Origin of the sequence: Embleya sp. NPDC059213 (genome assembly GCF_042754445.1) — a bacterium.
Taxonomy (GTDB): domain Bacteria; phylum Actinomycetota; class Actinomycetes; order Streptomycetales; family Streptomycetaceae; genus Embleya.
In genome coordinates this window covers 1-56,203 of the sequence record NZ_JBHZAV010000005.1, presented here as the reverse complement: position 1 = coordinate 56,203, position 56,203 = coordinate 1, and the positions used below count along the sequence as shown (strand labels likewise).

The following is a 56,203-nucleotide window of genomic DNA, read 5'->3' as shown; positions in this document are numbered from 1 at the left end:
CGGGCGGGATCATCTGGCTGTTCCCGGTCACGTTCATCTCGAACGCCTTCGTGGACTCCAGCCAGATGACGCCCTGGGTGCGGCACATCGCCGAGTGGAACCCGTTCAGCGCGACCGTTCAGGCCGCGCGGGTGTTGTTCGGCAACCCGGGCGTCGTGCAGTCCGACGCCTGGCCGATGCAGCACCCGGTCTGGGCCTCGCTGCTCTGGTCGGCCCTGATCATCGTGCTCTTCCGAGCGCTCGCGGTCCGCAAGTACCTCCGGGCGACCGGCTGAGCACGGGCCTCGCCCGGGAGAACGCAAGCGGCCCGGCTCCCGAATACCGGGAGCGCGGGCCGCTTCGGGTCGTTGCTCAGCCCTTGTAGGGCTTGGCCGCCAGGACCTCGACACTGGTGCTCTTGCCGTTCGGCAACGCGAAGGTGGCCTGGTGGCCGACCGACTTGCCGTTGATCGCCTTGCCCAGCGGGGACTGCGGCGAGTAGACGTCCACGTCGCTCACGGCGTCCTCGCGCGAGCCGAGCAGGAAGGTGGTGGGGTCGTCCCGGTCGCCGTTGAAGATCACGGTGACGACCATGCCGGGCTCGACCACGCCGTCGTCCGCGGGGGCCTCGCCCACCTTGGCGTTCTGGAGCAGGCCGATGAGCTGGCGGATCCGCAGCTCCTGCTTGCCCTGCTCCTCCTTGGCCGCGTGGTAGCCCGCGTTCTCCTTGAGGTCGCCTTCCTGGCGGGCCTCTTCGATCTTCACGGCGATTTCGGAACGGGCGGGACCCGACAGGTGTTCCAGCTCGGCCTTCAGCCGGTCGTACGCCTCCTGGGTGAGCCAGGTGACGCTTTCGCTGGTCTGGGTCACGGGGTGCTCCTCGTAGGTCTGCGACAGGGTTGCGTACACGGTGCGTACGAAAGAGGTACACGCGACCCGACCGGCCCTCGGGACGAGCCCGGGCGGCACGGGAGGGGTCACATATACCAGCGCCCCCTCACCGTCCGCGGTGTGAACACCTCGGGTCGTGAGGGGACGAAGCTTCGAGAGTAACAATCTCCCGACGTCTCGGGCAGTCACCCGGACTCGGGCGGCATCCGGCGGCTCGGGCGGCCGGCCCCTGCCCGGCACCCGGCCGGCCGATCAGCCGACGGTGTGACAATCCTCCAGCTCGGCGGTGTTGGGCCGGCCCGCCGTCTGGAGCGTCTCGGTGCGCTCGATGCGCTTGTCGCCCTTGGCGAAGCGCAGTTCGCGGCGGCCCACCTCGGCGCCGTCCCGATCGCGCGAGCGCAGTACGCAGACGGCTTCCTTGTCGGCGTCCTTGCGGATCTCCACCCGGACCTCGACCGAGGAATCCGAGGTGACCCTGAAGCTCGGAATAGACCCGCGCACGCCGGGGTTCGCCACATCGAGGCCGATCCACACCGTCCCGGCCACCAGCACGACCATGAAAACCGCGAAGGCGATCCGCAGCTTGCGATCGCTTCGGGTGGCGCCCTTGCCGTAACGGGTGACGGGCGTTGCGCTCACCGGGTCTCCTGGTCTCCTGCGGGACGGGTTCGGGTTTGCGCCCGAGCGAGATCTATCGGCCACTATATGTCCGGTGCAAGAGCGGCCCTCGACAGGTCCCGGCGGTACGACCCGGCGGCTGGGACACGGGGCACGGATGAGGAGCGACGTTCCGGTGAGTGACGATCGGCTGAGGCTGATGGCGGTGCACGCGCACCCCGACGACGAGTCGAGCAAGGGCGCGGCCACCATGGCGCGCTATGTCGCCGAGGGGGCCGAGGTCCTCGTCGCGACCTGTACCGGCGGCGAACGCGGCTCGGTGCTCAACCCCGCTCTCCAGGGCAACCCGGAGATCGAGGCCAATATTCACGAGGTACGCCGCAAAGAGATGGACGCGGCACGCGCGATCCTGGGCGTGCAGCAGGCGTGGCTGGGCTGGGAGGACTCGGGGTTGCCCGAGGGCGACCCGCTGCCGCCGCTGCCGGACGGCTGCTTCGCGGTGCTGGACGTGGACAAGGCGGCGGAGCCGCTGGTCCGGTTGATCCGTGAGTTCCGTCCGCATGTGGTCACCACGTACGACGAGAACGGCGGCTATCCGCACCCCGATCACATCCAGACGCACAAGATCACCATGGTGGCCTTCGACGCCGCCGGCGACCCGGACGCGTACCCGGACTCCGGCGAGCCGTGGCAACCGCTGAAGCTGTACTACAACCAGGGCATCTCCCGGGCCCGGATCGAGGCGCTGCACGAGGGCATGCTCAGCCGCGGCCTGGAGTCGCCGTACGGCGAGTGGCTGGAGCGGTGGGGCGACCGCGACGAGCGGGACATCACCACCCGCATCCCGTGCGCCGACTGGTTCGAGACCCGCGACCGGGCGCTCATCGCGCACGCCACCCAGGTGGACCCGGACGGCTTCTGGTTCCGGGTGCCGATCTCGGTGCAGCGCGAGGTGTGGCCGACCGAGGACTACGAACTGGTCCGCTCGCTGGTGGACACCGACCTGCCCGAGGACGACCTGTTCGCGGGCGTCCGGGTCGGCGTGCGGCACTGACGGTCGGGAAATCGTCCGAACGAGGGCCCGGAGAACTTCTCTCCGGGCCCTCGGTGCATACGTCCTGCCGATCGGATGTCACTCTTGTTCACCAGGGGTTCCCATCCAGGAGGTAGTTCGTCATGACACCGCTCGCGCTCCAGCTCGCGGTCGAGGAGAGCAAGGTCACGCCCGGCCTGCTCGGGTTCGTGGTGGTCGCCGCGATCGCGGTCGCCACCTGGCTCCTGCTCAAGTCGATGAACAAGCAGCTCAAGCGGGTGAACGTCAACCAGAGCAACTGGCCGGCCGACACCCCCCGCCCGTCCCTCGCCGCGCGGGAAGCGGCCAAGGGCGACGAGGACACCCCCGGCGCCTGACCGGGCGAGGGGGCCGCGGGCGCACTCCGGAGTGCTCCGCCACCCGAATCCGACGGGTCGAGTCGCCCCGGCACCCTGCCTCGCCTTCCGAAATGACATGATTTGTGGGTCTTCGGGAGGTGGGATCTTGTTCGGCGGCTCCAGGCGTTTCGGCGGCTCCGGTGCATCGGGCGCGCCCGGCCGGCGGGCCGAGCCCGTGCAGCGACTGTTGTTCGGCGGCGTGTACGGGACGGTGCTGGCCAGTGCGATGGCCGCCGCCCTGACGCAGGACAGCGGGGTGCCCAACCCCGGCTACGACGCGTTGTGGGTGCTGCTCGCGGCGCTGGCGTCGGCCGCGGCGCACGGCTACGCGCATGCCATCGCGCACCGCACCGCGGACCCGACGGCGGTCGCCGCGAGCACCGCGCGGTCCGTGCTGACCGAGTGGCCGCTGGTGGCCGCGGTACTGCCGACGGTGGCCGCGCTGCTCGGCGCGCGGGCGGGGTGGTGGGGCGAGGAGGCCGCGATCGAGGTGGTGCTGCTCCTGAACACGGCGACCCTGTTCGGCTGGGGCCTGTCGGCGGCCCGGGTGGCCGGCCGGAGCTGGGCCGCGGCCTGCCGGGTCGGCGGCGTGGACATGCTGCTCGGACTGTTCATCGTGGGAGCCAACACGCTGAGCAAGTAGCCCCGAAGACCGAATGATCGAGAAGCGCGATGCTTCGTCTCTTGTTCGTGGGGCGGATGCTGTGTCATATATGTCTAGACCAATTTGCTCTCGTTGGAGAGAGGCATCGTGGCGCGACGAATGGCATGGATCGGCTTGGCCGGGTTGGCCGTTGCGCTGGGGGCGGTGGGCTGTTCCGGGGACGGGAAGGACACCTCGGCGCCGGCGGTGCCCGGTGAGGTCAGCGCGCTCGCGTCGAGTTCGGTGACGGTGCACGTGATGTGGCGCGCCGATCCGGACGTCGCGGTCTTCGAGGTGTATCGCGGGGACGCGAAGGTGCTGGACGTGAAGGGCGGACGGCACATGGTCGACGTCGGCGGGCTGACCCCGGGGACCGCGTATTCGTTCTCCGTGCGGGCGCGGGACCGGGCCGGGAACGTGTCACCGGCCAGTGCGGCGGTGCCGGCCACCACGCTGTCCGTGGCCCAGGGCGAGCGGGTGCCGCCGACCGCGCCGCGCGACGTGCGCGGGCAGGCCCGCGGGTCCGCCGGCGCGACGCTGGCGTGGGAGGCCGCCACGGACGACGTGGGGGTGAGCGCTTACGACATCTGGCAGGCCGGCGTGCGGGTGCACAGCGTCGCCGGGGGCCTGACCACGGCGGTGGTCAGCGGCCTGCAACCGGGCACCGAGTACCGCTTCACCGTCACCGCCCGGGACGCGGCGGACAACAAGTCGCCGGAGAGCAACGCGGTGACCGTGGTCACCGAGCAGGGTGCCGGGGACGGTCGCGACACCGCGCCGACGGGGCTGCGGGCGGTGCCCCGGAGCGCGGAGGACGGCACCTACGTCGACCTGAGTTGGACACCGCCGGACGTCGACGGGACGGTCGCGAGTTACGAGGTCTACCTGGACGGGAAGTTTCTGACCACGGTGATGTGGGGCGTGGCCCCGCCGCCCGGGACGGCGCGGTACAGCCTTCCGCTGGGCGACCGGCCGGTGGCCGGGCATGTGCTCAAGATCCGCGGCCAGTTGCCCGACGGGAAGTGGGGTGCCTTCTCCGCCGACCTGCCCCTGACGGACCCGCCCTCGGGCGGCCCGGCTCCGGCGGCACCCGCACCGAGCGGGCCGGGCGGCTCCTGAGGACGAACCTCGGGAGCGGCCCGGACGATGGTCAGCGCGAGCGCGCCGCGCGGGTCGCGCGGGTGGACCTGGTGGAGCCCGTCGGGTTCTCCGGGATGGTCGGCATCGCCGAGCGCGGGGCGCGGGCCGCGCGACCGCTCGGCTTGGCGACCGGGCCGATCTCGCGGGTCAGCCACAGGCAGATGACGTTGACGACGTAGTTGAGCTCGGCCTTGTCCAGCGGCCGGCCCTTGGGGATGGCGTGCAGTTCTTCGAGGCAGCCCCGGCAGCAGGTGCCGGTGGCGTGCTGGGCGACGAACACCGGGTGCCCGCGGTACGGGGTCTGCCGGCCTTCCTTGCTGGGCTTCGCGGGGCCCAGGCGACGCGCGACCAGGTCGTACGCGTACCAGCGCACACCCGATTCGCCCAACGTCACGGCGACCGTACGCTCCCGGCCGGGCAGGTGGAACTTGGCGCGGGAGGGCAGCTTGCCGATCGCGTCCAGGCGGGCGTCGAGCGGCTCGGGCCTGGCGCCCTTGGAGGTCTTGGTTGTCATATCGCCTCCAACGGTAACCCGTCCGGCTCAGCCCAGGTACTTGTGGAAGAGCGTGCTGGTACGCAGCACGCCCGACGGGTCCGCGGCATAGGCGGGGATGGCGCCCGACTCGACCCAGCCGGCGCTCTTGTACAACCGCTCCGCGTCGCTGCCGGTCCGGGCGTCCAGGGTGAGCAGGCTGCGGCCCGCCGCGGCGGCGAACTGCTCTGCGGTGGACAGCAGTTCGCGGGCTATCCCGTTGCCTCGGGCGCGCCGGTGGACCAGCAGTCCGAACACCGAGGCGCGATGCCGGCTGTCCGGCATGCCGGCGAATCGGAGCTGGATGGTCCCGGTGACACCCTCGTGGTCCGCGGTCACCCAGACCGCGGTGCGATTGCTGCGTATCTCGGTCCCCTGGGCCGCCCACCACTCGGCGGCCGCGTCGATCGGCAGCGGCGCGAGGAACCCGACCCCGGCCCCGTCCTCGACCGCGTCCACGAGCAACGCGGCCAGACCGGGGGTGTACGTGACGAGATCGATCGCGGAAAGCCGGACGGGCGTTGTCATACAACCATTCTCGCGCGCCTTCGCCCGGTGTCCGAACGAGCCCCGGACAACCCCGGAACACGGTGGTTCGGGAAGCGGGCGTGCGGTGACCCCGCATGTGGAGCCGCGCTCGGCCGCGTTCGAGGAAGCGCGGCACCGCGAGCACCCGGCGACGGTCGCCGTCGGCGGGCCGAGTCCGGGTCGAAACGGCGATCGGCGCGGGCCCCGGGGAGGGGCGCCGCGCCGATCGGGGGTGGGGCCGCGGTCAGACCAGGGCCGGCTCGTGGTGGGTGGGGGACGGGTCCGGGACGGGGGCTTGGTTTTCCCGGGCTCGCTTGGGGAGGAGGAAGCCCAGGGCGAAGGCGACCGCCGTCAGGCCCAGGGCCAGCAGCGTCGTGCGCTCGACCGCGTCGACCGAGGAGCGGACGTGGGTGTCGGCGCCCGCCTTCGCGACCGCCTCGGCGGAGGCCGGGGTGACCGGGACGGTGGTGCAGCTCGCCGGGAGCCGGTCCGGGTCGGTGGCGTTCTCCCGGTCGTCCACGCACGCCCGGAGCCCGGCCACGATCGCGTCCTGCGTGCTCACCGGGACACCCGCCGCGGTCAGCTCCGTGCGCAGCCTCGGCGCCGCCTCGTCGTCGAAGTTGTGGGTGGCCTGGGCGCCGATCACGCCGAAGAACACCGTGCCCAGGACCGCGATGCCCAGCGAGGCACCGAGCTGCTGGAGGGATTCGAGCGCCCCGGACGCCGAACCGACCTCGTGGTCCTCGACCTCGCCCATGATGATGTCGAAGACCGGGACGAAGATCATCCCCATGCCGAGCCCGAACAGCCCGAGCGCGGGCAGCAGGTCGCCGGTGCCCACGTCCACCCCGGCGTGGTCGAAGACCAGGTACATCCAGGTGATGCCCGCCGCCATCACGGCCAGCCCGATGTGCAGGATGCGCCGCCCCAGCTTGCCCATCGTCACCCCGCTGAAGCCCGAGCCGACGAACGCGCCGAGCGCCCACGCGCCCATCGTCAGGCTCGCCCGGGTCGGGGTGTAGCCCAGGCCGAGCTGGAGGAACAGGCCGATCGCCATCGAGATCCCGACGATCGCGCCGAAGAACACCATCACGAACCCGACGCCCGACGCGTACGACCGCCGACGGAAGACACCCAGCCTGATCAGCGGCACCCGACCGGCCGCCTCGCGTCGCAACTGGTGGACCGCGAACGCGCCGAGCACCGGCAGCGACACCGCGCACTCGATCAACGACCAGGTCGGCCAGCCCAGTTCGCGACCCTGCACGAGCGGGTGCACGAGCATGAAGGTACCGACCCCGGCGATCAGCATGCCGCCCACGTCGAGCCGCCCGCCCGCCTCGCTCGGCGCCACCTTCGGCAGCGTGCGCCGGCCGATCAGCAGCGCGAAGGCGCCCAGCGGGATGTTGATCAGGAAGATCATCCGCCACCCGGTGCCGAACAGGTCGCCGTCCACCAGCACACCCGCCACGATCGGCCCGAGCACCGTGGACAGCCCGATCGCCGGACCGAACACCGCGAACGCCTTGCCGATCTCGGCCGGCGGGAACAGGTCCCGGAGCAGGCCGAAGGTCTGCGGAATCATCAGCGCGCCCAGCAGGCCCTGGAGCACCCTCGCGATGATCAGCGTCTCCGGCGACCAGGCGAGCGCGCAGGCCACCGAGAGCACCACGAAGCCGACCACGCCGACCATCAGCATGAACTTGCGGCCGTACATGTCGCCGAGCCGCGCGCCGGTGAGCAGCCCCACCGCGAGCGCGAGCGTATAACCGGCCGCGATCCACTGGATACTGGCGTATCCCCCGCCCAGATCCGCCCGGATCGCGGGCGCCGCGACGCCCACCACGCTGGAGTCGAGCAGGTTCATCAAGGTGGCGGCCAGCACCGCCAGAAGTCCGAGCCAGCGCTGCCTGGGGCCTACGGAGGACGGGGAGATCGGGGTTGCGAGGGTCTTCTCGCCGCTGTTTTCCACGTCTCCGAGGCTAGATCCGAAAGAGGCAGGATTCGTTCCTGTTTCGGTCGGCCGGAGCCGGCAGACTGCGGCTCATGTTGGAAACCTCGGCGCGACTTCTGCGCATGCTCTCGCTCATGCAGACGCGGCCCGACTGGACCGGCCCGGAACTGGCCGAACGCCTCGGCGTGAGCGGGCGCACGGTCCGCTACGACGTCGAGCGGTTGCGCGGCCTGGGCTATCCGGTGCACGCGCGGCGCGGCGTGGTCGGCGGCTACCGGCTCGGCGCCGGCAAGGCGCTGCCGCCGCTGCTGCTGGACGACGAGGAGGCGGTCAGCGTCGTGGTCGGCCTGCGGATCGCCGCGGGCAGCGTCGTGGACGGCATGGACGAGGCGATGTTGCGCGCGCTCACCAAGCTCGACCAGGTGCTCCCGTCCCGGCTGCACCGCCGGGTCAAGGCACTGCAGAAGTACACCGTCCCGGTTCGCCAGACCGGTCCGGCCGTGGACATGGACGTGATGACCGTACTGGCCGGCGCCTGCCGCGACCACGAGCAACTGCGCTTCGGCTACAGCTCGCACGACGGCAAGGAGACCTCGCGGGTGGTCGAGCCCTATCGGCTCGTGCACCGGATGGGCCGCTGGTACCTGGTCGCGTGGGACATGAAGCGCGAGGACTGGCGCACCTTCCGGATGGACCGGATCACCCCGCGCCCGCCGCACGGACCCCGCTTCACGCCGCGCGAACTGCCCGCCGACGGCGACGTGGCGGCCTTCGTGAACCAGGGCGTGGAGAGCGCGCGCGGCCAGGTCCGGGCCCGGGTGCTGGTGCGTGCGCCGATCGCCTCGGTGGCCGATCGGGTGCCACCGGCCTTCGGCTCGTTCGCGGTGGTCGACGACGACACCTGCGTGTTCGAGACCGGGGCGTCCAGCATCGAGAACCTGGCCGTCTACATCAGCCTGTTGGACGCCGACTTCGAGGTCGAGGACCCGCCCGAACTGGTCGCCTACATCCGCCGGTTGGCCCGGCGCTACACGGGCGCGACCCCGGGCGCCGACCCCGACCCGGCGGGCGACGCGACCGCGCCCGCCGTCCCCGCGCCCTGACGCGACGGCGCCCCCGACCCCTTCGGCACGAGGGGATCGGGGGCGCCTGTCGAGCGGGAGCGTCAGACCGAGACCGGTTCGCGCTCCGCCGTCTTCTGGAGCGGGACGTGCGGCGCGGCCGGCTCGTCGGGCGCTTCCAGGTCACGCGGGTTGTTGTACATCTCCAGGTCCAGCGTCTTCTCGCGCGCCGAGACCAGGATCGGCACGACCACCTGCCCGGCCACGTTGGTGGCGGTGCGCATCATGTCCAGGATCGGGTCGATCGCCAGCAGCAGCGCGACGCCCGCCAGCGGCAGGTTCACCGTGCTGAGCGTGAGGGTCAGCATGATGATCGCGCCGGTGAGACCGGCGGTGGCCGCCGAGCCGATCACCGAGACGAACGCGATCAGCAGGTATTCCTTGATGCCCAGGTTCACGCCGTAGACCTCGGCCACGAAGATCGCGGCGATCGCCGGGTAGACCGCGGCGCAACCGTCCATCTTCGTGGTGGCGCCGAACGGCACCGCGAACGAGGCGTAGTCCTTCGGGACGCCGAGGCGCTCGGTGACCTTCTGGGTGACCGGCATGGTGCCGACCGAGGAGCGCGAGACGAACGCGAGCTGGATGGCCGGCCACGCGCCCTTGAAGTAGTTCAGCGGGTTGACCTTGCCGACCAGCGCGAGCAGCAGCGGGTAGACCACGAACATCACCAGCGCGCAACCGATGTAGATGTCGGCGGTGAACGTGCCCAGCGGCTTGATCAGGTCCCAGCCGTAGGTGGCGACCGAGGTGCCGATCAGGCCCAGCGTGCCCAGCGGGGACAGCTTGATGACCCACCACAGCGCCTTCTGGACAATCTCCAGGACCAGTTCGGCGCCCTTGACCAGCGGCTCGGCCTTGGCGCCGACCGACAGGATCGCGGAGCCGAGCACGACCGCCAGGAAGACGATCTGCAGGACCTTGACCTCGGAGAACGCGGTGACGATGTTGGTCGGGATGATGCCGGTGAGGAAGTCGAGCCAGTCACCGTTGGTCTTCGGCGCCTTGCCCGGGTCGGCCGGCAGCTTGAAGCCGTCGCCGGGGTTGGTGATCAGGCCGATGGTGAGGCCGATCGCCACCGCGATCAGCGACGTGATCAGGAACCACAGCAGTGTGCGCGCGGCCAGCCGCGCGGCGTTGTTGACGTTCCGCAGGTTGACGACGCTGACCAGGATCGCGGTGAACACCAGCGGCGGTACGGCCAGCTTGAGCAACTGGACGAAGATCGTGCCGATCTGGTCGAGCGTCTCGGTCAGCCACGAGACGCTGTACTCCTTGGCGATGAAGCCGAGGACCACACCGAGCACGAGGCCGGCGGCGATCTGAGCCGAGAAGGGGGTTCTCTTCAGGGACTTGAGTGAATCCACAGCAGACAAGGCAGGGCTCCTGAACGGGCACCGTGGGGACGGGGGTGGCGGTATGGAGCGGCCGTGGACCTGCGCATCAATTGGCACGAAAGTGCCCACAGGAAGAACTACGAAGAAGCGTTACACCGAGACTTCGCGCAGAACGGCCGCAGGAGGCCGGCGTGCGGGCGGTCGGGGGCGACGAGCGTGAAGGCGTCAGCCCGACGGGGGCACGGCGGCAGTCAGCCGCAACACAGCGCGGTGGCGCAACGGCCCAGGTCGACGTGCCGACGGGACACGAGCGGGAAACCCACCGCCGCGTCCGTCAACTGCGTGTCGCCTGCACCAAACATGAGAGTGAGGATAGCGACACTAAACCGATAAACGCAAAGAATTACGGAACGGACACCGCCGGACACCCACGGACACCGCCGGCCACACCTCGCTTAAGCGGCTTCCCCGACCTCGACAAGGCGGCGAAACCCCACGAAATCCCGGGCCCGGAGGCTCGGAGGCTCGCGAACTCGGCAGCCTAGGAGGCTTCCTTGGCGATCCGGGTGACCGGGGCGGCCACCGCCTCGTCCTCGGCGCGGTTGTCCTCGGCGATCCGCTGCTTCGCCCGCTGCACCCGCTCGTACAGCGCCTCGGACATCGCGTCCCGCTCCGCGTTCAGGAACTTGTAGCTGATCACCGCCGACCCGGCCGCCGCGACGGCGATCGCGATGAAGATGTTCCCTCTGCCATCCAGGTCGAAGAGCCCGAACACGACCATGACCACGGCGAACAGCGCGGCGAAGATGCCGAGTCGGTAGAGCGAGTAACGCAGCGTGGGATTCGACATGGTCACCTTCGGTTCCCCTGGCCAGAGCGGTACGTACGGGTGGCGGTCGACGCGAGTCGGGCCGTCCCCTCCAGTCAAGCATCCCGGATTCGGAGCGCGGAGCCGGGCCCCGCCACGCGTCACGGGCCGAGCCCGTGGACGCCGTCCAGGATCATGTTCTCCCAGTAACTGCTCGGCTCGGCCCACGCGAGCGGATCGACCGAGGACAGCAGGTCGACCACGATCGGCTCCCACACGTCGTGGATGCGGATCCCGAAGCGTTCGCCCTGCCAGCGCATCCGCCCGATCACCCACATGGTGAAGGCGAGCGTGGACAGATCGGTGTTGAGCGTGTCCATCCCCGGCTCGTCGGCACCGGTGTACCAGCGCCGAACCACCCCGGTACGACCGTCCACGAGCAGGTCGCCGTCCTCGCTGACATAGCCGAGCACGACCAGGTGCTCCGCGTCCGGCGGCGGCTCCGGTTCGTCGTCCCAGTCCGCCCGGCGCTCGGCGATCAACTCGGCCAGGGTCGGCAGCGGTTTGTCGTCGCTGCGCATGTCCAGGTACGCCCACGCGTCGATCAGCCCGATGTCGAGCAGGAAGCGTCGGGTCGGCTCGTGCACGATCGCGGCCGGCAGGTGCTGTTCCTCGTAGCCGGAGAACTCGTTCTCGTACACCAAGTCGAGCATCTCGGGCGTGATCCGCACCGCCAGGCCCTCGCCCGGCACCGCCGCCCGACGCAGTTGCCACAGTGCGAAGGAGGTGTGCCAGAACGAGTTCCGCGGATCCAGCTCGGGTTCGGTCTCGCCGAGCAGATCGATCAGTTCCTCGCCGGTGCGCACCGGGCCGCGACCGGTCCGGATCGCCTCCACCAGACCGGCGTTGCGCACCAGGGTGGACACATCCATCGACATCGGCTCCCGGCCGTGGGCCGACCGCTCCTCGGCGAAGACCCGACCGGTCGTGCCGTCGAGCAGCACCGCCCGGGGCGAGGTACGCGGCGAGCCGTACGCGCCGAGCACGATCAGTCCGTCCCGGAAGCCGCCCGGATCGAACCGGATCAGCGCGGCCTCGCGCGGCAGTCCGACCTCGGCCAGGAAGCGCCGGGTGGGCTCGTGCCCGACCTCGGGCAGGTCGTACCGGATCACCTCGGCGAACCACTCCTCGGCGTCCGTCCGGGTGAGCGGGATACGCAGTGCGTCAGCCATCCAGCAGCCCTCCGGGCTGATCGTCGAACACGTTCGGCCGGTAGGGGGCGGGCCCCTCGACCGTGATCGGATCCAGGGTGCCCGGCACGGCGGTCATGATCTCGGCCAGGCCGTCGTAGTCGCGGGTGAGCGCGAACTCGCGGTCGTAGGCCCGGACCCGGGTGATCATCCACGACGCGAAGGCGAGGGTGGACGGACCGGTGCCGACCGCGAACGGCTCCGGGCCGACGTCGCGGTACCAACCGCGGACCCGGCCGTCGCGCGCGGCCGGCACCGGGTCGATGTCCCGGACAACGCGCCGATCCGCACCTGGCACCACGCGTCCGGCGGCGGTGGACGATCGTCGTCCTCGTATTCGTCCAGGTCGCCGGCCACAGCGGATACAGCCGCAGCAGGGCCGATGCGCCCGCCGTCCCCGCCTCCCGCAGGAATCGGGCGGCGGCCGCACGCGCGGTGTCCCCCATCACGCCCTCCCCCGTGCCCTACCGATGTCGCCGGTGCGAGATCAGAGCTTCATCGGCTGCGGCACGTCCCGCCGGGCCGGGTCCGGGCCCTCGTACTCGCGCAGCGTCTCGTAGCGGGTGTTGCGCTCGACCGGGCGGAAGCCGGCGTCGCGGATCAGCTCCAGCAGGTCGTCGCGGGTCATCTTGTTCGGCGTGCCGAAGTCGTCCGCGTCGTGGGTGATCTTGTACTCCACGACCGACCCGTCCAGGTCGTCCGCGCCGTGGTTGAGCGCGAGTTGCGCGGTGGCCAGGCCGTGCATGACCCAGAAGCACTTCACGTGCGGAACGTTGTCGAACATCAGCCGGGAGACCGCGAACACCTTGAGCGCCTCGGCGCCGGTGGCCATCTCGGTCCGGGCCTGGAGCCGGTTGCGGACGATGCCGTCCTTGCTGTCGTGGAAGTCGTGCTGGTAGCGCAGCGGGATGAAGACCTGGAAGCCGCCGGTCTCGTCCTGGAGTTCGCGCAGCCGGATGACGTGGTCGACCCGGTGCCGGGGCTCCTCGATGTGGCCGTAGAGCATCGTGCACGGGGTCTTGAGGCCCTTGGAGTGCGCGAGCCGGTGGATCCGCGACCAGTCCTCCCAGTGCGTGTCGTGGTCCACGATGTGCTGCCGGATCTCCCAGTCGAAGATCTCCGCGCCGCCGCCGGTGAGCGACTCCAGGCCCGCGTCCATCAGTTCGTCCAGGATGTCCGACGCGGACAGGCCGGAGATCTTCTCGAACCAGTGGATCTCGGTCGCGGTGAACGCCTTGAGCGCGACGTTCGGCAGCACCTCCTTGAGCGCGCTGAGCGACCTCGGGTAGTAGCGCCACGGGAGGGTGGGGTGCAGGCCGTTGACGATGTGCAGTTCGGTGATCCCGTCCGGCTCCATCTCCTTCGCGAGCCGCACGGCCTCCTCGATCCGCATCGTGTACGCGTCCTTTTCGCCCGGCTTGCGCTGGAACGAGCAGTAGGCACACGACGCGTTGCACACGTTGGTCATGTTGAGGTGGCGGTTGACGTTGAAGTGGACCTTGTCGCCGTTCTTCACCGTCCGCACGTGGTGCGCGAGCCAGCCGAGCCACGCCAGGTCGTCGCTCGCGTAGAGCGCGATGCCGTCCTCACGACTGAGGCGCTCCCCGGCAAAAACCTTGTCCTCGATCTCCTTGCGCAGGCCCGCGTCCATGTGTCGGCACTCCCTCTAGATCTTCTCGTTTGCCGCTGCACGACTCGTACGAGGTTACGCCCGGTGTGCCGGGCGTCCGCTCAGGCCATCACCTCGGCGTACAGTGCCGGGTCGACGTTGCCGCCGCTGACCACGGCGACGTGCTCGCGGCCGGCGGGCAGCGCGTCCTTGCGGAAGAGGTAGGCCGCGGTGGCCACCGCGCCGGCGGGTTCGGCGACCAGCCGGGCGCGTCGACCCAGGAAGCGCATCGCCTCGCGGATCTGCTCCTCGGTCACCGTGACGATGTCGTCCACGTACGCCTGGATGTGCGCGAACGGCAGCACGCCGACCGAGGTGGTGCGCAGGCCGTCGGCGATGGTGCGGTAGGTGTCGGCGGTGGACCACGCGGTGCGCACGCCGGTACGGAAGGACTCGACCGCGTCGGCGGCCAGTTCCGGCTCGACGCCGATCACCTTGGTGCCCGGGCTGGTCAGCTTGACCGCGGCGGCGATGCCGGAGATCAGGCCGCCGCCGCTGACCGGGACCAGCACGGTGTCCGCGGTGGGCAGGTCCTCGACGATCTCCAGGCCGGTGGTGCCCTGGCCGGCGATGATCCGCGCGTCGTCGTAGGGCGGTACGAACGCGTAGCCGTGCTCGGCGGCCAACTCGCCGGCGGCGGTGTCGCGCCGGTCCGGGGTGACGATGACCACCTCGGCGCCCAGCGCGCGGGTGGCCTCGATCTTGACGGTCGGTGTGGTGTCCGGCATCACGATCACCGCTCGGGCACCGAACAGGCGGGCCGCGTAGGCCACGGCCTGCGCGTGGTTGCCGCTGGAGTGTGCGACGACCCCGCGCGAGCGCTCGGCGTCGGTCAAGGCCGCGATCGCGTTGTACGCGCCGCGGATCTTGAACGCGCCGATCGGCTGGAGGCTCTCCGGCTTGAGCCACAGCGGTCGGTCCGCGTCACCGTGCAGGGACGGCAGCAGCGGGGTGCGTACGGCCGTGCCGGCGATGCGTTCGCGTGCGGCCCGAAGGTCTTCGAGAGTCACCAGGTTCGTCATGTCCGCCACCCTACGAGGGGATCCGGGCACGTCGAGGGGGTGCGGTGGGCCCGCGGACCGTCGTGCACGCCGACCGTGCGGCTACTCCGTCGGTTCGGGCAGCTCGGCCGCGCGGTACTCCCATTTGGTGGAGAGCACCACGGTGGTGCGGGTGCGGGCCACGCCGCGGGTGCCGGACAGGCGCCGGACCACGTTCTCCAGCCCCTCCATGTCCGAGACCCGGACCTTGAGCATGAACGAGTCGTCGCCGGCGATGAACCAGCAGTCCTCGATCTCGTCCAGGTCGCGCAGTCGGCGGCTGACGTCGTCGTGGTCGGCCGCGTCGGAGAGCTGGATCCCGATCAGCGCGGTCACCCCCAGACCGAGCGAGACCGGGTCGACGGAGGCCCGGTAGCCGGTGATCACGCCGGCCTGTTCGAGCCGGTTGATGCGATCGGTGACGCTCGGGCCGGACAGGCCGACGAGTCGGCCCAGCTCGGCGTACGAGGCCCGTCCGTTGCCGCGCAGCGCCTGGATCAGCTTGCGGTCGACGGCATCCATGTCCGTTTCCTCCAGGTAATCGATGGTGTCCAGCGGGGGGCGTTCAGGGGTCTGCGACATGGCGAAGGTGCAAACCCGGGTCAAGCCTGTAATTCATTGGACGATTCTGATTCTAACCCTTAGAATCAAAGGCATCGGGAGCTACAAGCCTCCGATGACGATTCGTGGGGAGACGACACCGTGTACACCCTGGAGATGGCCCGCGCACACATGCAGGAACTGCATGCCATTGCGGAACGCTCACGTGCCACCCAACCGTCGAACACGCTCAAGCGTGTGAAGCGTCTGGTCGGCCGCCGCAAGTCCGGGCGCTGATCGCCCGGCAGATCCGGCAAGACCGCCAAGGCTCCCGTCACCACGGGGGCCTTTTTGGTCTCTCCGGGTTCGGTGTCCTCGGGTTCGGTCTCGCCGAGTTCGGTCTCGCCGGGTGTGGTCTCGCCGGGTGTGGCGTCTTCGCGTTCGGTCTCTTCGGGCGAGGGTGATGACCGGTGGTCTTCGGCCGCGCCTCACCCGGCCGCCTCGCGTCGGGCGCCGCCCAGTTCGCCGTCCCACCGTCGGTAGAGGGTGTGCGGGACACCGAGTACGTCGAGCGCCTTGCCCGCGACGAAGTCGACCAGGCGCTGCACGTCCTGGGCGCCCGCGTAGAAGGCCGGGGACGCCGGCAGGATCACCGCGCCGGCGTCGTCGAGCCGGACCAGGTGGCGCAGCGTGGTGCCGGTGAGCGGGGTCTCGCGCGGCACCAGGACGAGCGGGCGACGCTCCTTGAGGGTGACGTCGGCGGCGCGCTGGAGCAGGTCCTTGGACAGGCCGATCGCGATTCCCGCGACCGAGGCGGTGCTGGCCGGCACCACGACCATGCCCTTGGCCGGGTACGACCCGCTCGCGGGTCCCGCGCCCAGATCGCCGGCCGCCCAGTAGCGGACGCGGTCCAGCAACGCGTCGTCGAGCCCGGTCCACGCGGCGAGGTCGGCGCGCCAGTGCGCGTCGCGGAAGGCGATGCCGGTCTCGTCGAGCAGGGTCAACCGGGCCGCCCGGCTGACCACCAGGTCCACCTGCTCGCCCGCGTCGAGCAGCCCGCGCAGCACCGCCGCGGCGTACGGCGTACCGGAGGCTCCCGATACGCCGACTATCCACGGACGTCGTCCCGTACTGTCCCGCTCCTCGTCCATGGCTCCTATTGTGGCTTCGTAGCGGTACTGCCAACCGCAGGGGAGGGGTCTGCATGTCCCGCATATCCGTGTCGGGAGTCCGCGACGCGGCCCTGGTCACCGCAGTTCTGGTCGGCGCGATCTGGGTCGTGCAGCTGATCAACTACACGACCGACGACTCGTTGCTCACCCACGGCGTCACCCCTCGGCGGGCGGACGAACTGCCGGACGTACTCAGCGCGCCGTTCCTGCACTTCGGCACCGGACACATCGTCTCCAACACCTTCCCGCTGATGTTGCTCGGTTTCCTGGCCGCGCTGCGCGGGATCACCCGCTTCCTCGCCGTACTGCTCACGATCACCGTGATCGGCGGCCTCGGCGTGTGGTCGACCGCACCGGACAACACGAACACGGCGGGCGCGAGCATCCTGGTCTTCGGGTTGTTCGGCTACCTGATCGTGCGGGGGTTCGCCGATCGGCGGGTGCTGGATGTGCTGATCGGCTTCGGCGTGTTGGGCTTCTACGGCAGTTCGTTCGCGATGGGGGTCACCCCGCTCGCGGAGGGAGTGTCCTGGCAGGGCCACCTGTTCGGGCTGATCGGCGGCGTGGTGGCGGCCCTCGCCTTCCGCCGTCGACGCGATGTGTCACAGCTCTCGCCCGCCGACCTGCCCATCGGGTAATGCAGTGGACGCGACTGCATACCATTTCGGTAGACGCTTTACCAGGCTTCCTCACCACGCCTTTGCTCGTCCTCGATCGGGAGTTCACCTGTGCATTCGCTTCGGATATCCGCCGCGGTCCTGACCGTTCCGCTGGTCCTGCTCGCCGCCGGCTGTGGCGAGTCCTCCTCGGGAGACCCGCTCAAGCCCGCGGCCGCCGGTGGCGACGCGCTCGACCCGAAGGGTCCGTCCAACGAGGGCCTGACCGTGGAGGCGCTGTCCAAGCAGGCCGAGACCGGCTTCAAGGACCTCACGAACCTGCGCATCGAGGGCACCGGAAAGATCTACGACCTCCCGATCGGCGTGGACATCCGGGTCGGCACCGCCGAGCAGGCCGAGGGCCGGGTCACCCTGCAGGACAAGGCACTCGAGCTGATCGCGGTCGACAAGACCACGTACATCAAGATCGCGCCCGGCACCGTCCAGACCGTCCTGGACCTGGGCAAGCGGGCCGAGGCCGCGTCGTCGTCCGGCGCACCCGAGTCGGCCGAGGACAAGGCGCTGGGCGAGCAGTTCACCAAGATGTTCGCCGAGGGCGCCAAGCTCGTCGAGGGCAAGTACATCAAGATCGGCGGCAACGAGGCCGGCAAGCTCGGCCAGGACCTGCTCAAGGGCGGCACGCCGTCGCTGGACGGGCTGTTCGGTTCGGATTCCGACTCGGGCGACTCCGCGGACTCGTCCGACGAGCCGCCGATGACCAAGGGCCCGACCACGGAGATCAACGGGATCAAGGTGATCCCGCTGATCTCCAAGGACGAGGACGGCACGACCGTGACGATGTACGTCGCGGCCAACGGCAAGCCGTTCCCGGTCCGGTTCACCGCCGACGACAAGAGCGACGGCACCAACGAGGTCACCCTCGACCTCAAGTACTCCAAGCTCCCCGGCGGCGTCTCCCCCAAGGCCCCGGCCCCCGGCGACACGGTCGACCTCAACGGCCTCCTGAAGACCTTCGGCGGCGGCCTGGAAGACATGTTCGGCGAGGACAAGACGGCCTGACCGACACCGCCCCCTTCGCGCCCGGATCGCACTCGGGGGCGTGAGTCACCACCGTTTCGAACGGGCCTGCCCCGTTGCTCCCTGGGGGCAACAGGGCAGGCCCGTTTCGCAGTTCGACGCAACCCCCGAAGCCGCAGCGCACCCTCCGATACGCCGCCGACCCGGCGCCCGACGGCGACGTCGGCCGGCCCCTGAGCCAAGTCGCCTACAGCAACCCGGATTTCCCGGGCGAGTCCGCCCACCACGTGCTCGGCGTCGGGTCGTACTCCCGGGTCCGGTCGTTCACGCGGCGGCCGTTCCGGCTACGGCCGAAGCCCGGCACGCGCAGGTCCCGCAGGGCGCATACGAACGGCGCGATGCCACTGAAGCCGCGCCGACGAGGTTGCCTCGCGTTCCGTTCCGGCATTCCAGGGTGGTTGTGTCGTCCCTGGTCAGAGGGCGTTTCGTTGTTCCGGTGTCCCCGATTGCGGGCCGGCTGTGGTGGCCGGGACGGGTTGCGGCGCAGGCTCGGGGTCGTTCCGGCAGCACACCCGAAGCTCGAAGGGGATCGACCGCATGTTCGGCATCCGTACCTCCCGCACCCGTCTCGTCGGCGCCGCCTCCGTCGCGCTGGCCGCGTTCCTGTTGACCGGGTGCGACACGGGGGACGACAAGGCCCTCGCCCCGGCCGCGAGCACGCCGCCCGGGGCTCCGTCGGCCGCCGCGTCGGGCCCTCCGGCCGCGTCGCCCGCCGCGTCCGTTCCCGCCTCGCGGCCCTCGTCCTCGAACGGCAAGCCCGGCCCGGCCACCACCCAGGGCCCGGCCGGTCGGCCCGACTCCGGGGGCGCGGTCACCTGCGAGGGGTCCAACACCAAGACCGTCGCGGCGCCGCTGAATCGGCCGATCAACCACATGCTGCTCACCGTCACCAACACCGGCGGCAAGACGTGTTACCTCTACGGTTCTCCGGCCGTGCGCTTCGGCGAGGCGCAGTCGGTGCCGCCCGTCATCGAGGAGTCGAAGCCGCAGGCGGTCGTCACCCTCGAGCCGGGCGAGTCCGGTTACGCCTCCGTCAATCTGTCCGCCGCCGACGGCAGCGGCGGCGAGGGCCACACCGAGAACTCCCTGACCGTGTATTTCCACGGTCCCTCCGGCAACGAGAGCGTCGGTTCGGGTGCCCACCCGTCGCTACCCGCGAAGGGGGCCTACGTCGACGGCTCGCTCAAGGTCACGTACTGGCAGCAGTCGATGGACGACGCCGTCACCTGGTAGGCCCCCGGGTGCGACACGGCGCGGGGATGCGGAGCCCACCGGCCCCGCACACCCGCGCCCGCCCGTGCGATCTCAGCGCGCGCCCCGCACCAACCGCCCCGGTCGCGCACCGGTGTCCACGCCGGCCCGCCGCGTCACCTGCCCCGCCACGATCGTGGCCACGTAGCCGGTCGCCGCCTGGAGCATGCGCCCGCCGCCCGCCGGCAGGTCGTGCACCATCCGCGGGCGGTGCAGCGTGAGTGCGTCCAGGTCGATCACGTTGAGGTCGGCGCGCTTGCCCTCGGCCACCACTCCGCGGTCGGAGAGACCGTAGAGGGCGGCGGTGTCCATCGTCTGCTTGCGGATCAGGAATTCCAGCGGCAGCCGCTCGCCGCGGGTGCGGTCCCGGGCCCAGTGGGTGAGCAGGAAGGTCGGCTGCGAGGCGTCGCAGATCATCGAGCAGTGCGCGCCGCCGTCGGCCAGGCCGAACACGCTCGCCGGGTGGGTGAGCATCTCCCGGATCGCCTCGTGGTCGCCGTCCGAGTAGTTGAACATCGGGACCATCAGCGTGGTCCGCGCGTCGTCCGCCAGTTGCAGGTCGTACAGCGTCGACAGCGGGTCCTCGCCGCGCGCCCGGGCGATGGCCACCACCGTGCGGTCCGGCAGCGGCTCGTAGTCCGGGACCGCGTCCATCGGGTACATCCGGTCCAGCATGAACTGCATCGCCAGGTTGACCGAGTCGCCCGGGACGTTCGGGTCGCTGGGCAGGTCGGTCTCGGCCAGGATCGCCGCCTTGACCTCGGGCCGGGCCAACTCGGCGGCGAACGCCGCGTCGTCCAGTTCGCCCGCCATCCGCCGGTCGTCGATCGCCCGGAACGTCGGTCGCTTGCTGAACGCGTTGCGGGTGCCGAACCCGGTCAGCATCCCGAACGGGCGGCCCGCGATCTGCGGATGCAGTTGCGCACCCGCCTCGTTCGCGGCCTGCGACTCGGCCATCAGCTCGCGCCACAGCTCGGGGGCGGCGTTGACCTGGAGCAGCGCGAACGAGACCGGCATGCCGATCTCGGCGGCCAGCCGGCGCATCCAGGCCACCTCGGAGGCGGGCTTGACGATGTCCTCGCCGGACGAGCCGGTCGGGGCCAGCTCGAACACGGCCCGCCCGCCCGCGGCCATCGCCCGGCCCAGGCCGAAGAGTTCGTCCTCGGTGGCGAACGTACCGGGCACCGGTTCGCCGCCCATCGCCTTGTGCGCGACGGTGCGCGACGTGGAGAAGCCCAGCGCGCCGGCCTCGATCGCCTCCTTGACGATCACCGCCATCGCCTCGATGTCCTCGGCCGTGGCCGGTTCGTTGCGCGCGCCGCGATCGCCCATCGCGTAGGCCCGGACCGCGCCGTGCGCGACCTGGACGCCGATGTCGGCGGAGAAGGTGCGCTCCTCCAGCACGTCCAGGTATTGCGGGAACGTCTCCCAGCCCCACGTCATGCCCTCGGCCAGCGCCGTCCCGGGGATGTCCTCGACGCCCTCCATCAACCGGATCAGCCAGTCCTCGCGGCCCGGTCGCACCGGTGCGAAGCCGACCCCGCAGTTCCCGGAGACCACCGTGGTCACGCCGTGCGAGGTGGACGGGTCGAGCACCTCGTCCCAGGTGGCCTGGCCGTCGTAGTGGGTGTGGATGTCCACGAAGCCCGGCGTGAGCAGTTGCCCGGCCGCGTCGATCGTCTCGGTCGCCTCGCCCGCGAGCGCCGGGTCCGGGCCGTCGTGTCGGCGTACCGCGACGATCAGGCCGTCCCGGATCCCGACATCGCCGACGAAACGATCCGCGCCGGTGCCGTCCACGATCGTGGCGTTGATGATCTTGAGGTCGTACATATGAGCCTCCCCGGTAACGTGGGCCGACCGTACGGCTGCGCATTGTGCGAGTCAATATGCGCACTATGCGAAATGATCCAGTAGGGTGCCGAGCATGGCCCCACGACCGTCACCACAGACCGACCGACTCGTCTCCCTGATCGACGCGATCGCCGACCGGCCGGCCGAGGGGCTGACCCTGTCCGAGATCGCCCGCCACCTCGCGGTGAGCCCCGCGACGTGCCACCCGATGCTGGCGAGCCTGACCTCGCTGGGGTGGTTGATCCGGCATCCGACCCGGCGCACCTACCGACTGGGTCCGGCGCTGGTGGCGGTCGGCCGGGCCGCCGCGCGCGGGCTCGGCGTGCTCGACGTCGCGCGCCCGATCATGGCCCGGCTGCGCGACGACACCGGACTGTCCTGCCTCGCGATGACCCCCGGCGAGCACCACGTCGCGATCGCCGAGGTGGTCCGCGCGCCGGGGCCCGAGGTGCACCGGTTGCGGGTCGGCGCCCAGGCGCCGATCACCCCGCCGCTGGGCATCGGCTACGTGCCCTGGGCGGACGAACAGACGGTCCGGCGCTGGCTCGACGAGGCGCACGACCCGGCCGCGCGGGCGCGGATGGCGCGCGCGATCGACAACGCGCGGCGTCGGGGCTTCGCGATCGAGCTGGTCACCGACGTGGAGACGCGCCTGGGCGCGACGCTCGGCGAGTTGGACGAGCACCTGGAGGGGCTGGACACGCTGGGCGCGGGCGCGTCGGCGGCCCGACTGCGCACGCTCCTGGAGGAGATCGCCGCCGAGATCGGCGGCTCCGACGGGGGACAGATCGACGAGCTGGAACCGGAGCGGGACTACCGGGCGGGCGCGATCAGCGCACCGGTGCACGACGGCGACGGCGACCTGGTGCTGATCCTGAGCCTGCGCGGCTTCGCGCCGCGCACCGACGGGCAGACGCTGGAAAAGACCGGCCGGCTGCTCGCGGAGGCGGCGGCCGAGGGGGCCGCCGCGACCTGAGCGAGGGGCACACACGAAAACCGGGCGGGGCGCCGATGCGCCCCGCCCGGTCGGATCGCCGAGGGATCCGGCTCAGTCCTTGTCCTTCGCCCGCCCCTCCGGGTTGTCCTGGTCGGGGCTGCGCAGGTCGTCCTCGCGGTGCTTGAGGTCCTCTTCCCAGCGCTTGAGCATCTCCGCCTGATCCTCGGCGGCGCTCGGCTCGCTGGGCTTGCGGTTGTCCTTGTTCAACGAGGCGAGGAACTCGGGGTCGTCGTCCGGGGCCATCTGCCGTCCCTGGCCACGCCCGCCGAACCCGAAGCCGCCGACCCCGCCGGGGGTGTACTCGCGCTTGGGGCGCCCGGCGACGAACCAGCCGATCGGGCCCAGGAAGACGGGCCAGAAGAACAGGATGATGAAGACCCAGGCGATCTTGGGCAGGCTGCGGACCTTCTGCTCATCGGTGGTCAGGCAGTCGATGAACGCGTAGATCCCGACGGCCAGGGGCAGCAGAAACAGCAGGACCCTGATCATGTGGCGGTCTCCCAGGCAGTTACTCGGCGCTCGGTACTCGGATGCGTCTCCCATCCAGCGTAGACGGTCGGCTCCATGAACACCGGACGGCTCACAAGCCGGTGACCTTGCCCGAGGCGTGCAGTTCGTACACGAGGGTGATCCGACGCCGTTCGCCCGCCGCCAAACGCACGTCGTAGCGCACGATTCCCTGCTCGTCGACCGCGTCCGGCGCCGGCTCCGACAGGTCGCCGCGCACCTTGACCTCGACCGCCGACACCTCGGACACCGGGACCCGCTCGCGCAACACGACCGCCCCGGGCGGCTCCGCGTCCGGCGCGCCGACGTGCGAGAGGAAGACGGTCACCGTACGGGTGACCACCGTGCGTCCGGTGAGCGAGGCCGTGTTGCGCGACTCGGTGACCTCGCGCACCACCCGGAAGTCGTCCTCGCTGCCGAACGGCAACCGGACCTCCTCGCCCGGCGCGGCGAAGTCGAGCTGCCCGCGCCCGGTGTACCCGCTGCCGCGGACCAACTCCACCGGGCCCGCGAGCAGCGCGTGACCGGCGTCGTTCGCGAAGCGCACCACCTGGCTCACGAAGTGCGACAACTCGGGCGAGCAGGCCGCCTCGGGCTCGCACGTCGTGGTGAACGTGGTCAGCCGGATCCGATGCGGGTGCCCGTCCGAGGGCACCTCCACCGGCGTCGGCGCGGCCAACACCCGAACCTCGCCGCCGTCGTCGACCCCGGGCAACTCGGCCGTACCGCCCGCGACCCGACCGACCGCGGCGATCTCCTCCTCGCGCAGATCCACCTCGACCTGCTTCTTCTCCACCTGGGTGCGCTCGCGCAGGGTGAGCCGGTCCTCGACCAGGCTCGGCGGGCGGGCAGCCAGGGTGGGTCGCGCCGTGGACAGGGACAGTGCGACGCCGGCCCAGTCCTCGCCGGTGCGCTGCCACACCACCGCGTCGCATTCCACCTCGATCGAGCGGCGATCCGGCGCGAGCGTGGCCCGATAGGCGGGCCGCCACAGCGCGCACGGCACCAGGTGCACCACCCGCAGCTCGGCCGAACCGGCCCGCTCGGCCTCGATCACCACCTCGACGCTCGCGGTCAGCTCCCTCGGCTCCTGCTCGGCCACGCTCAGCGCCGCCCGCGCATCGCGCAGCCGGCGCTCCACCGAGGACTGCTCGTCGGCCAGGACGTGCAGCTCGGCGTGCCGCTCCTCGGTCTCGGCCGAGAGCCGGTCCAGCTCGGCGGCCCAGCGCTCCGGTTCGGCCGTGCCGAAGCCGGTCTGCTCGGCGATGTCGCGGCGCAGTTCGGTCCGCGCCTGGGCGATCAGCGTGAGCCGGGTGTGCAGCCGGTTCGAGTGCCGGGACAGCGCGACGCCGCGCTCTTCCAGGTCGTGCACGAGTCGGCGCAGCTCGGAGGCGTCCGGACCGGGGCCGGTGGCCGGGCGAGGGGTGTATTCGCGGATCACCCGCGCGTCGATCGCGGTCGCGGTGCCGTCGTCGGCGACCACCTCCACGCGCAGCGACCGGTCCACCGCGAGCGGGGTCACCGGGCCGACCAGCACCCGCTGGACGCCCTCGGTCACCTCGATCCGGCCGGACCGGGTCACCTGGGCCCGGTCCTCCAGGCAGGTCACCGCCGTGATCGGCAGCGCCTCCGGCTTGCGTTCGGCCGGGGTGCCCTGTTGCAGAGTCGGCTGAGTCACCGTCAGACCCTCCTGTTGCCGCCGACCACGGCCTTCGCTGCCGGGATCCGGATCTCGTAGCCACCGGTCAGGTTCTTCCGCTCGCCGGCGGCGAGCTCGACATGCCACACCCGCGCGCCCGGGACGTGTCGCCCGTCGCGCAACTCGGTGTCCTCCACCCAGCGCGGCGCGCCGGCGTGCTCCTCGATCCTGACGTCCTTGTCGTCGGTGACCGGCACCCGCTCCAGGATGTCCAGCCGGATCGACCGGCCGAGGTGGTTGACCGCCTCGATCTCGATCCGGTGGTCGAGCACGGCCGTACCGCCGCGCAGACCCGCCGTCGACTCGCGCATGTGCGCGTTGCGCGAGACCTGCACGCTCTCCACCACGCCCACGCCGACCCGTTCGCGCGCACCCGGCGCGAGCGTCGGCAGCGGCACGGTCATCAGGAACTCGCCGGCCACCGAGACGTCCGCCGGGCCCGCGAGCAGCGCGTGTGCCGACGCGTTGGCCAGTACGACGGTGCCGAACACCGCGTCGTCCAGCGCCGGCACGCAGACGAACTCGGGGTCGAGACCGACCTCGATCTCGCACACCGGGATGGTGTGCCACACCCCGTCGGCGGCCACCTCGGCCGGCGCCGCGGTGTCGAAGCGATAGTCGAAGGACCCGGCCGCGTCGCGGGGCGCGTGTGCGTGCTCGGGCAGCGCCAGTCGGGTCACCGTGTCGGCGCGCCGGCGGTACTCCAGCGCGGTCCCGCCGGGCGCGTACGGCGCGGGGCGCAACCGGCCCCGGGTCGCCGCGTCGTCGGCGTCGCGCAGTTCCAGGGCCGCGTAGTCCAGCAGGTCGCTGCCCGGCTCGTATTGCTCCACCGGCGCGGGTGCGCTCTGCGCGATCGGGTCCTCGTCGGCCCCCACGTCGAAGCGGGCGAGTTCGAACGCACCGCCGGGCGCGGCCGGTGCGGCCGGCGCGGCGGCCCCGATCCGGCGGGCGCGCCGGGCCGCGGGGGCGGGGCGCGGGGGCGGCGGCGGGGCACCGTAGCCGCCCGCCATCGGCGGGGCCGGGGAGGTCACCGGCATCGGGGCCGCCGGCAGGCTCAGGTCGAAATCGGCGACCTCCTCCGCCGCGAACGCGCCCCCGGCGGCGCTCGTCCCCCGTACCTCGGACGACTCCTTGGCCGCGGCCGGCCGCGGGCGCCGCGCCCGGCTCGCGTCGTAGCCCGCGAACAGTTCGGCCAGGCCGGTCGGTGGCTCGCGCCAGCCGGCGTGCGCGGGCGCGGTCTGCCGGCGGCCCAGGCGCAGCGACTTGAGCTCGGGCAGGGCGGTGCTGCGGGCCAGGTCGGCGGTGGACAGGCCGAGCCGCACACCGGTCCAGTCCTCGCCGGTGCGCTGCGCGACACAGGCCCGCATGACCAGCGTGCCGCCGGTCATCGCCGCGTCCAGCCGCAACTGGTACATCGGCGCCCAGCGCGCGCCGGGCACGTGGTACTCCACGGCCAGCTCGACCGCGCCCGCCTCGCCGGTGTGCTCCAGGGTGACCACGGCGGTGCCGAACACCTGGGCCCGCTCGGTGCGCTGCGCCCCGGACGCGGCGTTCAGCCGGGCCCGGTAGACCTCGGTGTCGCGGATCGCCTCGCGCAACCGCTCGTCGCACGCGCCGATGCGCTCGTACAGCGCCTGGGCCCGCTCGTCGGCGAACGCGGCCAGCTCCAGCAGCGCGGTCACCGGTGCGGGGCGCGGCGGATCACCCCGTCGCACGGAGGGCGGTACGGCCTCCAGCCCGGCGATCTCGGCCAGTTCGCCGGCCAGTCGCTCGCTCTGCGCGCGCAACGCCCGAACCCGCGACTCGGCCGCCTCCAGGTCCAGCAGTACGCCCGGCAGGTCCCGCTCCTCGACCACCTCGACGTCGACCACGGGCCGGATGTCGGTGACCCGGACACCCGCGCCGCCGCCGACCACCCGCGCGCGCAGCCAATCGCCGTACGCGGTGAGCGGGAAGCCGGTGACCCGGACCCGGACCGGACCCGGTGGGCCCGCCGGCAGGTCCACCTCGCAATTTCGTACACACACCGCCCCCACGGCGTGAACGACCACCGAACGCAATTCCGAAGCGACCGTGAGCATGTACCCCTCCTGCTCGTCCGTGCGCGTCCCTGCTCGGCACGGGGGGACCAAGGTAGCCCGACCGGCCGGGTGCGCGTGCGGCCGCGGCGAGTCCGTATCGGATACTGGCACGCATGGCATACGGGACCTTGCGCGCTTTCCTGAAGGCACTGGAGAAGCGTGGTGAACTCAAGCGCGTACGCGCCGAGGTCGACCCGCATCTGGAGGTCGGCGAGATCACCGATCGGGTGAACAAGGCCAAAGGCCCGGCGCTGTTGTTCGAAAACGTCAAGGGCAGCTCGATGCCGCTGGCGATGAACGTCTACGGCACCGACGAGCGCATGCTGATGGCGCTCGGGCTGAGCAGCTACGACGAGCTGTCGGACAAGATCGGCGGCCTGCTCAAGCCGGAACTGCCGCAGGGCTTCACCGGGATCCGCGAGGCGTTCGGCAAGCTCGGTTCGGTCGCGCACATCCCGCCGAAGAAGATCAAGGACGCGCCCTGTCAGCAGGTGGTCCTCAAGGGCGACGACGTCGACCTGGACACCATCCCGGCGCTGTTCACCTGGCCCGAGGACGGCGGCTCGTTCTACAACCTGGGCCTGACCCACACCAAGGACCCCGACTCGGGGGTGCGCAACCTGGGTCTGTATCGGCTCCAGCGGCACGACAAGCGCACCATCGGCATGCATTGGCAGATCCACAAGGACAGCCGCAACCACTACCAGGTGGCCGCCAAGCGCGGTGAGCGGCTGCCGGTGGCGATCGCGTTCGGTTGCCCGCCGGCGGTGACGTACGCGTCCACCGCGCCGCTGCCCGGGGACATCGACGAATACCTCTTCGCCGGCTTCATCGGAGGTCGGCGGATCGAGATGGTCGACTGCGTGAGCGTGCCGCTCCAGGTCCCGGCCGAGGCCGAGGTGGTGCTCGAAGGCTGGTTGACCCCGGGCGAGATGTTGCCCGAGGGCCCGTTCGGCGACCACACCGGCTTCTACACGCCGCAGGAGCCGTTCCCGGCGCTGACCATCGACTGCGTGACGATGCGCGAGAAGCCGCTGCTCCAGTCGATCGTGGTCGGCCGGCCGCCGACCGAGGACGGCCCGCTGGGCAAGGCGACCGAGCGTTTCTTCCTGCCGCTGCTCAAGATCATCGTGCCCGACATCGTGGACTACGACCTGCCCGAGGCGGGCGGCTTCCACAACTGCGCGATCGTCTCGATCGACAAGAAGTACCCCAAGCACGCGCAGAAGGTGATGAGCGCGATCTGGGGCGCGCACATGATGTCGTTGACCAAGCTGATCGTGGTGGTGGACGCCGACTGCGACGTGCACGACTACCACGAGGTCGCGTGGAGGGCGTTCGGCAACACCGACTACGCCCGCGACCTGCTGCTGACCGAGGGGCCCGTGGATCACCTCGATCACGCGTCGTACCAGCAGTTCTGGGGCGGCAAGGCGGGCATCGACGCGACCCGCAAGCTGCCCGAGGAGGGCTACACGCGCGACGGCGGTTGGCCGGAGATGGTCGTGTCGGATCCCGAGACCGCCGCCAAGGTGACTCGTCGTTGGAAGGAATACGGACTGTGACGTCCGCCGCGCTACCCGCCCCCGGAGCACCCTCGGAGGTGGGCCGGGTCAAGGCGTTCCTGCGCCTGGTACTGATCGAGCATTCGGTGTTCGCGTTGCCGTTCGCCTACATCGCGGCCTTCACCGCGATGTACGAGACGAACGAACGACTGCACTACCGGGAGCTGTTCCTGGTCACCGTGGCGATGGTCGGCCTGCGTACCTTCGCGATGGCCTGCAACCGGATCATCGACCGCGAGATCGACGCGCGCAATCCGCGAACCGCGACCCGGGAGTTGGTCACCGGCGCGGTGTCGGTGCGGACCGCGTGGGTCGGCGCGCTGGTCGCGCTGTTCTTCTACCTGGTCGCCGCCGCGCTGCTCAACCCGCTGTGCCTGGCGCTCGCGCCGGTCGCGGTGATCCCGATGGTGATCTATCCGTACGGCAAGCGCTTCACCAACGTCCCGCACGCGATCCTGGGGGTCGCGCAGGCGATCGGCCCGATCGGCGCGTGGTTGGCGATCACCGGTTCGTGGTCGTGGCAGGCGGTCGTACTGGGCCTGGCGGTGGGCACCTGGATCGGCGGCTTCGACCTGATCTTCGGCTGCCAGGACGTCGCGGCCGACCGCGCGCACGGCGTCAAGAGCGTGCCGGCCAAGTGGGGCATCGCCGCCGCGCTGAACGCCTCGAAGATCACCCATGTGGTGACCACGCTGCTGTTCATCTGGTTCGGCGCCCTCACCGGCGCGGGCTTCTTCTGGTGGCTGGGCCTGCTCATCGTCGGCGCGGCGTTCGTCTACGAACACTCCCTGCTCAAGCCGGACGACCTGTCCAAGCTGAACCGGGCCTTCTTCACCACCAACGGCTTCATCGGCATCGCCCTGTTCGTCTGCGCACTGCTGGATCTGGGCGTGCGAGGGCTGCGGCCGTAGGCCGGTCTTCGGGCTCGGGTGCGGGCTTGCGCGACGGCGGGAGCCGGTGGAGTCGAGGCCGGTTGCTCCGATCGCGCGGGCGCGCAACTTCGCGCAACCAGGTGGCGGGTCGGGCGGCCGGCCCCGCGCACTCGGTGAAGGTGTTCCTTCGCGTCGGGGCGGACGCGATCCGAACTCCCGCTTCGCATATTGCGGTTCTTCCCGGAGGTGGACGGCACCGGTAACGACTCCGACGCTCGACGAGTTGTTGAGCTCGGTTCGAAAGCGGGCCTGGCACCTGGAGATGCGGGACGACTATGCCGGTACGTCCCCGGCGTTCGTGGCCTGGCCGGCGGGGTTTGCGTACGATCGCGGCCCGGCTGATCGGGCGTGGCATGCCCTGGTGGGCTCGGCCATGGCGCATGGGGCGCAAGTGCGCAGGGCCCGGATCGTGTCCGAGCCGATCGGGGACTACATCCGATACGAGCACGAGGCGACCCCGGCGGCGAACCTCGCGGCCGGCGAAGAGGTTCGGTGGCTGCCGCGCCGACATACCGCCCCACCTGAGACCGTCGACCAGTACGTGGCCGCACCGGAAGCCGCCTCGCCTTCGGGTGGGGCGGCTTCCTTCGGGTGATCAGGTGCGCTTCAGGTCGGCGATCAGGGCCGACCAGGGCCCCCGGCCTGCGCGAATGATGCCGGCGGCACGGTCCTTGCTGTCGCGGATCGCCATCCCATTGTTTGCTGTGGGCGCTATTTCGACACAGTCGTTGGTGGGGCCGCTGCGCGAGGACTTGCGGAAAGGGCCGGCGATGTCGGGCTGCATTCGATTCGCTCCTAAAGCTCGGCGATGACCTGGTTGATCAAGGTCAGGGAATCAGCAGGGCTCTCCGCTGATGACCGGAGGTAGTCGAAGGTCAGGATGTGGTCCGCAACCTCGTTCTCGCCCTCCAGGTAGTTCGACGATGTCAGGTTCTCAAGGAACACCACATCGGGGGCGGGCGGTGGGAACGCGAAGACGACGAATGGCCTTGCCACACAGGCGATTTCGCCCTTCTTCGTCTTCAGGACCTGGACAGTGGTGGTCGGCCGTGCGACGAGTTCGGAGAGGTGCGCGAGTTGGGCACGCATCACGTCACGACCACCGACAGGAACCCGGAGCGCCGGCTCCCAGATCACCGCCCAGAACCGAGGTGGATCGGGCCGGTTCATGACGGCGTTCTGCCGCTCCATGCGGACTTTGACGAGTTGCTCGACCGTCTCCGGGGTGGTGGAGGCCGGGTTCGCAGCCGTGATTGCTCGGGCGTAGTCGACCGTCTGGAGCAAGCCGGGGATCAAACTCGTCTGCCAGGTGCGGATGTAGGACGCCTCGGCTTCGAGCCCCACAAAATCCTCGTACGGCTTCGGCAGAGTGTCACCGTAGTCGCGCCACCATCCACGTCGACCGCTCTGGCGCGCCAATTCGAGCAGAGCATCGCGAGTTGCAGCGTCGTGCACCGCGTACATATCGAGTAGCGCTCGGACATCGATCGGTCGTGCGGCGACGGATCCGGTCTCTATCCGCGAGATCTTCGGCCGCGAGCACTCAAGGTGAGCCGCAGCCTCATCAGTCGACTTGTTTGCAGCTTCGCGGAGTCGTCGCAGTTCAGAGCCCAGTTGTCGCGCTCGGATCGTCGGTCTGGCCGGCATGGCACCCCCAATTTTCGGCAACAGTCTGCCGCGTCGTCGTAACGTATCGCCACCATGTGAATGGTGCACGTGTGCATCTGTAACGGTTGAAGGTGCACGCGTGCAGGAGTAACGTGAGCATTCAGGCACGAAGGGTAGCCGTCCTGGTCGTTTCGGTGATGGTCGAATCGGGAGGCGCCTTGATGGTCCAACCGTCGTCCGCTCGAACCGAAGGTTTGCGCGTATTCGTCAGCCGCCCGTCCGAATATGGCCTCGTTCTTGCGTTCGGGTCCATGCACTGCCCACGTCTCGAAGAACTGTCCGAGGCCCGAGCGATGACGCTTCTGAAGCATCTCGCCGGCGCTCTCGGGCTCGCCATCACCGCACCGACTCCAAGGTTGAGGTGACACACATGACCGATGTCATCCGATTCGCCCTCAAACCAGACGTACTCTTGGCCCGCCGACACCATGAGACCGGCACGATCACGGTCCCCCTCATCGTCCACGAAGAAGACGGAGACCTCAGCGGCTCCGATACCCCTGTGTTGACGCTCACCAAGGCTCAGGCCGAGTTCCTGACCATGGGTCTGATTTATGCGCTCAACCAGGCGTCTACCGCCGAAGAAGAAGCAGCCCCAAGCGCAGAGTTCGCCCCGGTGTCTGCTCGGGCGAGGGCCATATGCGAAGCGCTCTCGCCATCGTTCGGAGAGGCCCAGACGTCGACGGTGCCCGTAGTCGTGAAATCCCCCGTCACCGTGTCGCGATCGTTGCCCGCAATCGCGCAGTCGGCGCGGACCGCGCGGCACCTCGTGTGGGAGGTGTGCGACGGGATCGGGATCGGCGGGGATCGGCGGACCTATGTCGGGCTGATGGTCACCGAGTTGGTGGTCGAGGCGCTCCGCCACGCGCCGGCCGTGACCTCGTACGTACTCGACATCACGGGCGCGCTCGCCGATGGCCACCCCGTCCTGTGCGTGGAATTCCGCGAGGTCGGCCTCGATCGTCCACCGCACCGCCTGCTCGAACACGGCCGCGGCCTGGCCATCGTCCGGGCGCTCGGCGTCGAGTGGCCGCACCACGAGTGCGGGTGGCTGACTCCGAAGGAAGGCCCGACATCGTGGTTCATCGTCGGCGACACCACGCCCGAACACGCCCGACTGCTCAGCGCGGAACACCTGTTCAACCTGCGCGGCCTGGAGAACATGCACCACATCACCGAAGCCGCCGTCGGCACCACCCTCCGCCCCATCCATTGGGGGTGTGATCACTGAGCCGCCGACCGTCCGTCGGCCGCCCGATCCGGGGAAGGCAAAGGCAATCGTGAGGACCGACCCCCATCCCGGCCCCGAGTCCTCGGCCGACGAGTCGTTGTTCCCCGTTCCGCCGGTGTGCGAGCAGGCGTTGCGGGCGGCGGTGGTTGCGCTCGACCCGGCGGCGGCGGGTCGGTTCGAGGAGGATTTCCGGGCCACCTGGCGAGCGGCCGTGCGGGCCGACAGCACGGCTCCGATACGGGCCTTCCTGCATCGCTGGGCGGTGTTCGTCGCGTTGCGGCGGGTGCCTGCCCGGGCTCGGCGACTGCGCGAGCTCGAACGAATGGTCACGGACGCGGACACCCTCGCCGCCGCTCGCCCCGCGGTGGCCGAAGTCGCCGCGATTCTGACCCGGGCCGCGCACGAGGCCACCGGGTGAGCGGCCTCCGCGCGGGCCCAGGTGCGGAGAGCCGGGGCCCGTGCGGACAGTTGGACCGGGCCGGCTCCCACAGCTCCGGCCGGCGGACTTCCCGCACTTCAGGGACCCTTCGTCGCCTTGAGAATGCCCACGATCCGGTACCGATCCGCGCCGGCCGAAGCCACAGGGCGGATCGCCGCATAAGGTCTCGGCGGGGGACCGTGTCGGCTCTGGGGGGTTGGTCATCGATGACGCGTGTCGTGTTGACGACGGGCGCGAACGCGCCGCTCGGCGACGAGGTAGTCGAGGTCGTCGTGTCGTGGGAGGGGCGTGCGGGTGTCGACGTCTCGGCATTGCTCCTGACTGCCGATCATCTGGTGCGCGGTGACGCGGACTTCGTGTTCTGGAACAACCCCGCGAGCCCCGACGGTGCGGTCCGACTCGCCGACGGCGGGCGGTTGACCGTGGTCACGAGCGCGGTCGCCGCCGACGTGGCGAGCCTGGTCGTGGTGGTCGCGGCCGACGGGGAAACGGGCGCGGACACCCTCGCGGACGTCCACGGCCTGCAGGCGGTCGTGGGCGGGACGCTCTACCGGCCCGACGACCTGAACCGGGGCCAGACCGCGGCCGTCCTGGTCGAGGTGTACCGGCGCGCGGACGCGTGGAAGGTGCGCGCGGTCGGGCAGGGCTACGCGAGCGGTCTCGCGGGCATCGCCACGGACTTCGGAATCGAGGTCGCCGAGGAGCCGGACGACACGCCGACGGCCGGCGACCTCGCGGTGGGCTTCGCGATCCCCGACGCGACGGAAGTACCCCCAGGCTTCGCCGCCCCCGCCGCCCAGCCGGCACCCGTCGCCTTCGCCCCACCCGCCGCACAACCACAACAGCACACCCCGGGGCCCGAGTTCGCCACACCCCCGGCCGCCGCAACCGCTCCGGAGTACGCCACCGGCTTCGCAACACCGGCGCCCACACCGGCCCCCGTCGGGTTCACCCCACCGCCGGCCATCGCACCGCCCCCCGCCCCGACACCCGCCACCCCACCCGCCTCCCCGATTTCACGGGCCCTGTCCCGGCTGCGTCGCCGCCCGAGCGCCCCCACGCAGCCGACCCCCACCCCGGCACCCGCACCCGCACCCGCACCCGCACCCGCACCGATCACCACGTCCGTACCCACCACGTCGTATCCGCCGGCGACCCCGCACGCCCCCGCCCCGAACGTCGCCACCCCGCCGAACATGACCAAGCCGTCGCTCGGCGCCATCAAGCTGACCAAGAATCAGAGCGTGTCCCTGCCCTGGGACGGCGACCCCGACCTGGTGATCACGGCGGCGCTCGAATGGGACGGGGGCGCCGGGTACAACGAGTTCGACGAGGCGGACCTCGACCTGTACGCACTGTTCGTGCCACGCGTCGAGGCGGTGCCGCCGAGCTACGAACGAATACCGACCAGGGGCGCGGTCTACTACCGCGACTTCGGCTCGACGACCGCCGAGCCGTACATCCACCTGGACGGCGACGCCCGCAGCCCGGGTCGCGAGGTGATCCGGATCACCCGCCCCGACCTCCAGGGCCACGTGCTGATCTGCGCCTACAGCGCGATCACCAACGGCAGCGGAAGCTTCAAGTCCTACGGTGCCAAGGCCGTCGTCGACGACGGCCGAGGCTCGGTCGTGACCGTGCCGCTCCTCGACGACAACGCCGGCGGTTACTGGGTCGCAATCACGCTGATCGACTTCACCACACCGCAGGGTCCGACGGTCCGGCACGTCGAGCGCTACTCCGAGCAGGGCGAGGAACGCCCGATGCTCTACGCCGACGGGCGCTTCGCGATGAGCATGGGGCCCGTCGAGTTCAAGGGCGACGACAATGCCATCCACGAGTTCGAATGGGAAATGATCCTGGATCGGGACTACCACCGAGACATCAGCGAGGGCCGCAACCTCTACCCCTGACGAGCCCCGGCAGCAGCCGAGTTCGCCTCGAAACGGCGCTGCCCCGCCGCCCCGGCAAGGGGGCGACGGGGCAGACCGTTCGAGGCGACCGAGGCTCAGACGCCCGCGTACGAGTGCAGGCCGTTCACGAAGATGTTGACGCCGTAGTAGTTGAACAGGAAGCAGGAGAACGCGACCAGCGACACCGCCGCCGCCTTCGTGCCCTTCCAACCGGCCGTGGCGCGGGCGTGCAGGTAGGCCGCGTACGCCACCCAGGTGATGAAGGACCAGACCTCCTTGGGGTCCCAACCCCAGTAGCGACCCCACGCGTTCTCCGCCCAGATCGCGCCGCACACGATGGCGAAGGTCCACAGCGGGAAGATGATCGCGTTGACCCGGTAGGCGGTCTTGTCCAACGAGGCCGAACTCGGCAGTCGAGCCAGCTTGTCGTCGAAGCGGCCCGGCTTGGCCCCGGCCGGGTCGGCCTGCCGGCGCTCGTAGCCCTGCCGGAACAGGAACAGGATCGAGGCGAGCGCGCCGATGTGGAAGGCGCCGAACGAGACGATCGCGGACGCGACGTGGATCCACAACCAGTACGAGTCGAGCGCCGGGACCAGTTGTTCGGAGTCGGTGTAGAGCAGCGTGACCGCCACGCCGAGTGTGGTGAGCACCGGCAGCGTGACGAACAGGCCCAGCCAGCGCACCGGATACTTCCACAGCAGCACCAGGAAGGCCGCGACCACCACCAGCGACACCGAGGTGGAGAACTCGTACATGTTGCCCCACGGCGCCCGCTCGACCGAGATGCCGCGCGTGAGCACGGAGCCGGCCTGGAGCAGGAAGGCCAGCACGGTCAGCGAGACCGCGACCCGGCCGATCCGGTCGGCGCGTTCGCTGCCGCCCGACACGTCGCCCTGGTCGTCCGCGCCGGCGCCGTCGTGCCCGCCCTCGCGCAGCACCACCACCGGCCGCTCGGCCAGCGCGACCCCGCCGGCCGCGCCCACGGCGGCCGGCTCCAGCACCTCGACCGACAGGTCGGCCGAGCGTTTGGCCACCGCTCCGCTGCTGCCGAACGTCCATTCCATGCAATAGGCGAAGAACGCCATCAGGTAGACGGCGATCGCCGAATACATCAGCACATTGCTGAATTGGGCGAGGTTCTCGTTGACGCCCACGCTCACTCCTTGACCTTGGTGCCGGATGAGTTCGCCGGCGCGGCCTCGCGCAACGCGTCCACGAACTCCTGTACCTCTTCGCCGAGGCCCCCGCCCTCGGTGCGGGCGAGCCCGCCGACCTCGACGACCGTGTGGCCGTCGGGGCCCTCCACCGCACGCACCCACATCCGGCGGCGGCGGACGAACAGTGACAACACGAGCCCGAGAATGGCGGCCACCACGCTGAACAGCGCGAGCCCCTTGCCCGGCTCGCTGGCGACCTGGAAGTTGGCCCAGGTCTTGACGCCGTCGAAGGTGATGCTGCCGGCGCCGTTGGGCAGTTGCACGGTGTCGCCGACCTTGAGGGCCTTGCGCCACACGTCCGTGCCGTCCATGAACTTGGCCATCTTGTCGGCCTTGAGGGCGTAGATGTTCTGCGGGATGCCCGAGTCCATGCCCAGGTCGCCCTCGTAGCCGCTGATCATCAACCGCGGGTTGAGCAGCGAGGGGAACACCGAGATCGGACCGCGCCTGGGGTCCACCAGCAGGTTGCCGTCCGGGTCCATCGGCGCGCTCGGCAGGAACTGCGCGTCGAAGCCCAACTGCTTGAGTCCGATGCTCACGTCGGGGACCTTGATCACGCCGGTCGAGGTCCGATTGCCGTCCTGGGGCAGGAAGATGGTCGGGCCCTTGTAGGCGATCTTGCCCTTGGCGTCGCGTACGGTCACCTCCGGCGCGTAGCCGGTGGCGATCATGAAGACCTTGGTGTCACCCACCTGCAGTGGGTGGTTGACCTTGATCGTCCCCGACTTGTCCTTGCCCTCGTGGCCGTACCAGGACTCGATGTGCGCGGTGAACGACCTCGGCTCGCCGCGCTTGGCGCCGGTCGGCTGGAACGTCTGATCGACGGACTTGAGCCGGAACCCGAACGGCTCCAGGTTGTCCGCGTCCACGAGCGCACCGAACTGGCGGTCGTCGTACTGGGTGAGCACGTTCGCGAAGCTGCCGCCCTCGACGACGATCTTGCCGCCCTTGACGCTGTACAGACTGCCCAGCGCGAACGCGACCAGGATGCCGAACAGCGCGATGTGGAACAGCAGGTTGCCGGTCTCCCGGGCGTAGCCCTTCTCCGCCGCGATCGAATCGGCGGTCGGGTTCAGCCGGAAGCGGCGCTTCTTGAGCGCCCCTCGTGCCACCTCCAGCACCGCGTCCGGGTCCGCCGAGGTCTCCCAGCGCGCGTACGCGGGCAGCCGGGCGAAGTTGCGCGGCGCCGACGGGGGCTTGGCCCGCAGTGTCTTGGCGTGCGCCCAGCACCGCGGCACGATGCAGCCCGCGAGCGAAATGAACAGCAGGATGTAGATCGAGGCGAACCACCACGACGAGAACACGTCGAAGAGCTGGAACTTGTCCATGATCTTCGCGCGGTCGGGATGGTCGCGGAAATACTGGCTGACCTTGATCGGACTGACCGGCCGCTGCGGGATCAGCGTCGGTGGCGTGGCCGCGACCGACAGCAGGAACAGCAGGATCAGCGCGACCCGCATCGAGGTCAGTTGCCGCCACAACCAGCGCAGCCAGCCGACCACGCCCAACTGCGGTTGGCGCATCTCCGCGTCGCCGTCGTCCTGCGCGGGCGCCGTGGACATCCCGGCATCGGCTCGCTCCTCGGCGTCCGAGGTCCGCGCGAGGTCGTCGTCCCGTTCGAGGTCGTCGTCGGTGCGGGTCTGGCTCATCAGATTCCGATCGTGTATTGCCCGGCCCAGGACTGCAGCTCGCGCATGATGTGATCCCACGCACCGGTGAGCATCAGTACGCCGAGCAGTACGAGCATGCCGCCGCCCAGGCGCATCACCCAGACGTAGTGCTTCTTGACCCACCCGAACGCCCCGAGTGCCTTGCGGAACGCGAGCGCGGTGACCAGGAAGGGCACGCCCAGGCCCAGGCAGTAGGCCACCGTGAGCAGGGCGCCGCGGTTGGCGCTCGCCTCGCTCACGGACAGGTTGAGCACCGCGGTCAGGGTCGGGCCGATGCACGGCGTCCAGCCGATCCCGAACACCACACCCAGCAGCGGTGCGCCGACCAGCCCGACGGCCGGTCGCTGGTGCAGCCGGAACTCGCGTTGCATGCCCGGCAGTACACCCATGAAGGAGAGCCCGAGCACGATGGTGATCGCGCCGAAGACCTTGGTGATGATCGCCTGGTGCCTCAGCAGCGTCTCGCCGAAGTAGCCGAACGCCGCGCCCATGGAGACGAACACGGCGGTGAAGCCGAGCACGAACAGCAGGGTGCCCAGGAAGAGCCGGCCGCGCCGGGCGTCCTTGAGGTCGGCCCCGGACACCCCGGTGACGTAGCTGACGTAGCCGGGCACCAGGGGCAACACGCACGGCGAGAAGAACGAGATCAGCCCCGCGAGCAGGGCGATCGGCAGGGCCGCGAGCAGCGACCCGGTGTAGACCGTGTTGTTCATTCCCTCGGCTGCGACCAGCACCTCGATCAGGCCTTCTCGTTCGGCACCGGCTCGTTCAACACGGGGTCGATCATCGAGCGCAGTTCCTCGATGGTGACCGCGCGCAGCACCCGGGCCGCGATCCGACCCTCACGGTCGATGATCAGCGTGCTGGGGATGGCCTTGGGGTTCAGGTTGCCGGTGAACTTGAGGATCTCGCGCGCGTCCGGGTCCCACAGGCTCGGGTAGGTGATGCCCTTGCTGTTGGTGAACGCGAGCGCGTTGTCCTGGGTGGCGTCGCGGGTGTTGATCCCCAGGAACTGCACACCCTTGTCCGCGGTCTCGGTGTGTGCCTGCTGGAAGTCGGCGGCCTCGGCCCGGCACGGCGGGCACCACGAGCCCCAGACGTTGAGCACCACGACCTTGCCCTTGAAGTCGGCGAGGCTGATGTCCTTGCCTTCGAGCGTCTGGCCGGAGACCTTCGGGGCGGCGGTACGCGCGCCCACCGCGGCCCGCGCGATGCCGCTGTTGTCGCTGTCCACGTAGCCCTTGCCGTCGCCGCCGCTCTTGCCGCCGGCGCTCATCCCACCGCAGCCGGAGAGTGCGAGCAGGGCCGCGGCGGTGAGCAGCGCGGCACGACGAGGCAGGCGGCGTGTGAGCATGTGAAAAGTTTCGCATGCCTCCACGACCGCTCCACGCGGGGTCCGTCGTGCCGCTGACACTGCTTCATTTCATCCCGATTCGTCCCAAATAAATGGGGCGTCATGCCCCGAATTCACGGTTTTGCGTCAGGCTCCGAAGCTCTTGCCCTGCGCCTTGCCGGCGAGCTTGGCCGGGAGCAGGTCCCGGGCCGGTTCGCTGTAGCCGACGGAGACGATCTTGTCCCCCTCGTAGGTGAACGTGGTCAGCGACGCCAGCGAGCACTGCCGGTTGCGCGGGTCATGCCACAACCGCCGCCGCTCGACGAAGGAGCGGGTCACCCAGATCGGCAACTGGTGGCTCACGCAGACCGCCTCGTGCCCGCGCGCGGCGTCCCGGGCGGCGCCCAGCGCGCCCATCATCCGCACCACCTGCTCGATGTACGGCTCACCCCACGAGGGCTTGAACGGGTTGGTGAGGTGCTTCCAGTGCCCCGGGTTGCGCAGCGAACCGTCGCCGACCCCGAAGGTCTTGCCCTGGAAGATGTTCTCCGCCTCGATCAGCCGCTCGTCGGTGGCGATCTCCAGCCCGTGCCGGCCGGCGATCGGCGCGGCCGTCTCCTGGGCACGCTCCAGCGGCGAGGACACCACGTGGGTGATGTCGCGCCCGGCGAGATGGTCGGCGACCCGCTCGGCCATCTTGTTGCCCAGCTCCGACAGGTGGTAGTCGGGCAGGCGGCCGTACAGGATGCCGTGCGGGTTGTGCACCTCGCCGTGGCGCATGAGGTGCACGATCGTCACATCGCGATTGGTCTGCGGCTTCTGAGCCATCGTCAGTTCTCCTGGGCACTCGCTGCGGCGCGGGCTGCGGCCGGCAGCGCGTCGAGGATACGGTTCACGGCCGCGTCGTCGTGGGCGGCGGACAGGAACCACGCCTCGAACGCGCTCGGCGGCAGATACACGCCGGCGTCCAGCATCGCGTGGAAGAACGCGGAGAAGCGGAACGCCTGCTGTGTGCGTGCCTGGTCGTAGTCGTGCACCGGTCGATCGGTGAAGAAGATCGAGAACATGTTCCCGGCGGTGGACACGGTGTGTGCCACACCCTCCTTGGCCAGCGCGGCCGAGACCTCGGTGCGCAGCGCGAGCGAGACCCCGTCCAGGTGCTTGTACACCGCGTCGGTGCAGTGCCGCAGCGTGGTGACGCCGGCCGCGGTGGCGACCGGGTTCCCGGACAGCGTGCCGGCCTGGTAGACCGGGCCCAGCGGGGCCAGCCGGGACATCACGTCGGAGCGTCCGCCGAAGGCCGCCGCCGGGAAGCCGCCGCCCATCACCTTGCCGAAGGTCAGCAGGTCGGGCACGACACCCTCGATGCCGAACCAACCCGCCTTGGACACCCGGAAGCCGGTCATCACCTCGTCCGAGACGAACAACGCGCCGTGCCGCTCGCACAGTGCCTTGAGCCCGGCGTTGAAGCCGGGCCGCGGGGTGACCACGCCCATGTTGCCGGGCGCGGCCTCGGTGATCACGCACGCGATGTCGTCGCCGTGCACGGCGAACGCCGACTCGACGGCGGACAGGTCGTTGTAGGGGAGCACGATCGTGTCGGCGGCCGAGGCGCCGGTCACCCCGGGCGTGTCGGGCAGCGCGAAGGTGGCCAGGCCGGAGCCGGCGGCGGCCAGCAGCGCGTCCACGTGACCGTGGTAACACCCGGCGAACTTGATCACCTTGGCCCGACCGGTGAAGCCGCGGGCGAGGCGGATCGCGGACATGGTGGCCTCGGTGCCGGAGCTGACCAGGCGGACCTGTTCGACCGGGGCGATCCGGGAGACGATCTCCTCGGCGAGTTCGACCTCGCCGGCGCCGGGGGTGCCGAAGGAGGTGCCGCGCGCGACCGCCTCGCGCACGGCCTCCTGCACCGCGGGGTGGGCGTGGCCGAGGATCATCGGTCCCCAGGAGCACACCAGGTCCACGTATTCGCGGCCGTCCGCGTCGGTCAGATACGGACCTCGGCCCGAGACCATGAAGCGGGGCGTGCCGCCGACCGCGCGAAAGGCGCGCACCGGCGAGTTGACCCCGCCGGGGGTGACGGCCCGCGCACGCGCGAACAGGGCGGCGGAGGCGGGTGCGGGGTTCTCGTTGACAGAGCTCACCCGGCCATGCTCTCAAACAAACCGGGCACCCTCGTCGCCCCCGGCGGCGCGGCGCGACGGGCGCCGAAGGAGGGGCGCCGCGGTGCCCGAATGGACCGACCGGATGGGCGCCGGGGAGGGTGTGCACGGATTCGCGTTGGTTCCCGGGGATCCGGCAACCGAAACCGGGGGCCGGGAGCAGTATGATCGGACCACCCGGACCCGTGCCCACGGGTGAGGCATGTCCGGCGGGGTGCAGCACGACGATCGGGGTGCGCGCGTGGCGGCGAGAACACGTCGGAGTGGGCGGTCCGGGCGACACCACCGGATAGCCGGCGGTCTCGGACCGGTGCTCGCGACGCTGCTGTTGCTGGCCGGGACGGCCGCCTGCGGCGACAAGGACTCGGACGACGGCGGTACCACGGGGCTGCGCGGCGCGCTGGACGCGGTGCGGGACGACGCGTCCACCCGGGGTTGGTTCGAGTACGCCGACACGGCCGCGCTCACCAAGGCCAACGGCGGCACCGCCGCCACCGGGCCCTACGGCACGCTGCTCGGGATCGGCTCGCCCGATCTGGGCGGGCTGCGCGAACAGGTGGCACCGGCCCTGGGGTTCGACCCGAACAAGGCGCGCGAGGCGTGGTCGGCCGGCCGACCGCCGTACCAGGGCGGGGTGTTCGTCGGCGGCTTCGACAAGAAGACCGTGCTCGGCAAGCTCCAGGCACTGGGCGCCAAGCCGGATCCCGCCGAGCCGAAGGCACAACGGCTGCGTGGAGACAACGAGTTGGGCTTGGACGACGCGCTGTCCCAGAAACTGCCGCTGGGCAACAACCACTTCAACGTGATCCGGATCGCCGACCGGCAGATCGGCTACGGCTCGACGCTGCAGGGCGCCGACCTCACCCGCGGCGGCACCAGGCTCGGCGCCGACCCGACCGAGCGCGCGCTGGCGGACTGCCTGGACAAGCCGTTGGCCGCGGTGATCACCGATCGGGCCGCCGGTGGCGAGACCCCGAACGGGCCCAGGATCGCGGTCGGGGTGACCGGCAAGGCCGGCGCGCCGGGCACCGACGTGTTGTGCGTGGCGACCGGGTCGGAGCCGGCCGCCCGGGCCGAGGCCGAGCGACTGCGCGTCGTGTTCACCGGCGGCGGCAGCACCGCGCAGGGGGTGCCGTGGAGCACGGTGTTGACCGACGTGCGCGCCGCGGTGGTCGGCACGAACGTGGTGAAGATCACCGCGCGTTCCGCCGGTTCGGTGCGAACGGGCGTATTCGTCAAGGCGTTGAACGACATGTCGCTCGGCCGGACCTTCTCGGGCGGGCCGCCTGGCCGGGAGTCCTGACGCATGCCGGGGCGGGACCGGTTCCGAGTGGTGCACACCTGTTACCCAACCGCGGTACGGAATGCCCGGATGACCTGCGACGATCTTCAACGAGTCCCCTCGATCACCGATCAGACCGAGACAAGCGAGCAGGGAGCGATGGCGTCGGGCGCCACGGGTGTGCGCACGTGTCACGGAGCCGACCTCGGTCGGGCGGTGCACACGTGGGCGTGACATATGAGTACTTCGGCGCACCCGATCGCGCGACCGCGGCGCGGGTGCCTCCGCTGATCGATCCGACCGACACGGTGGAACGCCCCAGCAATTCCTACGTGTCGTTCGTGAAACCGGAGACGGTCAGCGCCATGGTGCTGTCGCTGCTTGGGGACACCCCGCAGGACGCGACGCCACCACTGGAGTTGGTCGTCCTGCACCCCGCGCACGCGGTGATGCAGTTGCCGCCGATGTTGATGGACGTGCTGCGCAACGCGACCGAGGAGGAACTGGGCGCGGCGGCCTTCATCTGGTCGACGTTCCCGGACCGTCGGGTGCCGCGCGACGCGTATCTGCTGTATCGGATGTTGCACGACTGGACCAAGTTCGCCCGCGAACTGCACCACGCCGGGCACCAGTTGTACTGCCTGATGCATTCGTAGCCGCGGCCGTCCCGGAGTGTCGGTGCCGACCCCCGTTCGATTAACCCACTTGAGTTATTAACCCGCGCGGTTTAACGTGCGTCCATGACAGGGACGCACGGCGCTTCGGCGTCGGACCGCGGTGCCGGCGCACGCCTTTTGATGATCGAGGCGGCGGAACGGCTGTTCGCCGAGCGCGGCATCAACGGGGTGTCGTTGCGGGAGATCGGTGCCCAGGCCGGGCAGCGCAACACCGCCGCGGCGCGCTACCACTTCGGGTCGAAGGAGACCCTGGTGGACGCGGTCTTTCGGCATCGCATGGAGCCGGTGAACGCTCGGCGCCTGGCGATGCTGGACGAACTCGACCGGGCCGGGCACGGGCACGACGCCCGGGGTCTGATCGAGGCGTTCCTGTACCCGCTCGCCGACACGCTGGGCGAGCCCGGCAAGCCCAGTTGGTACCTGCGCTTTTGCCTGCACGCCGCCTATGTGGAGGGCACCGCGGTGCGCGACCTGTCCCGCGAGGAGTGGACGCGCGGGATCCACACCGTGCGCGAGCGCCTGCTCGACCTGGCGGTCGAGGTGCCCGCGCGCGTCCGGGACGAACGCTGGGTGTTCCTGTCGTCCTACCTCACGCACGTACTCGCCGACCGCGAGATGGCGCTGCACCATCCCGGTCGGCACACGCCCACCGACCGGGAGGTCTTCCTGGCGGGTCTGACCGACACCGCCCTCGCCCTCTTCCTGGCCCCGGTCTCCGCCCGGACCGAGGCCGCTCTCGAACAATCCCGCTAGGTCCCGCCCGGCGCGGGACCCCCTTGGTTCCGGAGGTTCGGCCATGACGAGCACCATCGACCAGCCCACCTATGCAGACCCCACCCCCGCCTCGGCCGCCGCACTGGGCCTGGAGGTCCGGCCGATGGCCGGGAACATCGGCGCCGAGATCTTCGGCGCCGACCTGACCCGGCCGCTCACCGACGAAGCGGTCGCCGAGATCCGCGCGATCTGGCTGAAGTGGAAGGTGGTCTTCTTCCGCGACCAGCACCTCACCCAGGAGCAGCACAAGGCGTTCGGCCTGCGCTTCGGCGAACTCGCGCCCGGGCACCCGACGTTGCCCGCCGCGTTCCCCGACCACCCGGAGATCCTGCTGCTCGACAACGAGAAGTTGGGCATGGGCGGCGGCGGCAGCTTCGTGGAGAGCCGCTGGCACACCGACGTGACCTTCATTCCCGACCCGCCGACCGCGTCCATCCTGCGCGGAGTGATCGTGCCGCCCTACGGTGGCGACACCCAGTGGGCCAACCTGGCGCTGGCCTACGAGCAGTTGTCCGACCCGCTCAAGGAGTTGCTCGACGGCCTGCACGCGGTGCACCACAACACGCTGCCGATCAAGCGCGGCGAACTGCCGGGCAAACTCGCCAAGCAGTTCCTCGGGGAGGGGCTGCGCGCGGTGCACCCGGTGGTGCGGGTGCACCCGGAGACCGGCGAGAAGGTGCTGTTCGTCAACCCGAACTTCACCAGCCACATCCTCGAACTGTCCCGGCAGGAGGGCACGCACATCCTGGAGATGCTCTACGCACACATCGCCGACGCGGAGTTCAGCGTGCGATTCCGCTGGCAGCCGGGCAGCATCGCGTTCTGGGACAACCGCGCGACGGTGCACCTGGTGCCCACGGACGTGCCCCCGGGCATGCGCCGTTCGATGCAGCGGGTGACCCTGCAGGGCGCCAACTCGGTCGGCCCGGACGGCGCCGAGTCCTACGCCCTGGAGGGCTGACCGCCCCCGGGATCACCGATCGGCTTCGCGTGTGGGGATCCGGCGCCTCGTCGGCTGACGGGGCGTCGGATCCGCCGGTCGCACATCGATGCGGGGGCTTGTCGGGTCGGCCGATTCGACGGGATGCTGTTCTCCGGGTGGCGTTTGTGCACCACCCGTTCTGCGCCCTCGCTAGATGCGAGATCGCTGCCGACAGCCTTTGGGGGGCGGCCGATGGGTACACGGGACCCGATGTTCCAGGGGCGCAGGCTCCGGGCACTCCTGCGTCAGACGCGCGAGGAGTGCGGGTTCATCCAACGGGACGTCGCACTGGAGATGGACTGGTCGCTGTCCAAGCTGATCCGGATCGAGACCGGCCAGGTCAACATCTCCACCACCGACCTCAAGGCACTGCTCCAGCACTATCGGGTGGTCGAACCCGACCGCGTGGCCGAGTTCATCGACATGGCCAGGGCATCCAAGCAACGCAGTTGGTGGTACGCGTACCGGAACATCCTGACCACCGAGGCGAAGGTGTTCCTGGGCTACGAATCCTCGGCCATGGTCATCCGCAACTTCGAACCCCTCCTGGTTCCCGGCCTGTTACAGACCGAGGAGTACGCCCACGAGGTGCTCCGGGTGGTGACCTCGCCCGACGACACCACCCTGGACGAGGCGGTCGCACTGCGGATGGAGCGTCAGGAGCGGCTGATCCGCCCGGACGGGCCCACGCTGCACTTCATCGTCGACGAGAGCGTGATGCACCGCACCGTCGGCAGCCCGGCCGTGATGCGCCATCAGATGCGCCGCATCCGCGAGTACGCGGAGTGGCCCAACATCACCGTGCGCGTGGTGCCGTTCTCGTCCGGCCTGTACTCGCGGGCCCGAATCGCCTACCAGCTCATGGAGTTCCAGGACGTCGCGGACGAGGCGGTCCTGTTCATCGAAAACCCGTCCGGTGACATCATCATTCGCGAGGGCAACCCGGAGGACCCGCCGACGGTCTCGCCGTTGTCCTACCTGGAGACCTTCTGGGGTCTGGAACAGCTCGCCGCGCGAGAGCACACACCGGCCCTGCTGGACGCCGCGCTCGAACGCTTCGCCCCCGGCTCGCCGCATCATCCCCACCCCGGCGATCCGGTCGAGTAGCGGATCTGCCGAGGGCAGAGTGGCAGCAGGCCGGCTGACTGCACGCGCGCAGCCAGGATGCGAGTTGAATACATCCCAAGAGCCACTTGGCTGATTGCTTGTTCCTGCGCATAATGACAGATGGGTATCCGTTGCTCGATGTCGATGAGCAGCACGGTTTCGCAGCGGCCACTGCGAGGCTTCGAACGAGTTGTTCCGAGGGTCAGATTTTATGACTTACCGGGGCAACTCGTTCTTTTTTGCATGGGACCCACGTATAGGGGACTCGACTCACTCTGGCGGAAGCAGACATCTCCATGCACAATCACAGATGAGGGCGCAATCGCCGTCCCCCCGCCCCTGCACGGTACACACCGTCGGCAAGAAAGGACGCCTGATCGAAGAAAGGGGGTGAACTCGTGCAGGACGACTTCGAGAGGATGCTTCGCGTGATCTTTCTGCTGGTAGCCGTGGCCGCGGTGACAGCGGGAGCGCTTTATTACACGCTCCGGGCCGCCGGACTGCTCACTCTCATCGGATAACGGATACCAACCCGCTCCGGGCCTCGTGCCCATATCCCTCGCGGCCTGCCGTCAGGCAGGCCGCCTTGCGTGTCGGAACCCGGTCGGTCGTCGGGACATCACTGCCGCCGTCGCCGACAAGGAGTGCGTCAATCCGAAAGTCGACCGGTGGCACAGAGGAACGCTCCCCACGATCGATCCCCGAAGGCGAGTCGCAATACGGGCGCCTTCGAGTCCCTGACCTGGACTTCGTCACCCAGCCTGGCCTCGACACAGTTGGTCGCCGCGCTCGCACTGCTCTTGCGCCACGAACGTCCCAGCGGCTCGAACTCCGCCATGGCTTGCCTCCGGAAAAGGGCTGATGAGAATAGGGAAGCCGACAGCCGGATGATTCCGTGCAGGGTCGTCACCTCTGCGGGTTGACCGGCTTCGAGGGCGCGCGCACAGCTTAGCGCCACAGCTCCGTCGCAAGCGAAATCCGGTCACGTCCATCCGTATGAAACCCGTGGATGTCGGCTGGCGAATTGCCAGGTGGCGAATTGCCCGGTCGCTCACCCGTTTGCAGCACTCCCGACCCGCCCGGATATGCCCGGTGAACGGGAGAAGGCGAAAGCCTTGAATTCGGAACATCAGGGCCCTGATCCGTTCTTTCCCAGGCGATCCCGGAGGCCGGCGACCAATCGGAGGAACGCGTCCGTGGGGGGCACCCCGCGCGGGTCGATGACGGTCTCCTGGACCACCGCCACCACCGGGCCGCTGCGCACGATGCCGTAGTCCACGTACTGGTCCAGGTTGCCGTTGATCACACCCTGGGTGCGCCACACGTCGCCCTCTTTGTCCAACGCCTTGATCCGGGGCAGGCCGTCCGCGGCCGGATTGGGCTGATTGTCCGGACAGGATCCGGCCAGGCCGCCGGTGACGTCGGTGGCCGCCACCGCGGCGGTGCGCTCGTCCGGGTAGCGGACCAGGCGGACCAGGCCGCCGCCCTGTCCGTCGTGGTTGAACACCCGCTCCTGTGCTTCCACCGCGCCGAGCCCGGCGAGGGTCTGCGTCGCACACGGGCCCAGGTTCTCGGCCAGCGCGGTCCGGGTCTCGGTGACATGCCAGTTCTCGTACACCCCGGCCACCACCGGAAACTCCTGCGCACTCGGGAAGAGCGCGTCGCTCAGCGCCGCCGGGGTGGTACTGGTCACCGGGCTCGCCGCCGGCGGCGGCGCGGCGGCCTCCCGGTGCGGCGGCCCGTCGTCGCCGGATCCGAGTCCCACCACGGTCGCCCCACCGGCGAGCAGCACGAGCGAGGCGGCGCCGACCAGGACCCGGTTGCGCAGGCGTCGGCGGCGGAACACCTTGTGGATGCCCGCGACGGGCGGCGGCGGGACCTGTGGGGCGAGCTGCACCACGAGTTCCCGAAAACGCTCGTCGAGTCGCTCCACGTCGTGGCCGTCGTCCGCGTCCTCAGGGCTGTGCCGCATGTCCGAACTCGCCATTCCCCACTCGACCGGGCATTCGTGGCCCGACAGGCCGTTCCGCATTCGACAGGTGTTCAGTTTGACGTACGGGCCGCGCGCCATGGTTCCCGGCCGGTGGGGGGCTCATCCGGACTTGCGGGTGAGGGTGCCCCGCGATGTCGAGGTCAGCAGGCCGTTGCCCGGCGAGACGTAGGACATGGTGGGCGGCGTCAACTTGAGTTCGACGTCGCCGTCCACGCAGCCCGAGTTGCGGGTCAGGTGGCTGGTCAACCGGAGGCCGGTGTCCGCCGAGACCGAGAGCAGTTCCAGATCGGCCTCGCAGTCGGCCTTCTCGCCGAGCTGCCCGGTGGCGGTGAGCCGGCTGGTACCGACCTTCTTGTCGCCCACCTTTCCGCCGGTCAGCGTGATGGTGATCTCGGAGGCGCTGTTGTAGTCGGAGCGTGCGGACCCGGACCAGGTGCCCACGTATGTCTGCGGCAGTGCGGTCGAGCCGGTCGGGGGCGAGGCGGTGTTCGAACTGCTGCTGCTCGGTCCGCCGGACGCCTTCGGGTCCGTGTCGGTCACCGGCGACCGGCGCCCCTCGTCGGAGCTGCGCCCGCCGGCGCCCGAGCCGCCGTCGTCGCCCTCCCACGGCCGCAGCACCCCCAACGTGACGGCGCCCGCGATCAGCACGGCGGCGAGCGGGTACACCGGGCGACGCCGCCACCACGGGCGGTGCGCCGGGGTCGGCGGCGGTACGTACGTCTCGGCCGCCACGCCCGCGAAGGGTGCGGCGGCGGGCGCGGGGACCCAGGGCGGCGGGGTCGCGGGGCCCGGCGGCACGTCCACCGGCCGGGGCGGCGCCGTCGCCGCGCGCGAGCGGTCGTCCCACGTGGGCGCGCCGGTGCCCGCGGACACGAACGAGCCCGCGTCCGGCGCGCCGTCGTCGTCGAGTTCGAGCAATTCGATCGCGCGTCGCGACAACGCGGTGGTCAGGTCCGCAGGCAGCCAGTTGCCCGCCACCAGGTCGGTCGTACCCTCCGGCGCCAGTGCGGCGAGCAGCTCGGCGGGAGTGGGGCGCGAGGCCGCGTGCTTGGCCATGCACGCGCCGACGATCTCGCGCAGCGCGACCGGCACATCGTCCAGGCGCGGCTCCTGCGCGACGATCCGGTACATCAGTGCCTGTCCGCTGCCCTCGCCGAACGGTCCCGTACCGGTCGCGGCGAACACCAGCACCGAGCCGAGCGAGAACACGTCGCTGGGCGGCCCGATGTCGCGCCCGTCGACCTGCTCGGGCGACATGAAGCCGGGCGATCCGACGGTGTGCCCGGTCCGGGTGAGCACCGACGCGTCCATCGCGCGCGAGATGCCGAAGTCGATCACCCGCGGCCCGTCCAGGGACAGCAGCACGTTGGAGGGTTTGATGTCCCGGTGCACCAGACCGGCGTCGTGCACCGCCACCAGCGCCTCGGCCAGGCCCGCGCCGAGCGTGCGCACGGTCTCCGCGGGCAGCGCCCCGCGCCCGGACACCGCCTCGTAGACGCTGGGGCCGGCGACGTATCCGGTGACCACCCACGGCGTGCGGGCCTCGGTGTCGGCGTCCAGCACCGGCGCGGTCCAGGCGCCGCCGACCCGCCGCGCGGCGTCCACCTCGCGGCGGAAACGTTCGCGGAAGCCGGGATCGTCCGCCCACTCGGCCCGGACCACCTTGATCGCGACGACCCGACCGCCCCGGTTGCGCCCGAGGTAGACCCGACCCATGCCGCCCGCCCCCAGCACGCGGAGCACCCGGTAGCCGCCGATCTGCCGCGGATCCTCGGGCTCCAGCGGTTTCACAGGACATCCCCCTCGTCGTCCGGCAGTTGGCCAGAGAATACGCGGGTGTCCGCATTTGGGGGGTCCCGGGCGGCCGGACCGGACCGGATCCGAGGCGCTTCCCTCGGGTGGGGTCCGGGCCGGCGCACCGACGGCCGACGGGCGGCTCAGAACTCGACGGGCAGCGCGATCAGGCCGCGGATGAAGGACGACGGGCCGTGCGCGAGGGTGGCGTCCGGAGCCAACCGCAGGTCGGGCAGCCGGCGCAGGAGTTCCTCGAAGGCGACCCGGATCTCCAGCCGGGCCAGCGAGGAGCCGAGGCAGAAGTGCGGCCCGGTGCCGAACGCGATGTGCTGGTTGGGCGTGCGGAAGGCGTCGAAGCGCTCCGGCTCGGTGAACACCTCGGCGTCGCGGTTGGCGGCTCCGTACAACATCATCACGATCGAGTCGGCCGGGATCACCGTGCCGTGCAGCTCCACGTCACGTGTCGTATGCCGGGCCATGTTGACCACCGGCGACACCCAGCGCAGCGATTCCTCGACGGCCGAGGGGATCAGCGTCGGGTCCGCGCGCAGCCTGGCGAGTTGTTCGGGGTTGCGCAGGAGCGCGGCGATGCCGCCGGAGATCACGTTGCGTGTGGTCTCGTTGCCGCCCACGAGCAACAGCAGGGATTCGCCTATGAGTTCGTCGAAGCTCAACTTCTCGCCGTCGATCTCCGCACCGACCAGGATGCCGATCAGGTCGTCCGAGGGGGTCTTGCGGCGGTCCTCGATCACCTGCGTGGTGTAGGCGACGTACTCGGTGAACGCCTCGCCCGCCTTGTGGCTGAGTTCGCCGCCGTCGGAGAGCATCACCATCACGTCGGCCCAGTGCTGGAGCTGGTCGCGGTGCTCGGCGCCGACCCCGAGCAGTTCGCCGATCAGCGTCATCGGCAGCGGCGCGGAGAACTGCCGGACCAGGTCGGCGCTGCGACCGCCCGCGATCATCGCGTCGATCAGCGAGGTCACGATGTCCCGGACGTGATCCTCCATCGCGGCGATCTGCCGGGGGGTGAAGCCCTTGGAGACCAGCTTGCGACGACGGTAGTGGGTCGGGTCGTCGGAGTCGATCATCGAGGGCTGCGGGTAGCCGAGCGGGCGCGAGCCCTTGGCCGAGGAGAACAGTTCGGGATTGCGCTCGGCCCAGGCCAGGTCGGCGTGCCGGCTCAGGCCCCAGACGCCGGCGCGCTCGCTGTAGTAGACGGGTGCGTGCTCGCGCAGCCAGGCGTAGTCGGCGAAGGGGTCACCGGCGTACCAGTCCCGGTCGAGCAGGTGGATGTCGCGGGTCGTGGGAGCCGTCATGGCAAGCCTCCGAAATGGTCATGTGGGGAGCGGAACGAAGAGTCGGACGGCGGTACGCATCAGGTCCTGTACCTCGTCGAGCGCGCGGCCCCGCGCGGTGAGGCTCACCAGGCCCGAGAGCAGGACGTGACCCAGCACCGTCTCGATGTCGCGCCGCCGGGCCGGGTCGGCGCCGTCCTCGCCGTCGGCGGTGTCGCCGAAGGCCAGGCCGGTGATCCGGTGGATGCTCTGGTGGAAGGTCTCCTGCGACTGGCCGGCGGACGCGTCCGGTGCGGTCGCGGCCTGCACCACGGCCTCGGTCAGCAGCCGGTTCTCCGCGCTGACCTCGACGATGCGGCACAACAGGGCGGCCAGTCGGCCGGCCGGGTCCGCAGGCAGCGGGCGAGCCGCGAGTTCGTCGGCGAGCTCGCCGATCCACAGCGCGGACACCTCGCTCAGCAGGTGGTTCTTCGACGTGAAGTAGCGATACACGGTGGCCCGGGCCACCCCCGCGCGGTCCGCGACGTCGTGCATCGTCACGGCCGCGTAGCCACCCTCCAGGGCGAGGTCGCACGCGGCACGCACCAGCCGCTCGCGCCGGGCCTGTTGGTCCCGGGTGAGCGATCTGGTGAGGGTGATCGTCGAGCTGATGCGGGGTTCGGCCACGAGAGAGCCTGTCCTGTCGGGTCGCGCTTCGGGATGGGTGCGGCGGGCCGGGTGCGGGTCCGGCGCGGGGAGCGCCGGGTCCGAGGTGGTGCGCCGACTCGTTCCGCGGTGATCTTGCCTACCGATGAGACGGAAGTCTAGTCTGACGTCTCGTCAGATTAAGTGAGAACGTGTTTCAGTAATTTCGGGGCCCGATCGATCGCCGGAGACGCCGTGACCGCCAGAAAAGGACCCCTCGCAGGCATTCGCGTGGTGGAGTTCGTCGGCCTCGGGCCGGGCCCGTTCTGCGGGATGTTGCTCGCCGACCTGGGCGCCGAGGTGCTGCGCGTGGATCGCGCGGACGAGGCCCGCAAGGGCTTCACCAAGCCGCCGCGCAATCCGATGAACCGGGGCAAACACTCGATCGCGGTCGACCTCAAGCACCCGGACGGGGTCGAGTTGGCGCTGCGCCTGCTCGCCGACGCCGACGCGCTGATCGAGCCGTTCCGGCCCGGCGTGATGGAACGCCTGGGTCTGGGTCCCGACGTGGTCGCCCAGCGCAACCCGCGGCTGGTCTACGGCCGGCTGACCGGCTGGGGCCAGAGCGGGCCGCTCGCGTCGGCGGCCGGGCACGACATCGACTACATCGCGTTGGCCGGGATGCTGGAGCCGATCGGCCGGGCCGGCCAACCGCCGAGCATTCCGCTCAACCTGATCGGCGACTTCGGCGGCGGCGGCCTGCTGCTCGCCTTCGGCCTGGTCGCGGCGCTGCTGGAGGCGGGCCGCTCGGGCCGGGGCCAGGTGGTGGACGCGGCGATGATCGACGGGGCGGCGACGCTGGGCGCGACCTGGTTCACCATGGGCGCCGCCGGGATGCTCGGCCCGCGCGGGACCAACATGCTCGACGGCGGCGCGCCGTTCTACGACGTGTACGAGACCGAGGACGCCCGGTACGTCGCGGTCGGCGCGATCGAGCCGAGGTTCTGGGCCGAGCTGATCCACCGGCTCGGGCTGGCCGAGGACCCGGTGTTCGCCGACTTCGCCAAGCAGCACGACCGGGCGCACTGGCCCGCGATGAAGGCCCGGCTCGCCGAGGTGTTCGCGGGCCGCACCCGGGACGCGTGGTGTGCGCTCCTGGAGGGCACCGAGACCTGCTTCGCGCCGGTGCTCTCCCCCGGCGAGGCCCCGGCGCACCCGCACCACGTCGAGCGCGGCACCTTCCTGCACGCCGACGGGCTGCCCGAACCGGCCCCGGCGCCGCGCTTCTCCCGTACGCCCGCCGCCGAGCCGGCCCGGCCGGTGCACCCGGGGCCCACCGCGCAGGGCGGCGACACCGACACCGCGCTGGCCGGGTGGGGACTGGGCACGACCGAGATCGAGCGTCTGCGGGACGCGGGCGCGATCGTCTGACTTCGCGTCACCGCCCTTGCGGGCTACGGGTACCACGGATCACGGATCAGGCACAGGGATCAGGGACGAGACAGGGGAGCAGATGGAACTTCATGAAGCGCTGTACACCACACGCGCGATGCGCCGGGTCGCGCCGGATCCGATCCAGTACGACGTGCAGGCCCGCATCCTGGACGCGGCGGTACGCGCGCCCAGCGGCGGCAACACCCAGGGCTGGCGCTTCCTGCTCGTGGACGACCCGGGCGTCAAGGGTCGACTGGGTCCGCTGTACCGGGACGCGATGGACAGCCTGTGGAAGACCCTGTACGCACCGCGCGTGGCCGCCGCCGAGGCGGACCCGGACAGCGCGGAGAGCCGGTCCTTCGTCCGGGTGCGGCGCTCGTCGCAGTGGCTCGCGGACAACTTCGAGCAGGTCCCGCTGTTCATGTTCGGCTTCGCCCGGCACGATCCCACCGGCGGCTCGATCTTCCCGGCGGTCTGGAGCGCGATGCTGGCCGCGCGCGCCGAGGGGGTCGGCAGCGCGCTGACCGCGGTACTCGGCATCTCGCATCGGGACGCGGTCCTGGAGGTGCTCGGGGTGCCGCCCGGCGAGGGCTGGCACATGGCGTGTTGCGTGTCGTTCGGCTACCCGACCGGCACGTGGGGCGTGGCGCCCCGGACGTCGGCGCACGAGGTGGCGTATCGCAACACCTGGGGCGCGTCGATCGGGTTCGAGGTACCGGCACCGATGTGGCCGGCCGACGGTGCGGCGTACGTGCCCACCACGTTCGAAGGAGATGCCCGGTGACACGTGCCGACCTGCCGCTGCGGGACACGGTGGCCCTGGTGACCGGAGGGGGCAGCGGGATCGGATTGGGCTGCGCGCGACGGTTCGCCGCCGACGGCGCGCATGTGCTGATCGCCGGCCGCAGTGCGGACCGACTGCGCGGCGCGGTGGCCGAGTTGGAGAAGATCGCGCCGACCGGGGTACGAATCGCGGCCGCGGTGACCGACGTGACCGACGAGGATCAGGTCCGCGCGACGGTCGCAAGTGCGGCCGAACTCGGTTCGCTGCGCGCGGTGGTCGCCTCGGCGGGTGGCAACACCACGATGGGGCCTCTGACTTCGCTCGACACGGACAAGTGGCGCGAGACGGTCGAGCTGAACCTGACCGGCACCATGCTGGTGCTCAAGCACACGGCCCGGCTGATGGCGGCGGGCGGCGGCGGCTCGTTCGTGGCGATCTCCTCGATCGCCTCGACCCTGACCCATCGCTGGTTCGGCGCGTACGGCGTGAGCAAGGCCGGCATCGACCACCTGGTCCGGCTCGCCGCCGACGAACTCGGCGCGAGCGGTGTCCGGGTGAACAGCATCCTGCCCGGCCTGGTCGCCACCGAGATGGTCGACGCGGTCACCCAGGGCGGCCCGGTGCTGGACGACTACCTGGCCTGCACGCCGCTCGGCCGGGTCGGGCAGGCCGACGACATCGCCTCGCTCGCCGCCTTCCTGGTCGGCCCCGAGTCGACCTGGATCACCGGCCAGAACATCAACGTGGACGGCGGCCACCACCTGCGCCGGGGTCCGGACTTCCGGGCCTTCCTGGAGCCGGTCTTCGGCGCCGACGGCCTGCGCGGCATCGTCGCGGAAGGGAACTGACAATGACCCAGCGGGTATTCAACCTGGCGGACCTGTTCGAGGTCGTGGTGGACGCCTGTCCGGATCGGCTCGCGCTGGTCGCGGGCGAGGTCCGACTGACCTACCGCGAGTTGGACGAGCGGTCCAACCGGGTCGCCCACGCGTTCGTCTCGGCGGGGCTGGCCACCGGCGCGCACATCGGCATCTACTCGCGCAACCGGGCCGAGTGGCTGGAGGCGATGATCGGCGCGTTCAAGGCGCGCATGGTGCCGATCAACATCAACTACCGCTACGTCGAGGACGAACTGCGCTACATCGTCGACAACGCGGACCTGACCGGGCTGGTCGTCGAGCGTGGGTACCTGCCCAAGGTCGCCGCGGTGCGGGGCGGGGCGCCCGGGCTCGCGCACGTGTTCGTGCTCTCGGACGAGTTCGATGGGCAGGTCGACGAGCAGCTCGACGGGAGCGTCGACTACGAGAAGGCGCTTGCCGCGGAGAGCGGTGCCCGGGACTTCGGGCAGCGCTCCCCCGAGGACCGGTACATGGTCTACACCGGGGGGACCACCGGCTTTCCCAAGGGTGTCGAGTGGCGCTCGCACGACATCTTCTGCTCGGCGATGGGCGGCGGGAACTTCGGTGGAGAGCCGATCGCCGATCCCGAACTGCTCGCCGCCAAGGCCGAGGGCGCCCCACTGGTCCAGATGTTGACCACTCCGCTGATGCACGGCAACGGCCAGTGGGTCACCTGGATCACCCTGTTCAGCGCGGGCACCGCGGTGCTGTGGACCGGGCTGCGCTACGACCCGGCCGAGATCCTGCGCATCGTCGAACGTGAGGGCTGCGTGACGATGATGCTGGTCGGCGACGCGATGGCGCGCCCGATCGCGGACGAGTTGGAGGGTGGCGGTCACCGGGTGCAGACGCTCAAGGTGATCGGCTCCGGCGGCGCGCTGCTCTCCCCGTCGGTCAAGGCCCAGCTCACCCGGCTGGTCCCCGGCCTGTACATCGCCGACAGCTTCGGCGCCTCGGAGTTCGGTGCGGGCAGCTCGCAGACCCCCGGCGGACGTTTCCCGCTCAAGCCCAAGACTGCGGTGCTCGGCGAGGACCTGCGCCCGGTGGGCGTGGGCGAGAGCGGCCGGATCGCCCGGACCGGATACATCCCGATCGGCTACTACAAGGACCCGGTCAAGACCGCGGACACCTTCCACGTCGACCCGGACGGCGTGCGCTGGGTCATCCCCGGCGACTTCGCCCGGGTCGAGGACGACGGCGACGTGACGCTGCTCGGCCGCGGCTCGGTGTGCATCAACACCGGCGGCGAGAAGGTCTTCCCGGAAGAGGTCGAGGGTGTGCTCAAGGCACACCCGGCGGTGTACGACGCGGTCGTGGTGGGCGTCCCCGACCCCCGCTTCGGCGAACGGGTGGCGGCGGTCGTCTCGCTGCGACCGGGGCACACGCTGACGGCGGAGGACGTGGCCGAGCACGCGCGGGAGCAGTTGGCGGGGTACAAGATCCCGAGGGAGTTGGTCACCGTCGCGGAGGTGCCGCGGACGCCGGCGGGGAAGCCGGACTATCGGTGGGCCCGGGAGACGGCGGTGGGGGTGGTGGGGGGGTAGGGGTGGCGGAGCGGGCGGGTGGGCGGCTTTCGGCGATGCGGCGTTGCTTCTATTTGGGCGCCTTCGGCGCCGGCTCGCGAGGCACCACTTTTTTGCTCCGTCGCGGGCTCCTCCACAAAAAAGTGGCCCCTCGCTCGTGACTTCGTGT

General features: G+C 70.5%; 57 protein-coding genes (1 of these 57 cut by a window edge). 27 read left to right on the top strand and 30 right to left on the bottom strand.

Annotated elements, in window-relative coordinates; translation table 11 throughout:
• On the top strand, positions 1–275 hold the end of the coding sequence (locus ACFXMF_RS03665) for an ABC transporter permease (RefSeq protein ID WP_360311928.1). It extends 559 nt beyond the left edge of the window; only the last 275 of its 834 coding nucleotides appear in the window; the start codon falls outside the window, past its left edge; the stop codon is at positions 273–275.
• A 76-nt stretch (positions 276–351) separates the two neighbouring features.
• On the opposite strand, the gene greA is transcribed toward ACFXMF_RS03665, so the two are convergent.
• Both greA and ACFXMF_RS03655 read right to left on the bottom strand, forming a co-directional pair.
• Positions 352–849 (bottom strand): transcription elongation factor GreA, encoded by a 498-nt coding sequence (greA, locus tag ACFXMF_RS03660; protein ID WP_360311871.1) that lies wholly within the window; start codon positions 847–849, stop codon positions 352–354.
• A 273-nt stretch (positions 850–1,122) separates the two neighbouring features.
• Positions 1,123–1,509 carry a DUF4307 domain-containing protein gene (locus tag ACFXMF_RS03655; RefSeq protein WP_360311869.1) on the bottom strand — a complete coding sequence of 129 codons (387 nt, stop codon included), beginning with the start codon at positions 1,507–1,509 and terminating at the stop codon, positions 1,123–1,125.
• A 178-nt stretch (positions 1,510–1,687) separates the two neighbouring features.
• On the opposite strand from ACFXMF_RS03655, the gene mca reads away from it, so the two are divergent.
• From mca to ACFXMF_RS03635, 4 genes are all read left to right on the top strand, one after another.
• Complete coding sequence (gene mca, locus ACFXMF_RS03650; protein WP_360311926.1) at positions 1,688–2,542, top strand: mycothiol conjugate amidase Mca; 855 nt, start codon at positions 1,688–1,690, stop codon at positions 2,540–2,542.
• 122 nt (positions 2,543–2,664) lie between these two features.
• On the top strand, positions 2,665–2,898 hold the full coding sequence (locus tag ACFXMF_RS03645; RefSeq protein WP_360311867.1) for a hypothetical protein: 234 nt from the start codon (positions 2,665–2,667) through the stop codon (positions 2,896–2,898).
• Positions 2,899–3,094: 196 nt separating this feature from the next.
• Complete coding sequence (locus ACFXMF_RS03640) at positions 3,095–3,562, top strand: hypothetical protein (RefSeq protein WP_379990884.1); 468 nt, start codon at positions 3,095–3,097, stop codon at positions 3,560–3,562.
• A gap of 120 nt (positions 3,563–3,682) precedes the next feature.
• Positions 3,683–4,681: a fibronectin type III domain-containing protein gene (locus tag ACFXMF_RS03635; protein ID WP_360311863.1), complete on the top strand. Its 999-nt coding sequence runs from the start codon at positions 3,683–3,685 to the stop codon at positions 4,679–4,681.
• A 31-nt stretch (positions 4,682–4,712) separates the two neighbouring features.
• Here the strand turns inward: ACFXMF_RS03635 and ACFXMF_RS03630 are convergent, their stop codons facing one another.
• The 3 genes from ACFXMF_RS03630 to ACFXMF_RS03620 form a co-directional block, all read right to left on the bottom strand.
• On the bottom strand, positions 4,713–5,216 hold the full coding sequence (locus ACFXMF_RS03630; RefSeq protein WP_360311861.1) for a DUF4186 domain-containing protein: 504 nt from the start codon (positions 5,214–5,216) through the stop codon (positions 4,713–4,715).
• 27 nt (positions 5,217–5,243) lie between these two features.
• Positions 5,244–5,762: a GNAT family N-acetyltransferase gene (locus tag ACFXMF_RS03625; RefSeq protein WP_360311859.1), complete on the bottom strand. Its 519-nt coding sequence runs from the start codon at positions 5,760–5,762 to the stop codon at positions 5,244–5,246.
• A gap of 244 nt (positions 5,763–6,006) precedes the next feature.
• Positions 6,007–7,734 carry an MFS transporter gene (locus ACFXMF_RS03620; RefSeq protein ID WP_379992783.1) on the bottom strand — a complete coding sequence of 576 codons (1,728 nt, stop codon included), beginning with the start codon at positions 7,732–7,734 and terminating at the stop codon, positions 6,007–6,009.
• A gap of 74 nt (positions 7,735–7,808) precedes the next feature.
• Between ACFXMF_RS03620 and ACFXMF_RS03615 the strand changes: the two genes are divergently transcribed.
• Positions 7,809–8,819 carry a helix-turn-helix transcriptional regulator gene (locus ACFXMF_RS03615; protein WP_379992784.1) on the top strand — a complete coding sequence of 337 codons (1,011 nt, stop codon included), beginning with the start codon at positions 7,809–7,811 and terminating at the stop codon, positions 8,817–8,819.
• 62 nt (positions 8,820–8,881) lie between these two features.
• On the opposite strand, the gene ACFXMF_RS03610 is transcribed toward ACFXMF_RS03615, so the two are convergent.
• The 7 genes from ACFXMF_RS03610 to ACFXMF_RS03580 all read right to left on the bottom strand — a co-directional run bounded on the left by ACFXMF_RS03610 (position 8,882) and on the right by ACFXMF_RS03580 (position 15,463).
• On the bottom strand, positions 8,882–10,213 hold the full coding sequence (locus ACFXMF_RS03610) for a dicarboxylate/amino acid:cation symporter (RefSeq protein WP_360311853.1): 1,332 nt from the start codon (positions 10,211–10,213) through the stop codon (positions 8,882–8,884).
• Positions 10,214–10,715: 502 nt separating this feature from the next.
• Positions 10,716–11,024, bottom strand: coding sequence for a DUF4229 domain-containing protein (locus ACFXMF_RS03605; protein ID WP_379991018.1), 309 nt, complete (start codon positions 11,022–11,024; stop codon positions 10,716–10,718).
• Positions 11,025–11,143: 119 nt separating this feature from the next.
• Positions 11,144–12,214 (bottom strand): SUKH-4 family immunity protein, encoded by a 1,071-nt coding sequence (locus ACFXMF_RS03600; RefSeq protein ID WP_379991019.1) that lies wholly within the window; start codon positions 12,212–12,214, stop codon positions 11,144–11,146.
• Entirely contained in the window at positions 12,207–12,488 is a 282-nt protein-coding gene (locus ACFXMF_RS03595; RefSeq protein ID WP_360311847.1) for a hypothetical protein, read from the bottom strand. Before ACFXMF_RS03595 ends, ACFXMF_RS03600 begins: the two co-directional genes overlap by 8 nt.
• Positions 12,489–12,719: 231 nt before the next feature.
• A complete protein-coding gene (mqnE, locus tag ACFXMF_RS03590; protein WP_360311845.1) occupies positions 12,720–13,883 on the bottom strand; it encodes an aminofutalosine synthase MqnE in 1,164 nt (387 codons plus the stop codon).
• A gap of 80 nt (positions 13,884–13,963) precedes the next feature.
• A complete protein-coding gene (locus ACFXMF_RS03585; RefSeq protein ID WP_360311843.1) occupies positions 13,964–14,923 on the bottom strand; it encodes a threonine/serine dehydratase in 960 nt (319 codons plus the stop codon).
• An 81-nt stretch (positions 14,924–15,004) separates the two neighbouring features.
• A complete protein-coding gene (locus tag ACFXMF_RS03580) occupies positions 15,005–15,463 on the bottom strand; it encodes an Lrp/AsnC family transcriptional regulator (protein ID WP_026219445.1) in 459 nt (152 codons plus the stop codon).
• Positions 15,464–15,643: 180 nt separating this feature from the next.
• Between ACFXMF_RS03580 and ACFXMF_RS03575 the strand changes: the two genes are divergently transcribed.
• Positions 15,644–15,778 (top strand): hypothetical protein, encoded by a 135-nt coding sequence (locus tag ACFXMF_RS03575; RefSeq protein WP_020556503.1) that lies wholly within the window; start codon positions 15,644–15,646, stop codon positions 15,776–15,778.
• Between the two features lie 191 nt (positions 15,779–15,969).
• On the opposite strand, the gene ACFXMF_RS03570 is transcribed toward ACFXMF_RS03575, so the two are convergent.
• Positions 15,970–16,632 (bottom strand): UbiX family flavin prenyltransferase, encoded by a 663-nt coding sequence (locus ACFXMF_RS03570; protein ID WP_379991020.1) that lies wholly within the window; start codon positions 16,630–16,632, stop codon positions 15,970–15,972.
• 53 nt (positions 16,633–16,685) lie between these two features.
• Here ACFXMF_RS03570 and ACFXMF_RS03565 point away from each other — a divergent pair, with 53 nt between their 5' ends.
• The 3 genes from ACFXMF_RS03565 (at position 16,686) to ACFXMF_RS03555 (ending at position 19,580) form a co-directional block, all read left to right on the top strand.
• Positions 16,686–17,291 (top strand): rhomboid family intramembrane serine protease, encoded by a 606-nt coding sequence (locus ACFXMF_RS03565; protein ID WP_379991021.1) that lies wholly within the window; start codon positions 16,686–16,688, stop codon positions 17,289–17,291.
• 90 nt (positions 17,292–17,381) lie between these two features.
• Complete coding sequence (locus ACFXMF_RS03560) at positions 17,382–18,329, top strand: hypothetical protein (protein ID WP_379991022.1); 948 nt, start codon at positions 17,382–17,384, stop codon at positions 18,327–18,329.
• 555 nt (positions 18,330–18,884) lie between these two features.
• Entirely contained in the window at positions 18,885–19,580 is a 696-nt protein-coding gene (locus ACFXMF_RS03555) for a DUF4232 domain-containing protein (protein ID WP_379991023.1), read from the top strand.
• Between the two features lie 72 nt (positions 19,581–19,652).
• Here the strand turns inward: ACFXMF_RS03555 and ACFXMF_RS03550 are convergent, their stop codons facing one another.
• Complete coding sequence (locus ACFXMF_RS03550; RefSeq protein ID WP_379991024.1) at positions 19,653–21,428, bottom strand: amidohydrolase family protein; 1,776 nt, start codon at positions 21,426–21,428, stop codon at positions 19,653–19,655.
• Positions 21,429–21,522: 94 nt separating this feature from the next.
• Here ACFXMF_RS03550 and ACFXMF_RS03545 point away from each other — a divergent pair, with 94 nt between their 5' ends.
• Positions 21,523–22,425, top strand: a complete 903-nt coding sequence (locus ACFXMF_RS03545; protein ID WP_380020506.1) for an IclR family transcriptional regulator — start codon at positions 21,523–21,525, stop codon at positions 22,423–22,425.
• 72 nt (positions 22,426–22,497) lie between these two features.
• Here ACFXMF_RS03545 and ACFXMF_RS03540 read toward each other — a convergent pair whose 3' ends face one another.
• From ACFXMF_RS03540 to ACFXMF_RS03530, 3 genes are all read right to left on the bottom strand, one after another.
• Complete coding sequence (locus ACFXMF_RS03540) at positions 22,498–22,935, bottom strand: PLD nuclease N-terminal domain-containing protein (protein ID WP_360311829.1); 438 nt, start codon at positions 22,933–22,935, stop codon at positions 22,498–22,500.
• Positions 22,936–23,026: 91 nt separating this feature from the next.
• Positions 23,027–24,631, bottom strand: coding sequence for a mucoidy inhibitor MuiA family protein (locus ACFXMF_RS03535; RefSeq protein ID WP_379991027.1), 1,605 nt, complete (start codon positions 24,629–24,631; stop codon positions 23,027–23,029).
• 2 nt (positions 24,632–24,633) lie between these two features.
• A complete protein-coding gene (locus ACFXMF_RS03530) occupies positions 24,634–26,733 on the bottom strand; it encodes a DUF4139 domain-containing protein (protein WP_380017749.1) in 2,100 nt (699 codons plus the stop codon).
• A 113-nt stretch (positions 26,734–26,846) separates the two neighbouring features.
• Here ACFXMF_RS03530 and ACFXMF_RS03525 point away from each other — a divergent pair, with 113 nt between their 5' ends.
• The 3 genes from ACFXMF_RS03525 to ACFXMF_RS03515 are packed head-to-tail and all read left to right on the top strand — an operon-like array spanning position 26,847 to position 29,825.
• The gene (locus ACFXMF_RS03525; RefSeq protein ID WP_360311823.1) at positions 26,847–28,298 is read left to right on the top strand and encodes a menaquinone biosynthesis decarboxylase; all 1,452 of its coding nucleotides are present in this window, start codon (positions 26,847–26,849) and stop codon (positions 28,296–28,298) included.
• Positions 28,295–29,209, top strand: a complete 915-nt coding sequence (mqnP, locus tag ACFXMF_RS03520) for a menaquinone biosynthesis prenyltransferase MqnP (RefSeq protein ID WP_379989291.1) — start codon at positions 28,295–28,297, stop codon at positions 29,207–29,209. Before ACFXMF_RS03525 ends, mqnP begins: the two co-directional genes overlap by 4 nt.
• A gap of 46 nt (positions 29,210–29,255) precedes the next feature.
• Positions 29,256–29,825, top strand: coding sequence for a DUF6879 family protein (locus ACFXMF_RS03515; RefSeq protein WP_379989290.1), 570 nt, complete (start codon positions 29,256–29,258; stop codon positions 29,823–29,825).
• On the opposite strand, the gene ACFXMF_RS03510 is transcribed toward ACFXMF_RS03515, so the two are convergent.
• Positions 29,826–30,014 (bottom strand): DUF397 domain-containing protein, encoded by a 189-nt coding sequence (locus ACFXMF_RS03510; protein ID WP_360311817.1) that lies wholly within the window; start codon positions 30,012–30,014, stop codon positions 29,826–29,828.
• Positions 30,015–30,025: 11 nt separating this feature from the next.
• Entirely contained in the window at positions 30,026–30,877 is an 852-nt protein-coding gene (locus ACFXMF_RS03505; protein WP_360311815.1) for a helix-turn-helix transcriptional regulator, read from the bottom strand.
• A 113-nt stretch (positions 30,878–30,990) separates the two neighbouring features.
• Here ACFXMF_RS03505 and ACFXMF_RS03500 point away from each other — a divergent pair, with 113 nt between their 5' ends.
• From ACFXMF_RS03500 to ACFXMF_RS03485, 4 genes are all read left to right on the top strand, one after another.
• Positions 30,991–31,263: a hypothetical protein gene (locus ACFXMF_RS03500; RefSeq protein WP_379989286.1), complete on the top strand. Its 273-nt coding sequence runs from the start codon at positions 30,991–30,993 to the stop codon at positions 31,261–31,263.
• A gap of 5 nt (positions 31,264–31,268) precedes the next feature.
• Positions 31,269–32,129, top strand: coding sequence for an ATP-binding protein (locus ACFXMF_RS03495; RefSeq protein WP_379989285.1), 861 nt, complete (start codon positions 31,269–31,271; stop codon positions 32,127–32,129).
• 49 nt (positions 32,130–32,178) lie between these two features.
• A complete protein-coding gene (locus ACFXMF_RS03490; protein WP_360311809.1) occupies positions 32,179–32,547 on the top strand; it encodes a hypothetical protein in 369 nt (122 codons plus the stop codon).
• 227 nt (positions 32,548–32,774) lie between these two features.
• On the top strand, positions 32,775–34,481 hold the full coding sequence (locus ACFXMF_RS03485) for a TerD family protein (RefSeq protein ID WP_379989283.1): 1,707 nt from the start codon (positions 32,775–32,777) through the stop codon (positions 34,479–34,481).
• A gap of 95 nt (positions 34,482–34,576) precedes the next feature.
• Here the strand turns inward: ACFXMF_RS03485 and ccsB are convergent, their stop codons facing one another.
• The 6 genes from ccsB to hemL form a co-directional block, all read right to left on the bottom strand.
• Complete coding sequence (ccsB, locus tag ACFXMF_RS03480) at positions 34,577–35,593, bottom strand: c-type cytochrome biogenesis protein CcsB (protein WP_360311924.1); 1,017 nt, start codon at positions 35,591–35,593, stop codon at positions 34,577–34,579.
• A gap of 44 nt (positions 35,594–35,637) precedes the next feature.
• Positions 35,638–37,347: a cytochrome c biogenesis protein ResB gene (locus ACFXMF_RS03475; RefSeq protein ID WP_360311805.1), complete on the bottom strand. Its 1,710-nt coding sequence runs from the start codon at positions 37,345–37,347 to the stop codon at positions 35,638–35,640.
• Positions 37,347–38,081, bottom strand: a complete 735-nt coding sequence (locus ACFXMF_RS03470) for a cytochrome c biogenesis protein CcdA (protein ID WP_360311803.1) — start codon at positions 38,079–38,081, stop codon at positions 37,347–37,349. The genes ACFXMF_RS03475 and ACFXMF_RS03470 overlap by 1 nt, the downstream gene beginning before the upstream one ends.
• Before the next feature lie 26 nt (positions 38,082–38,107).
• Positions 38,108–38,722, bottom strand: coding sequence for a TlpA disulfide reductase family protein (locus tag ACFXMF_RS03465; RefSeq protein ID WP_360311801.1), 615 nt, complete (start codon positions 38,720–38,722; stop codon positions 38,108–38,110).
• A gap of 126 nt (positions 38,723–38,848) precedes the next feature.
• Positions 38,849–39,529 carry a histidine phosphatase family protein gene (locus ACFXMF_RS03460; protein WP_360311799.1) on the bottom strand — a complete coding sequence of 227 codons (681 nt, stop codon included), beginning with the start codon at positions 39,527–39,529 and terminating at the stop codon, positions 38,849–38,851.
• 2 nt (positions 39,530–39,531) lie between these two features.
• Positions 39,532–40,848, bottom strand: coding sequence for a glutamate-1-semialdehyde 2,1-aminomutase (hemL, locus tag ACFXMF_RS03455; RefSeq protein WP_360311797.1), 1,317 nt, complete (start codon positions 40,846–40,848; stop codon positions 39,532–39,534).
• 328 nt (positions 40,849–41,176) lie between these two features.
• Here hemL and ACFXMF_RS03450 point away from each other — a divergent pair, with 328 nt between their 5' ends.
• The 5 genes from ACFXMF_RS03450 to ACFXMF_RS03430 all read left to right on the top strand — a co-directional run bounded on the left by ACFXMF_RS03450 (position 41,177) and on the right by ACFXMF_RS03430 (position 45,688).
• On the top strand, positions 41,177–42,169 hold the full coding sequence (locus ACFXMF_RS03450) for a hypothetical protein (protein WP_379989280.1): 993 nt from the start codon (positions 41,177–41,179) through the stop codon (positions 42,167–42,169).
• A 203-nt stretch (positions 42,170–42,372) separates the two neighbouring features.
• On the top strand, positions 42,373–42,804 hold the full coding sequence (locus tag ACFXMF_RS03445; RefSeq protein WP_020556484.1) for a hypothetical protein: 432 nt from the start codon (positions 42,373–42,375) through the stop codon (positions 42,802–42,804).
• 84 nt (positions 42,805–42,888) lie between these two features.
• Complete coding sequence (locus tag ACFXMF_RS03440; protein WP_360311793.1) at positions 42,889–43,578, top strand: TetR family transcriptional regulator; 690 nt, start codon at positions 42,889–42,891, stop codon at positions 43,576–43,578.
• A 43-nt stretch (positions 43,579–43,621) separates the two neighbouring features.
• The gene (locus ACFXMF_RS03435) at positions 43,622–44,560 is read left to right on the top strand and encodes a TauD/TfdA family dioxygenase (RefSeq protein WP_360311791.1); all 939 of its coding nucleotides are present in this window, start codon (positions 43,622–43,624) and stop codon (positions 44,558–44,560) included.
• Between the two features lie 213 nt (positions 44,561–44,773).
• Positions 44,774–45,688 carry a helix-turn-helix domain-containing protein gene (locus tag ACFXMF_RS03430; RefSeq protein WP_379989277.1) on the top strand — a complete coding sequence of 305 codons (915 nt, stop codon included), beginning with the start codon at positions 44,774–44,776 and terminating at the stop codon, positions 45,686–45,688.
• 649 nt (positions 45,689–46,337) lie between these two features.
• Here ACFXMF_RS03430 and ACFXMF_RS03425 read toward each other — a convergent pair.
• From ACFXMF_RS03425 to ACFXMF_RS03405, 5 genes are all read right to left on the bottom strand, one after another.
• The gene (locus ACFXMF_RS03425; protein WP_360311787.1) at positions 46,338–46,526 is read right to left on the bottom strand and encodes a DUF397 domain-containing protein; all 189 of its coding nucleotides are present in this window, start codon (positions 46,524–46,526) and stop codon (positions 46,338–46,340) included.
• 291 nt (positions 46,527–46,817) lie between these two features.
• Positions 46,818–47,660: a hypothetical protein gene (locus ACFXMF_RS03420; RefSeq protein WP_379989276.1), complete on the bottom strand. Its 843-nt coding sequence runs from the start codon at positions 47,658–47,660 to the stop codon at positions 46,818–46,820.
• Between the two features lie 120 nt (positions 47,661–47,780).
• Entirely contained in the window at positions 47,781–49,472 is a 1,692-nt protein-coding gene (locus ACFXMF_RS03415) for a serine/threonine-protein kinase (RefSeq protein ID WP_379989274.1), read from the bottom strand.
• 146 nt (positions 49,473–49,618) lie between these two features.
• Complete coding sequence (locus tag ACFXMF_RS03410) at positions 49,619–50,791, bottom strand: cytochrome P450 (RefSeq protein ID WP_360311781.1); 1,173 nt, start codon at positions 50,789–50,791, stop codon at positions 49,619–49,621.
• 18 nt (positions 50,792–50,809) lie between these two features.
• Positions 50,810–51,436 carry a TetR/AcrR family transcriptional regulator gene (locus ACFXMF_RS03405; RefSeq protein WP_360311779.1) on the bottom strand — a complete coding sequence of 209 codons (627 nt, stop codon included), beginning with the start codon at positions 51,434–51,436 and terminating at the stop codon, positions 50,810–50,812.
• Between the two features lie 213 nt (positions 51,437–51,649).
• Between ACFXMF_RS03405 and ACFXMF_RS03400 the strand changes: the two genes are divergently transcribed.
• From ACFXMF_RS03400 to ACFXMF_RS03385, 4 genes are all read left to right on the top strand, one after another.
• Positions 51,650–52,825 carry a CaiB/BaiF CoA transferase family protein gene (locus ACFXMF_RS03400; protein WP_379989272.1) on the top strand — a complete coding sequence of 392 codons (1,176 nt, stop codon included), beginning with the start codon at positions 51,650–51,652 and terminating at the stop codon, positions 52,823–52,825.
• Positions 52,826–52,907: 82 nt separating this feature from the next.
• Positions 52,908–53,612, top strand: coding sequence for a nitroreductase family protein (locus ACFXMF_RS03395; protein WP_360311775.1), 705 nt, complete (start codon positions 52,908–52,910; stop codon positions 53,610–53,612).
• A complete protein-coding gene (locus ACFXMF_RS03390; RefSeq protein WP_360311773.1) occupies positions 53,609–54,460 on the top strand; it encodes an SDR family oxidoreductase in 852 nt (283 codons plus the stop codon). Before ACFXMF_RS03395 ends, ACFXMF_RS03390 begins: the two co-directional genes overlap by 4 nt.
• 2 nt (positions 54,461–54,462) lie before the next feature.
• Entirely contained in the window at positions 54,463–56,055 is a 1,593-nt protein-coding gene (locus ACFXMF_RS03385) for an acyl-CoA synthetase (protein WP_379989271.1), read from the top strand.
• Positions 56,056–56,203 lie beyond the last annotated feature (148 nt).

Bases quoted from the DNA above. Each gene is read 5' to 3' on its own strand.
- mca (WP_360311926.1), top strand. From the start codon at position 1,688: ATGGCGGTGCACGCGCACCCCGACGACGAGTCGAGCAAGGGCGCGGCC.
- ACFXMF_RS03645 (WP_360311867.1), top strand. From the start codon at position 2,665: ATGACACCGCTCGCGCTCCAGCTCGCGGTCGAGGAGAGCAAGGTCACG.
- ACFXMF_RS03635 (WP_360311863.1), top strand. From the start codon at position 3,683: ATGGCATGGATCGGCTTGGCCGGGTTGGCCGTTGCGCTGGGGGCGGTG.
- ACFXMF_RS03630 (WP_360311861.1), bottom strand. From the start codon at position 5,216: ATGACAACCAAGACCTCCAAGGGCGCCAGGCCCGAGCCGCTCGACGCC.
- ACFXMF_RS03625 (WP_360311859.1), bottom strand. From the start codon at position 5,762: ATGACAACGCCCGTCCGGCTTTCCGCGATCGATCTCGTCACGTACACC.
- ACFXMF_RS03615 (WP_379992784.1), top strand. From the start codon at position 7,809: ATGTTGGAAACCTCGGCGCGACTTCTGCGCATGCTCTCGCTCATGCAG.
- ACFXMF_RS03605 (WP_379991018.1), bottom strand. From the start codon at position 11,024: ATGTCGAATCCCACGCTGCGTTACTCGCTCTACCGACTCGGCATCTTC.
- ACFXMF_RS03600 (WP_379991019.1), bottom strand. From the start codon at position 12,214: ATGGCTGACGCACTGCGTATCCCGCTCACCCGGACGGACGCCGAGGAG.
- mqnE (WP_360311845.1), bottom strand. From the start codon at position 13,883: ATGGACGCGGGCCTGCGCAAGGAGATCGAGGACAAGGTTTTTGCCGGG.
- ACFXMF_RS03585 (WP_360311843.1), bottom strand. From the start codon at position 14,923: ATGACGAACCTGGTGACTCTCGAAGACCTTCGGGCCGCACGCGAACGC.
- ACFXMF_RS03580 (WP_026219445.1), bottom strand. From the start codon at position 15,463: ATGGATGCCGTCGACCGCAAGCTGATCCAGGCGCTGCGCGGCAACGGA.
- ACFXMF_RS03570 (WP_379991020.1), bottom strand. From the start codon at position 16,632: ATGGACGAGGAGCGGGACAGTACGGGACGACGTCCGTGGATAGTCGGC.
- ACFXMF_RS03565 (WP_379991021.1), top strand. From the start codon at position 16,686: ATGTCCCGCATATCCGTGTCGGGAGTCCGCGACGCGGCCCTGGTCACC.
- ACFXMF_RS03555 (WP_379991023.1), top strand. From the start codon at position 18,885: ATGTTCGGCATCCGTACCTCCCGCACCCGTCTCGTCGGCGCCGCCTCC.
- ACFXMF_RS03550 (WP_379991024.1), bottom strand. From the start codon at position 21,428: ATGTACGACCTCAAGATCATCAACGCCACGATCGTGGACGGCACCGGC.
- ACFXMF_RS03545 (WP_380020506.1), top strand. From the start codon at position 21,523: ATGGCCCCACGACCGTCACCACAGACCGACCGACTCGTCTCCCTGATC.
- ACFXMF_RS03540 (WP_360311829.1), bottom strand. From the start codon at position 22,935: ATGATCAGGGTCCTGCTGTTTCTGCTGCCCCTGGCCGTCGGGATCTAC.
- ACFXMF_RS03530 (WP_380017749.1), bottom strand. From the start codon at position 26,733: ATGCTCACGGTCGCTTCGGAATTGCGTTCGGTGGTCGTTCACGCCGTG.
- ACFXMF_RS03525 (WP_360311823.1), top strand. From the start codon at position 26,847: ATGGCATACGGGACCTTGCGCGCTTTCCTGAAGGCACTGGAGAAGCGT.
- ACFXMF_RS03510 (WP_360311817.1), bottom strand. From the start codon at position 30,014: ATGCAGCCCGACATCGCCGGCCCTTTCCGCAAGTCCTCGCGCAGCGGC.
- ACFXMF_RS03505 (WP_360311815.1), bottom strand. From the start codon at position 30,877: ATGCCGGCCAGACCGACGATCCGAGCGCGACAACTGGGCTCTGAACTG.
- ACFXMF_RS03495 (WP_379989285.1), top strand. From the start codon at position 31,269: ATGACCGATGTCATCCGATTCGCCCTCAAACCAGACGTACTCTTGGCC.
- ACFXMF_RS03485 (WP_379989283.1), top strand. From the start codon at position 32,775: ATGACGCGTGTCGTGTTGACGACGGGCGCGAACGCGCCGCTCGGCGAC.
- ccsB (WP_360311924.1), bottom strand. From the start codon at position 35,593: ATGTATTCGGCGATCGCCGTCTACCTGATGGCGTTCTTCGCCTATTGC.
- ACFXMF_RS03475 (WP_360311805.1), bottom strand. From the start codon at position 37,347: ATGAGCCAGACCCGCACCGACGACGACCTCGAACGGGACGACGACCTC.
- ACFXMF_RS03470 (WP_360311803.1), bottom strand. From the start codon at position 38,081: ATGAACAACACGGTCTACACCGGGTCGCTGCTCGCGGCCCTGCCGATC.
- ACFXMF_RS03465 (WP_360311801.1), bottom strand. From the start codon at position 38,722: ATGCTCACACGCCGCCTGCCTCGTCGTGCCGCGCTGCTCACCGCCGCG.
- ACFXMF_RS03460 (WP_360311799.1), bottom strand. From the start codon at position 39,529: ATGGCTCAGAAGCCGCAGACCAATCGCGATGTGACGATCGTGCACCTC.
- ACFXMF_RS03440 (WP_360311793.1), top strand. From the start codon at position 42,889: ATGACAGGGACGCACGGCGCTTCGGCGTCGGACCGCGGTGCCGGCGCA.
- ACFXMF_RS03435 (WP_360311791.1), top strand. From the start codon at position 43,622: ATGACGAGCACCATCGACCAGCCCACCTATGCAGACCCCACCCCCGCC.
- ACFXMF_RS03430 (WP_379989277.1), top strand. From the start codon at position 44,774: ATGGGTACACGGGACCCGATGTTCCAGGGGCGCAGGCTCCGGGCACTC.
- ACFXMF_RS03425 (WP_360311787.1), bottom strand. From the start codon at position 46,526: ATGGCGGAGTTCGAGCCGCTGGGACGTTCGTGGCGCAAGAGCAGTGCG.
- ACFXMF_RS03420 (WP_379989276.1), bottom strand. From the start codon at position 47,660: ATGCGGCACAGCCCTGAGGACGCGGACGACGGCCACGACGTGGAGCGA.
- ACFXMF_RS03410 (WP_360311781.1), bottom strand. From the start codon at position 50,791: ATGACGGCTCCCACGACCCGCGACATCCACCTGCTCGACCGGGACTGG.
- ACFXMF_RS03395 (WP_360311775.1), top strand. From the start codon at position 52,908: ATGGAACTTCATGAAGCGCTGTACACCACACGCGCGATGCGCCGGGTC.
- ACFXMF_RS03385 (WP_379989271.1), top strand. From the start codon at position 54,463: ATGACCCAGCGGGTATTCAACCTGGCGGACCTGTTCGAGGTCGTGGTG.